At 31.0% G+C, this 57,671-nt stretch carries 55 protein-coding genes (1 of these 55 running past the window's edge); 18 read left to right on the top strand and 37 right to left on the bottom strand.

The window, feature by feature from the left end; translation table 11 throughout:
• The 6 genes from BMY96_RS05290 to BMY96_RS05265 form a co-directional block, all read left to right on the top strand.
• Positions 1-253, top strand: partial view of a KpsF/GutQ family sugar-phosphate isomerase gene (locus BMY96_RS05290; protein ID WP_432416256.1) — the end only. It extends 665 nt beyond the left edge of the window; 253 of the gene's 918 nt are visible here — the last part of the coding sequence; its start codon lies off the left edge, out of view; the stop codon is at positions 251-253.
• Complete coding sequence (gene tatC / locus BMY96_RS05285) at positions 253-1,086, top strand: twin-arginine translocase subunit TatC (RefSeq protein ID WP_092850017.1); 834 nt, start codon at positions 253-255, stop codon at positions 1,084-1,086. Before BMY96_RS05290 ends, tatC begins: the two co-directional genes overlap by 1 nt.
• Positions 1,087-1,234: 148 nt before the next feature.
• Complete coding sequence (gene lptB, locus BMY96_RS05280) at positions 1,235-1,975, top strand: LPS export ABC transporter ATP-binding protein (protein ID WP_092850015.1); 741 nt, start codon at positions 1,235-1,237, stop codon at positions 1,973-1,975.
• Between the two features lie 343 nt (positions 1,976-2,318).
• On the top strand, positions 2,319-3,179 hold the full coding sequence (locus BMY96_RS05275) for an SPFH domain-containing protein (RefSeq protein WP_092850012.1): 861 nt from the start codon (positions 2,319-2,321) through the stop codon (positions 3,177-3,179).
• A gap of 2 nt (positions 3,180-3,181) precedes the next feature.
• A complete protein-coding gene (locus BMY96_RS16115; protein ID WP_245750550.1) occupies positions 3,182-3,676 on the top strand; it encodes a hypothetical protein in 495 nt (164 codons plus the stop codon).
• A 2-nt stretch (positions 3,677-3,678) separates the two neighbouring features.
• Complete coding sequence (locus BMY96_RS05265) at positions 3,679-3,846, top strand: type II toxin-antitoxin system antitoxin (RefSeq protein WP_092850010.1); 168 nt, start codon at positions 3,679-3,681, stop codon at positions 3,844-3,846.
• Between the two features lie 5 nt (positions 3,847-3,851).
• Here BMY96_RS05265 and BMY96_RS05260 read toward each other — a convergent pair whose 3' ends face one another.
• Together BMY96_RS05260 and BMY96_RS05255 are read right to left on the bottom strand one after the other, a co-directional pair.
• Positions 3,852-4,742, bottom strand: coding sequence for a DUF808 domain-containing protein (locus tag BMY96_RS05260; protein WP_092850007.1), 891 nt, complete (start codon positions 4,740-4,742; stop codon positions 3,852-3,854).
• Between the two features lie 16 nt (positions 4,743-4,758).
• Positions 4,759-5,505 carry a CDP-alcohol phosphatidyltransferase family protein gene (locus BMY96_RS05255; RefSeq protein WP_092850005.1) on the bottom strand — a complete coding sequence of 249 codons (747 nt, stop codon included), beginning with the start codon at positions 5,503-5,505 and terminating at the stop codon, positions 4,759-4,761.
• A gap of 116 nt (positions 5,506-5,621) precedes the next feature.
• Between BMY96_RS05255 and BMY96_RS05250 the strand changes: the two genes are divergently transcribed.
• Positions 5,622-6,689 (top strand): putative type IX sorting system protein PorV2, encoded by a 1,068-nt coding sequence (locus BMY96_RS05250; RefSeq protein WP_175473518.1) that lies wholly within the window; start codon positions 5,622-5,624, stop codon positions 6,687-6,689.
• Positions 6,689-7,873 (top strand): lipoprotein N-acyltransferase Lnb domain-containing protein, encoded by a 1,185-nt coding sequence (locus tag BMY96_RS05245; RefSeq protein WP_175473517.1) that lies wholly within the window; start codon positions 6,689-6,691, stop codon positions 7,871-7,873. The genes BMY96_RS05250 and BMY96_RS05245 overlap by 1 nt, the downstream gene beginning before the upstream one ends.
• A 28-nt stretch (positions 7,874-7,901) precedes the next feature.
• Here the strand turns inward: BMY96_RS05245 and BMY96_RS05240 are convergent, their stop codons facing one another.
• The 33 genes from BMY96_RS05240 to BMY96_RS05075 form a co-directional block, all read right to left on the bottom strand.
• Positions 7,902-9,293, bottom strand: coding sequence for an exopolysaccharide biosynthesis polyprenyl glycosylphosphotransferase (locus BMY96_RS05240; protein ID WP_092850001.1), 1,392 nt, complete (start codon positions 9,291-9,293; stop codon positions 7,902-7,904).
• Positions 9,294-9,351: 58 nt separating this feature from the next.
• Positions 9,352-10,365 (bottom strand): glycosyltransferase family 4 protein, encoded by a 1,014-nt coding sequence (locus tag BMY96_RS05235; protein WP_092849997.1) that lies wholly within the window; start codon positions 10,363-10,365, stop codon positions 9,352-9,354.
• Positions 10,362-11,726: an O-antigen ligase family protein gene (locus tag BMY96_RS05230; protein WP_245750549.1), complete on the bottom strand. Its 1,365-nt coding sequence runs from the start codon at positions 11,724-11,726 to the stop codon at positions 10,362-10,364. The genes BMY96_RS05235 and BMY96_RS05230 overlap by 4 nt, the downstream gene beginning before the upstream one ends.
• Positions 11,713-12,807, bottom strand: a complete 1,095-nt coding sequence (locus BMY96_RS05225; protein ID WP_092849995.1) for a glycosyltransferase — start codon at positions 12,805-12,807, stop codon at positions 11,713-11,715. The genes BMY96_RS05230 and BMY96_RS05225 overlap by 14 nt, the downstream gene beginning before the upstream one ends.
• A gap of 3 nt (positions 12,808-12,810) precedes the next feature.
• Positions 12,811-13,926 carry a glycosyltransferase family 4 protein gene (locus tag BMY96_RS05220; RefSeq protein ID WP_092849992.1) on the bottom strand — a complete coding sequence of 372 codons (1,116 nt, stop codon included), beginning with the start codon at positions 13,924-13,926 and terminating at the stop codon, positions 12,811-12,813.
• Positions 13,927-14,877, bottom strand: coding sequence for a glycosyltransferase (locus BMY96_RS05215; protein WP_092849988.1), 951 nt, complete (start codon positions 14,875-14,877; stop codon positions 13,927-13,929).
• On the bottom strand, positions 14,877-15,869 hold the full coding sequence (locus BMY96_RS05210) for a glycosyltransferase family 2 protein (RefSeq protein WP_092849985.1): 993 nt from the start codon (positions 15,867-15,869) through the stop codon (positions 14,877-14,879). The genes BMY96_RS05215 and BMY96_RS05210 overlap by 1 nt, the downstream gene beginning before the upstream one ends.
• A 1-nt stretch (position 15,870) precedes the next feature.
• Positions 15,871-17,400: a glycosyltransferase family 2 protein gene (locus tag BMY96_RS05205; protein ID WP_092849982.1), complete on the bottom strand. Its 1,530-nt coding sequence runs from the start codon at positions 17,398-17,400 to the stop codon at positions 15,871-15,873.
• A complete protein-coding gene (locus BMY96_RS05200; RefSeq protein WP_092849980.1) occupies positions 17,397-18,545 on the bottom strand; it encodes a glycosyltransferase family 4 protein in 1,149 nt (382 codons plus the stop codon). Before BMY96_RS05200 ends, BMY96_RS05205 begins: the two co-directional genes overlap by 4 nt.
• Before the next feature lie 489 nt (positions 18,546-19,034).
• On the bottom strand, positions 19,035-19,664 hold the full coding sequence (locus BMY96_RS05190; RefSeq protein ID WP_175473516.1) for a class I SAM-dependent methyltransferase: 630 nt from the start codon (positions 19,662-19,664) through the stop codon (positions 19,035-19,037).
• Entirely contained in the window at positions 19,651-20,610 is a 960-nt protein-coding gene (locus tag BMY96_RS05185) for a DPM/DPG synthase family glycosyltransferase (RefSeq protein WP_092849973.1), read from the bottom strand. Before BMY96_RS05185 ends, BMY96_RS05190 begins: the two co-directional genes overlap by 14 nt.
• 48 nt (positions 20,611-20,658) lie before the next feature.
• Complete coding sequence (locus BMY96_RS05180; RefSeq protein WP_092849970.1) at positions 20,659-21,804, bottom strand: hypothetical protein; 1,146 nt, start codon at positions 21,802-21,804, stop codon at positions 20,659-20,661.
• Positions 21,805-23,205, bottom strand: a complete 1,401-nt coding sequence (locus tag BMY96_RS05175) for a CDP-glycerol glycerophosphotransferase family protein (protein ID WP_092850898.1) — start codon at positions 23,203-23,205, stop codon at positions 21,805-21,807.
• 1 nt (position 23,206) lies between these two features.
• The gene (locus BMY96_RS05170; protein WP_092849969.1) at positions 23,207-24,034 is read right to left on the bottom strand and encodes a polysaccharide pyruvyl transferase family protein; all 828 of its coding nucleotides are present in this window, start codon (positions 24,032-24,034) and stop codon (positions 23,207-23,209) included.
• A 1-nt stretch (position 24,035) separates the two neighbouring features.
• Positions 24,036-24,911 carry an N-acetylneuraminate synthase family protein gene (locus BMY96_RS05165; RefSeq protein ID WP_092849967.1) on the bottom strand — a complete coding sequence of 292 codons (876 nt, stop codon included), beginning with the start codon at positions 24,909-24,911 and terminating at the stop codon, positions 24,036-24,038.
• Positions 24,912-24,923: 12 nt separating this feature from the next.
• Positions 24,924-26,078 (bottom strand): acylneuraminate cytidylyltransferase, encoded by a 1,155-nt coding sequence (locus tag BMY96_RS05160; RefSeq protein WP_092849964.1) that lies wholly within the window; start codon positions 26,076-26,078, stop codon positions 24,924-24,926.
• 110 nt (positions 26,079-26,188) lie between these two features.
• The gene (locus BMY96_RS05155) at positions 26,189-27,025 is read right to left on the bottom strand and encodes a hypothetical protein (protein ID WP_139205216.1); all 837 of its coding nucleotides are present in this window, start codon (positions 27,023-27,025) and stop codon (positions 26,189-26,191) included.
• An 88-nt stretch (positions 27,026-27,113) separates the two neighbouring features.
• Positions 27,114-27,641 (bottom strand): hypothetical protein, encoded by a 528-nt coding sequence (locus BMY96_RS05150; RefSeq protein WP_092849960.1) that lies wholly within the window; start codon positions 27,639-27,641, stop codon positions 27,114-27,116.
• A 21-nt stretch (positions 27,642-27,662) separates the two neighbouring features.
• Entirely contained in the window at positions 27,663-28,286 is a 624-nt protein-coding gene (locus BMY96_RS05145; RefSeq protein ID WP_092849957.1) for a class I SAM-dependent methyltransferase, read from the bottom strand.
• Positions 28,279-29,448 carry a glycosyltransferase gene (locus BMY96_RS05140; protein WP_092849955.1) on the bottom strand — a complete coding sequence of 390 codons (1,170 nt, stop codon included), beginning with the start codon at positions 29,446-29,448 and terminating at the stop codon, positions 28,279-28,281. Before BMY96_RS05140 ends, BMY96_RS05145 begins: the two co-directional genes overlap by 8 nt.
• The gene (locus BMY96_RS05135; RefSeq protein ID WP_092849953.1) at positions 29,448-30,518 is read right to left on the bottom strand and encodes a glycosyltransferase family 2 protein; all 1,071 of its coding nucleotides are present in this window, start codon (positions 30,516-30,518) and stop codon (positions 29,448-29,450) included. The genes BMY96_RS05140 and BMY96_RS05135 overlap by 1 nt, the downstream gene beginning before the upstream one ends.
• A gap of 2 nt (positions 30,519-30,520) precedes the next feature.
• On the bottom strand, positions 30,521-31,549 hold the full coding sequence (locus BMY96_RS05130; RefSeq protein ID WP_092849950.1) for a glycosyltransferase family A protein: 1,029 nt from the start codon (positions 31,547-31,549) through the stop codon (positions 30,521-30,523).
• A gap of 5 nt (positions 31,550-31,554) precedes the next feature.
• Entirely contained in the window at positions 31,555-32,718 is a 1,164-nt protein-coding gene (locus tag BMY96_RS05125; RefSeq protein ID WP_092849947.1) for a glycosyltransferase, read from the bottom strand.
• Between the two features lie 71 nt (positions 32,719-32,789).
• Positions 32,790-33,575, bottom strand: a complete 786-nt coding sequence (locus BMY96_RS05120; protein ID WP_092849945.1) for a glycosyltransferase family 2 protein — start codon at positions 33,573-33,575, stop codon at positions 32,790-32,792.
• Positions 33,576-33,585: 10 nt separating this feature from the next.
• Positions 33,586-34,401: a glycosyltransferase family 2 protein gene (locus BMY96_RS05115; RefSeq protein ID WP_245750548.1), complete on the bottom strand. Its 816-nt coding sequence runs from the start codon at positions 34,399-34,401 to the stop codon at positions 33,586-33,588.
• A 9-nt stretch (positions 34,402-34,410) separates the two neighbouring features.
• Complete coding sequence (locus tag BMY96_RS05110; protein WP_092849943.1) at positions 34,411-35,250, bottom strand: glycosyltransferase family 2 protein; 840 nt, start codon at positions 35,248-35,250, stop codon at positions 34,411-34,413.
• Positions 35,251-35,256: 6 nt separating this feature from the next.
• Entirely contained in the window at positions 35,257-36,225 is a 969-nt protein-coding gene (locus BMY96_RS05105) for a glycosyltransferase family 2 protein (RefSeq protein WP_092849941.1), read from the bottom strand.
• A 2-nt stretch (positions 36,226-36,227) separates the two neighbouring features.
• Positions 36,228-37,130, bottom strand: coding sequence for a glycosyltransferase family 2 protein (locus BMY96_RS05100; RefSeq protein WP_092849938.1), 903 nt, complete (start codon positions 37,128-37,130; stop codon positions 36,228-36,230).
• 6 nt (positions 37,131-37,136) lie between these two features.
• Positions 37,137-38,294, bottom strand: coding sequence for a polysaccharide pyruvyl transferase family protein (locus BMY96_RS05095; protein WP_092849936.1), 1,158 nt, complete (start codon positions 38,292-38,294; stop codon positions 37,137-37,139).
• A 3-nt stretch (positions 38,295-38,297) separates the two neighbouring features.
• Positions 38,298-39,542 carry an ABC transporter ATP-binding protein gene (locus tag BMY96_RS05090; protein WP_092849934.1) on the bottom strand — a complete coding sequence of 415 codons (1,245 nt, stop codon included), beginning with the start codon at positions 39,540-39,542 and terminating at the stop codon, positions 38,298-38,300.
• Between the two features lies 1 nt (position 39,543).
• Positions 39,544-40,416 carry an ABC transporter permease gene (locus tag BMY96_RS05085; protein WP_432416254.1) on the bottom strand — a complete coding sequence of 291 codons (873 nt, stop codon included), beginning with the start codon at positions 40,414-40,416 and terminating at the stop codon, positions 39,544-39,546.
• 42 nt (positions 40,417-40,458) lie between these two features.
• On the bottom strand, positions 40,459-42,918 hold the full coding sequence (locus tag BMY96_RS05080; RefSeq protein WP_092849930.1) for an exopolysaccharide transport family protein: 2,460 nt from the start codon (positions 42,916-42,918) through the stop codon (positions 40,459-40,461).
• 17 nt (positions 42,919-42,935) lie between these two features.
• On the bottom strand, positions 42,936-43,730 hold the full coding sequence (locus BMY96_RS05075; protein WP_092849928.1) for a polysaccharide biosynthesis/export family protein: 795 nt from the start codon (positions 43,728-43,730) through the stop codon (positions 42,936-42,938).
• A 106-nt stretch (positions 43,731-43,836) separates the two neighbouring features.
• Here BMY96_RS05075 and BMY96_RS05070 point away from each other — a divergent pair, with 106 nt between their 5' ends.
• Together BMY96_RS05070 and BMY96_RS05065 are read left to right on the top strand one after the other, a co-directional pair.
• Positions 43,837-45,705, top strand: a complete 1,869-nt coding sequence (locus tag BMY96_RS05070) for an ABC-F family ATP-binding cassette domain-containing protein (protein ID WP_092849926.1) — start codon at positions 43,837-43,839, stop codon at positions 45,703-45,705.
• A 13-nt stretch (positions 45,706-45,718) separates the two neighbouring features.
• Positions 45,719-46,489 carry an O-methyltransferase gene (locus tag BMY96_RS05065; RefSeq protein ID WP_092849924.1) on the top strand — a complete coding sequence of 257 codons (771 nt, stop codon included), beginning with the start codon at positions 45,719-45,721 and terminating at the stop codon, positions 46,487-46,489.
• A gap of 64 nt (positions 46,490-46,553) precedes the next feature.
• Here the strand turns inward: BMY96_RS05065 and BMY96_RS05060 are convergent, their stop codons facing one another.
• The gene (locus tag BMY96_RS05060; RefSeq protein ID WP_092850895.1) at positions 46,554-48,644 is read right to left on the bottom strand and encodes a DUF5723 family protein; all 2,091 of its coding nucleotides are present in this window, start codon (positions 48,642-48,644) and stop codon (positions 46,554-46,556) included.
• Positions 48,645-48,972: 328 nt separating this feature from the next.
• Here BMY96_RS05060 and BMY96_RS05055 point away from each other — a divergent pair, with 328 nt between their 5' ends.
• The 3 genes from BMY96_RS05055 to secA all read left to right on the top strand — a co-directional run bounded on the left by BMY96_RS05055 (position 48,973) and on the right by secA (position 53,722).
• Positions 48,973-49,545 carry a cob(I)yrinic acid a,c-diamide adenosyltransferase gene (locus BMY96_RS05055; protein WP_092849922.1) on the top strand — a complete coding sequence of 191 codons (573 nt, stop codon included), beginning with the start codon at positions 48,973-48,975 and terminating at the stop codon, positions 49,543-49,545.
• 452 nt (positions 49,546-49,997) lie between these two features.
• Positions 49,998-50,219 carry a DUF2795 domain-containing protein gene (locus BMY96_RS05050; RefSeq protein ID WP_019387375.1) on the top strand — a complete coding sequence of 74 codons (222 nt, stop codon included), beginning with the start codon at positions 49,998-50,000 and terminating at the stop codon, positions 50,217-50,219.
• Between the two features lie 149 nt (positions 50,220-50,368).
• Positions 50,369-53,722: a preprotein translocase subunit SecA gene (secA, locus tag BMY96_RS05045; protein ID WP_092849919.1), complete on the top strand. Its 3,354-nt coding sequence runs from the start codon at positions 50,369-50,371 to the stop codon at positions 53,720-53,722.
• Positions 53,723-53,885: 163 nt separating this feature from the next.
• Here secA and BMY96_RS05040 read toward each other — a convergent pair whose 3' ends face one another.
• Positions 53,886-54,119 carry a hypothetical protein gene (locus BMY96_RS05040; RefSeq protein WP_245750547.1) on the bottom strand — a complete coding sequence of 78 codons (234 nt, stop codon included), beginning with the start codon at positions 54,117-54,119 and terminating at the stop codon, positions 53,886-53,888.
• Positions 54,120-54,399: 280 nt separating this feature from the next.
• Here BMY96_RS05040 and BMY96_RS05035 point away from each other — a divergent pair, with 280 nt between their 5' ends.
• The 5 genes from BMY96_RS05035 (at position 54,400) to BMY96_RS05010 (ending at position 57,529) form a co-directional block, all read left to right on the top strand.
• Positions 54,400-55,506: a tyrosine-type recombinase/integrase gene (locus tag BMY96_RS05035; protein WP_092849915.1), complete on the top strand. Its 1,107-nt coding sequence runs from the start codon at positions 54,400-54,402 to the stop codon at positions 55,504-55,506.
• Between the two features lie 73 nt (positions 55,507-55,579).
• Positions 55,580-55,933, top strand: coding sequence for a hypothetical protein (locus tag BMY96_RS05030; protein WP_092849913.1), 354 nt, complete (start codon positions 55,580-55,582; stop codon positions 55,931-55,933).
• A gap of 154 nt (positions 55,934-56,087) precedes the next feature.
• A complete protein-coding gene (locus BMY96_RS05020) occupies positions 56,088-56,456 on the top strand; it encodes an FEKKY domain-containing protein (RefSeq protein ID WP_114424673.1) in 369 nt (122 codons plus the stop codon).
• 1 nt (position 56,457) lies between these two features.
• The gene (locus BMY96_RS05015) at positions 56,458-56,754 is read left to right on the top strand and encodes a hypothetical protein (RefSeq protein WP_092849906.1); all 297 of its coding nucleotides are present in this window, start codon (positions 56,458-56,460) and stop codon (positions 56,752-56,754) included.
• Positions 56,755-56,920: 166 nt separating this feature from the next.
• The gene (locus BMY96_RS05010) at positions 56,921-57,529 is read left to right on the top strand and encodes a peptidylprolyl isomerase (RefSeq protein WP_092849902.1); all 609 of its coding nucleotides are present in this window, start codon (positions 56,921-56,923) and stop codon (positions 57,527-57,529) included.
• Positions 57,530-57,671 lie beyond the last annotated feature (142 nt).

Here is a 57,671-nt window from a genome sequence, read left to right as displayed (position 1 = left end):
AAACGATGAAATTATAGGTATTATTACCGATGGCGATTTACGTAGAATGTTAACCAAAGTAGATGATTTTTCTGGGTTAACAGCAAAAGATATTATGGGTAATAACCCAAAACGTATTCAAGCCGATGCTATGGCTATTGACGCTTTAGAACTTATGGAAAACAACGACATTTCTCAGATACTAGTTGAGGAACATGGTAAATATGCAGGTATTGTACATTTACACGATTTAATTAAAGAAGGTATTATATAATGGCAAAAAAAGATATAAATGAGATGTCTTTTTTAGATCATCTTGAAGATTTACGTTGGCACCTAATTAGAATCTGTTTAGCCGTAATAATTGTAGCCACACTAGTATTTATTTTTAGCAGATTTGTTTTCGATAATATCATTTTTGCGCCACTAAATATGGGCTTTCCAACATATAGTATGTTGTGTGAAACGGCAAACTTTTTTGTTATGGACACCACGTTTTGTGCTAAAGAAATGCCAATGATATTACAAAACCGAACTATGGCTGGACAATTTTCAGCCGATATTTGGACCGCTATTTTGGGGGGCTTTATTATCTCCTTCCCATACGTTATTTATCAGCTCTGGAAATTTATTAGCCCTGGATTACATAGTAATGAACGCAAACATTCTCGCGGGTTTATAGTAATTTCATCACTACTATTCTTCATTGGTGTCCTTTTTGGTTATTATATAGTAACGCCATTATCCCTTAATTTTTTAGCTAACTACAGCATATCTACTCGTGTAGACAATCAAATTGATATAAGTTCTTATATCGCTTTAGTGAGGTCTTCTGCCCTAGCTTCTGGCCTAATTTTCGAGCTACCTATTATTATTTACTTTTTAACCAAAATAGGATTGGTAACGCCAGAGATATTAAGAAAATACAGAAAATACGCTTTGGTCATTGTACTTATTTTATCTGCCGTTATTACGCCGCCAGATATTGCGAGTCAAGTTATAGTAGCGATTCCTATTTTAATTTTATACCAAGTAAGTATCTATATTTCTAAAATTGTAATTAGAAACCAGAAGCGAAAAGAAAAGCAAATAGCTAAAAAACAATAAATTGTTTTTTAGTAAACCCCATGTAATAAAGATAGTATCGAGAACAAGTTTTAAGCTAGAAACACAAAACAGTTATTAAAGAATTAATCAAGACGTTATCATAGTTGTATATGATTTTACTATTTTTAGCGTTCAGTATATAAAAAATATGATTTTAAGAGCCGAAAATTTAATGAAGTCCTATAGCGGACGAAAAGTTGTAAAAGATGTTTCTCTAGAAGTTAATCAAGGAGAAATTGTTGGTCTATTAGGACCTAACGGTGCTGGTAAAACAACCTCTTTTTACATGATTGTTGGTTTAATTAAACCAAATGGCGGTCATATCTTTTTAGATAATACACAAATTACAAAATACCCTATGTACAAACGTGCACAAAACGGTGTTGGCTATTTAGCCCAAGAAGCCTCGGTATTTAGAAAACTAAGTATTGAAGATAATATTTTAAGTGTATTACAACTTACTAAATTAAGTAAGAAAGAGCAACTCATGAAAATGGAGTCGCTAATTGAAGAATTTAGTTTAGGTCATATTAGAAAAAGCCGAGGCGATTTATTGTCTGGTGGTGAACGTCGTAGAACAGAAATTGCTCGTGCACTAGCAACCGATCCTAATTTTATTCTTTTAGATGAACCTTTTGCAGGGGTTGACCCCGTTGCTGTGGAAGATATTCAGCGTATTGTAGCACAATTAACTAAAAAGAATATTGGTATCTTAATTACCGATCATAACGTACAGGAAACACTTGCTATTACAGATAGAACATACTTAATGTTTGAAGGTAGTATCCTTAAAGCCGGTGAACCTGAAGAATTAGCAAACGACGAAATGGTTCGTAAGGTGTACTTAGGTCAGAATTTCGAATTGCGTAAAAAGAAAATTCGAGAATAGGGGCCAAAGCCATATTTTATTTTTAAATATCTATTTTACAAACAATTAGGGCGTTACCCCACCCTTCGTGTATGCTCAGGGCAAGCGGTCGGGCTTTCCATTGCAATCCCTAACGCGCTTATCAACTAATTTTCAGCGTTTTATCTATTCAAATACGCTTATTCCGAATAAATTTATAAACTCTATTCATAAACTTACTATACCCTAACCAGTCTAGTTCTTCATTATAATCCATCCTATTAATAAAATATTTCAACAAAAAAAGTTAAACAATTATTCGTTTTATAAAAATTATCATATCTTTATGATATCAAATTAATATCATTTTAAACTAACAAAAATTATGGAACAAGAAAAAATAATTACACCAGCAAACGGATACTTAATGCTATTCGTATTTTTTATTATGTTCTTCGGTAGTATTATTGGCATCTTTATTACAGGGAACTTACTATTCGCAATTTCAATACTAATTGCTGTATTTATTGCATCGGGTTTTATTATGGTGCAACCTAATAACTCTAGAGTATTACTACTTTTTGGAAAATATGTGGGCACCATTAACAAAAATGGTTTTTATTGGGTTATTCCATTTTACACTAAAAAGAAAATTTCTTTGCGCGCCAGTAATTTTGATAGCGAACGTTTAAAAGTAAACGATAAACTTGGTAACCCAATAATGATAAGCACCATTTTAGTATGGCGAGTAAAAGACACTTATAAAGCAGCTTTTGATGTCGATGATTTTGAAAACTTTGTAAAAGTACAAACAGATGCTGCCGTTAGAAAATTAGCCAGCATGTACCCTTATGATAATTTTGCAGATGAAGGCTTAACAGAAGATATTACTTTACGCTCTAGCGTTAACGAAGTAAGTGAAGCTTTAGAAAAAGAAATAGACGAACGTTTATCTATAGCAGGCATTGAAGTTTTAGAAGCTAGAATAGGCTATTTAGCATACGCCCAAGAAATTGCAAACGCCATGTTAAAAAGACAACAAGCCACAGCTATTGTAGCAGCGAGACATAAAATTGTAGAAGGTGCCGTAAGCATGGTAGAAATGGCTTTGGAAGAATTAGGCAAAAAACAAATTGTGAATTTAGATGAAGACAGAAAAGCAGCCATGGTTAGTAATTTAATGGTTATTCTTTGTGGTGATAAAGATGCATCGCCAGTTTTAAACACAGGCACTTTAAACCACTAGAAATGAAACAATTTAAAGAAGAGCAACGCTTTACACAACCATGGTTAATTATTTTAATGACGGTTACCTCCATTGCCCCTATTGTAATTATTACCAATTTATTCTTAAAAAGTAATAACATGAGTACAAAGCAATATATTATAGCATTAAGTACTATTTTACTAGGATTCGGACTTGTTTTTATATTTAAGTTAACAACCCAGATAGACAAAATAGGCATACATTATAAATTTTTCCCACTCCATTTAAAAATGAAAACCATATCATGGAGCGATATTAAACATGCCGAAACTAGAACTTATAACGCTCTTTCAGAATATGGTGGTTGGGGATTAAAAGGTGGTTTTCTTTGGAATCAAGCAAAAGGAAAAGCTATTAATGTTAAAGGAGATATAGGAGTACAACTAACCTTAAACAACAATAAAAAGTTGTTAATAGGTACACAACAAAAAAACCAAGTAGATAGCGTTATAGCAACATATTTACATCAAAAATAATTATGGCAAAGAAAAAAGCATTTGCATTGCGTATAAATGAAGACATGCTGAAGGCTATTGAAAAATGGGCTGCGGATGAATTCCGTAGTACCAATGGCCAGCTCGAATGGATGCTAAATGAAAGTCTAAAAAAAGCTAAGCGAGCACCTAAAAAAAAGGATACCGATTAAAAGCTTTACTTCTTCTTAAAAATCAACTTTTTAATACCTATAAAAATTTTCACAGCAATATAAGCTCCTAACCCCACCAATAAACCTACTATAAAATCTCTTATAAAACTTGGTATAGTTTCTAAAAAATGATGTAAAAAATCAATATTATGAACAAAAATACCGCCCGCAACCAATAGTAAAGCTATGGTGCCTATTACAGATAAACTGCGTATTACCCAAGGCAAGGTATTAATAAGTAGATTACCAAATATATAAGAAAAACTCTTTTCGTTATCGTTAAGCTTTACCAGTTTTAAACCAAAATCGTCCATTCTAACAATTAATGCAACAATACCATAAACACCAATAGTTGCAATTATAGCAACTATAGACACGACAATAATTTGAAACAAAATTGGTCGTCCAATAACGGTTCCTAGGGCAATAATTACAATTTCAACCGAAAGAATAAAATCTGTAAAAATAGCCGACTTAACCTTTGCTTTTTCAGCAAGCATCATGTCTTCTTCAGATAAATCAACCGGATCAACTTCCTTTGTAGAAACCTCATTATGTTTTTCTGGCACAAAAAAGTGAAATATTTTTTCGAAACCTTCAAAAGCCAAATAAATACCTCCTAAAATTAATGCCAAAGTAACACCCCAAGGCGCAAATGCACTTAATAAAAAGGCAATAGGTAAAATAATGATTTTATTTAAAGCCGACCCCTTAGTAATAGCCCACAGTACAGGCAATTCTCTAGATGCTATAAATCCTGTTGCTTTTTCAGCATTAACTGCTAAATCATCACCTAAAATACCAGCTGTTTTTTTAGTTGAGATCTTGCTCATCACTACAACGTCGTCCATTAACGCTGCTATATCATCAAATAATGCAAAAAATCCTGAAGCCATAGTTGTATTATGTTTTTTATTTAGAAGTTAAATTGTCTAAAACAGACATTAAGATATATAGTATTATAATTACTGGAATAGCTGCAAATTGTAAAACAATTAAAAGTACAGCACATAAAATTATAAAAATGTATCGTGTAGCATTTCCTTTAAAACCATAAGTTTTAAATTTTAAGGCAAATAATTTAATACCCGAATTAAGTAAGTAACAGCTTAAAAAAGTAAGCCCTAACAAAAACCATGTATTAAGAATTATACTATTTATAGCATCGCTATTTTGAAACTCGATAATTAATGGTAAAGATATTATTAATAAGGCGTTTGCAGGTGTTGGCAAGCCTTTAAAATAAGTTTGTTGATCTTCGTCTATATTAAACTTAGCTAACCTGTATGCCGATGCTAGAGTAATAAAAAGCCCAAGCAATGGCAGTATTGGTACATTAAAATCTACACCAAACGTAGTTGGTTCCCAACTTTCACCTTGGACTAAATCTGTGTCTAGAGTTAATATTAACAGCTTATACATTATAACTCCAGGAACCAAACCACTAGTTACCATATCGGCTAGCGAATCTAACTGTAAGCCTAATTCACTTTGCACCTGTAACTTTCGAGCAGCAAAACCATCAAAAAAATCGAAAAACACACCTAGAAACACAAAAATAGCTGCCGATATAAAATTGCTATTAATAGCTAAAATTACAGCGATACAACCACACAATAAATTTAATAAGGTAAGTGCATTCGGTATGTGTTTTTTCATGTTTAGCTGTTTTAAGATTGTAAAAATAGCAAACAATTTCCGTCTAAAACAATATCTATTACAAATTGAAGTTTTAAAGATTATAAATTATGTGCATCTTTGTAAAAAAATTACGATTGAGACTTTACATCACCACTCTATTTTGTGTCTTAACTTCTAGCCTATTTAGTCAAACTGTTAGAAAATATTCTAATGAGTTTATGAATATTGGAGTTGATGCTGCGGCTTTGGGTATGAGCAGCGCGGTTACATCACACACAGGCGATGTAAATTCGGGGTATTGGAATCCTGCAGGCCTTTTAAAGCTGGAGGACAATCAACTATCCTTAATGCACTCAAGCTACTTTGCTAACATAGCCAATTACGATTATGCGGCTTTTGCTATGCCTTTGGATGATAATAGTGCCGTTGGAATTTCATTAATTCGTTTCGCGGTCGATGATATTTTAAACACAACACAGCTTATTGATGCCGATGGGAATATAAATTATGATCGTATAAGTTTATTCTCTACTGCCGACTATGGTTTAACTTTCTCCTACGCTAGAAGTTTGCCTGTACAAGGACTTAATTACGGTGTAAATGCAAAAGTTATTAGAAGAGTTATTGGAGATTTTGCCTCGTCTTGGGGGTTTGGTTTAGATGTTGGTATTCAATTTGAAACCGATAACGGTTGGGAATTTGGTGTTATGGCTAGAGACATAACTACAACGTTTAATGCCTGGGCCATTAATGAAGAAGCCTTTGCAACTATTAGCGATGCTGTTGAAGGGCAAAACCAAGAATTACCAGAAAGTACAGAAATTACTATTCCAAAGCTTCAAATTGGAATGTCTAAGCTAGTAGACTTTAATTATGATTACACGCTTTTAACATCGGTAAACTTAAATGTTAGGTTTGAAGAAAATAACGACCTTATTTCTACATCATTTGCCAGTATTAATCCGGCTTTAGGTTTTGAGTTTGGGTATATAGACATGGTTTATTTACGTGGCGGATTAGGTAATTTTCAAAATGAAGAACAATTTGGAAATGAAGAATTAACCTTTCAACCTAGTTTTGGTTTAGGTTTTAAATATAACGGCATTCAAATTGATTATGCTTTTACCGATATTGGCGACCAAAGTGGAGCCTTATATTCCAATGTTTTTTCTTTAAAACTTGATTTTAGTATCTTTAGATAATGAAGTTATTTATTCCAAAAATCATTCTCCTTATTTGCATTTTTTTAAGTGTTAAAGTAGCTTTTTCGCAACAAAATGTATTATCAAATCAGGCCGAAATTAGCGTATTAACGGTAGGTCCTGGAAATTCACTAAACGATGCTTTTGGGCATAGTGGTTTTAGAATAAAAGATTTAAACAACAGACTAGATGTTGTTTATGGGTATGGCGAATATGATTTTGATGCGCCTAATTTTTATTTAAAATTTGCCCAAGGACAGCTTAACTACTTAATTAGTAAAACAGATTTTACTAGGTTTTATAAAATTTATAGCTACCATAATAGAAGTATTAAAGAGCAAGTTTTAAACTTAACTCAAACCGAGAAACAAAAGCTGTATGACTATTTAATAAATAATTATAAAATTGAAAATAGGCGTTATTTATACGAGTTCTTCTATGATAATTGTGCCACAAAAATTAAAGATGTAACAAATATAGCCACCAATAACCGTATTACTTTTAACCCTCCAAACGATTTTGAAGACGCCACCTTTAGAACCTTAATTTATAGCCATGTAAACAAAAACTCTTGGGGCAGTTTTGGTATAGATCTAGCCTTGGGCTCTGTTATTGACAGAAAAGCTAGAACCGAAGACCATATGTTTTTACCAAAAAACATTTACAAATTCTTTGAGAACGCTACCGTAGGAAGCGAGAAAAAACCACTTGTTAAACTAAGTACGGTACTATATGTCGCTAAAGAAAACATACAACCAAGCACATTTTTTACAAGTCCGTTGTTTATTTTAGGACTCGTGGTTATGTTTATACTCTATATTACCTATAAGGATGTTAAAAACAAGAAACGTTCTGTGTGGTTAGATGTTAGCCTTTTTACACTAACAGGCTTAATAGGCATTTTAATTTTGCTGCTATGGTTTGCCACAGCCCATACAGGAACACATCAAAATTATAACCTATTATGGGCATTTGTTTTAAATATTCTTGTTGTAGGTCAGCTTTTTAAATCACAACCTAAGGATTGGTTTGTAAAATACATTAAACTTCTTATAATTTTACTTTGCCTATTAACACTACATTGGATAATTGGTGTTCAGGTATTTGCTATTGGTTTAATACCGCTACTTATAGCTTTATTTGTGAGGTATGTTTACTTAGTAAAACATTTTACTAAGCTTTAGAATTATACATTAAAGGCTATAAACTACACTATTGCCCTCTAAAGAATATCATGGTACTCAGGGTTTTAATTATAATATTCATATCTATAAAAAAACCTCTGTGCTTAATATAATACAAATCATATTGCAGTTTAAGCAAACTATCATCAATAGATGCACCATATCTTGTTTTTACTTGTGCCCAACCTGTTAACCCAGGCTTTACAATATGTCGGGTTTCATAAAAAGGTAGCATTTGCGCTAATTCTTTAACAAAAAATGGACGCTCTGGTCTAGGACCAATCAAACTCATTTCACCTTTTAAAATGTTAATAAATTGTGGGAATTCATCTAATCTAGAATGTCTCATAAATTTACCAAACGGTGTTATTCTAATATCTCCTTTTTTCGCCCAAACAGCTCCTGATTTTTCGGCGTTTTTTATCATGGTACGAAACTTAATAATTTTAAAAATTTTTCCGTTTTTTCCTATTCTGTCTTGCGAATAAAGAAGTGGTCCCCTATTGCCTAGTAAGTTTCCTATTAAAATAATTGGTAAGACTGAAGTTCCAATTAAAATTCCAATTATAGCAATTAATATATCGAAAAGGCGATGAAAAAATAGATATAGTTTATTTTGATTACTTCTGCTAAAAGGAAAGTATTTATAAAAATCTTTCCCAACAAACTGCACGGGTACACGATTCGTCATATCCTCATAAACCTGAGTATACTCGTTTATAGGAAAACCTTCTTCTAATAATTTAATTAAGGTATAATATATCTCGGAAGTAATGTTTTCTGAATTGTAACTAGCCACAACAATCTCCGATATTTTTTGTTGATTAATAACTTCCCTTATTTGATTTGGCTGATACTCTTTAATACCTCTAAATTTAATAGCTTCTTGAGTATTTAGCTCACAATTGACAAACCCTATAATTTTGTAATTAGGATCTGCACCTTTAAAAGCTTCCATAATAGTTTCAATATTAGAAGTTTCACCAATAATTAAAACCTTTTTATAAAATCTAGGAGTTCCAAAAAAAGTCACGTAACATATTCGCCATAAAAACAAAGCAAAAAGAATAGAAAAATAAAAGAATAAAATTTGAAGTCTGTTATCTGGTAATACCGGGGTAAAAAATGGTGTTAACAAATAAAATAAAACTGTAATAGACGATGTTAGCACAAGACCCGCAGCTATACTTTCAATTTTACTAGACTTTTGTAAATCGTATATTTCGAAAATGGTTCCGAAAACAGAAATATAAAGTATAAGTATAATTCCCCATGCCCATTTTTCGGTAGTTAGTATGAAATAATCAAAAGCAAAAGTGTTTCCTACTAAATAAAGCGCAAAAAGTATAAAAACTATATCGAAAACCCGCAAAAGAATTTTTCGTTCAGATATGTTAAAATGAATGCTGCTTTTAGCCATGTGAGAGGGATATTTAACGGGCTCTAAATATAAGAAGTATAATTTTATTAGGACTTAATTATTTTAATACTTTAAGCCATTGCTTTTCAATACTCTTCCAATCCATTTTTTCTGCCAACAATCTAGCATTTTGTATAAGTTGCTGTGTTTTTTTCGGTTGCTCCATAAGCTCTTGAATAGCTTCCACGAATACTTTAGATGAATTGGGAGGCACAAGTAACCCGTTGTTATGGTTATCAATTAAATACGGCATACCGCCAACATTTGTAGATACTATGGGAAGCCCCAATGCCATAGCCTCAATAACACTTACCGGCATATTATCAAAATTAGTAGTGTTTATAAAAATGTTATAATCTTCTGAGAGTTTAATCCATTCTGGCTTAGATAATTTACCTGTAAAACGCACTTCTACCTGCATTTTATTAGCATAATCTTGCACTTTTTTTAAACTACCATCGCTATCTGGACCTACCATACAAAGACTAGCTTCTACGCCATTATCTTTTAAACCTTTTAAAACGTCTATAGCTAATAATGGATTATAAATTTTTGAGAACGACCGTACCCAAAGTAAATTAACCTGGGAAAAAGTTCTTGGCTTAAACTTATAATTATCAAGCTCAATAGAATTTGAAATGTTTATAATATTGTTAAAACCCTCAGCCTCAAACTTAGACTTTATATATAACGATGGTGCTATGTTAACGTGTGCATTATTAAATATAGCTCTAGAGAGTTTTGGAGAGTTTTTAATTCGCAGTGGGAGGTTTCCACCATGTAAAATTGGAATAAAAGGGATCTTTAAAAGTCTACATAATTGACTTACAAAAAAAGCATAATAAAAGTTAAGTGTACTATAAGTGTCAATAATAACATAATTTGTATTTTTTCTATGCTTGAAACATACCAATAACATTTCTAAAAGCCTGAATGCTATATTTTTTTTATTAGATGCTGCATAAACCGTGTAACCTGCTGTAGATAATAATGGCCCCAATATATCTATACAAGATAGATTTGACTTAGGTGTAATACCGGACTTGCTACCAATGTATATTATGGTTTTCAATTTTTAATTGGTTTTAATCGTTTTTGTTTATCCGTTTTTTTAGTTCTAATTTGAATATCTAATAAGCAAAGTCCATAAATAAAGGCTGGAGCCGCAATTCGCATTGCAGAATGATTAATTGTTAAAAACCAAAAGATATAGCACGAATAGAAAAAAATATTTGATCTATTTTTTAAACGAAAAAATAATGGAACGAAAAACAGTATACAAAAGGCCGCCAAACCAAATAAACCATGCTCTGATAGTATTCGACTCATTTCATTATGCGATGCTGCAAGTGTTCCTACTTTTTCTTCTCTTAGCTGTTTAATTTTACCAACACCAACACCTAAAATAGGGTTATTAAAAAACTCGTCCAATTCAAAAGAAATTAAATCACTTCTTCCTGTTGAAACATCTTGTTTTTCCCTACCTAAAGCATCTCTATTAGTATATCTATTATCAATTAAACCACTGGTTTGCATTGATGAATACAACCATATACCTAAACCCAAACCCACAAACACAAAAACCAATCTACTTATTCTAAATTTGCCTTTGGAGCTAACCTTTCCAAAGTAAAAAAAGATAAATGCAACAATCATAAATATTGCAGTTAGCACACCTCCTCTACTAAAGGTTACAATACCTCTAAAACTCACTGCTGCCAATAAAACACCATTAATTATTTTAAGAAATAATGTTGGAGAGTGCATAAAAAACCTAATTGAAAAAAGAAACATACCTAAGCCTAAAACTGTAGATACTTGGTTAGGGCCAAAACCTCCAGATGCCGCAAAGTTAGACCCGGTTCCTCTTAAAGTTTCACTAATATCAGGCGTATATAAAAATAAGTAAACCGTCATTGCTATTAGTGGCAAAGCCATATTGAGCAAAACCTTATGTATATTATTGTAACTTATTTTACGCTTGTAGCAAAAAACAGAAACAATACCTAAACATATTGGACCACTTAAATTAAATGCTATATCTGTTCTTATTGAGGATTGTACGGTAGCATTTAAACCTGCTACTAATATTCCTGGTATCAATAAAAAGATATAAACTAAATATGGTAAAGGTTGTTTACTCGCGTTATAAGTTACAATACCTATTAACGTAAATAAGATAACCAGGTATTTAGAGGCCTCATATAAAACATTACCTCCTGTCATTCTAATAAAAACCTCGGCACCCACAATATAACTACATGCCATTAATACCTTAATTACCTTTTGCGATGGTTTTATTGTAAAAATTTGATAAGTAAAATATACAAATATACCTAAAAGATATAGTACAGATAGAAACTTAAAGATGTAAATTAGTACCCCTAATACAACATGTAAGCCTATTAATTTTATGTAACTATAGTTTTTCAATGTGTTTTTTTATGATTGATTTATATACTTTAATAATATTTTTTATTTGTGCCTTTTCAGAGTAATAAGTCTCAACATGTAATTTAAAACTCTTTTTTAAATGTTGTCTCAACTCATTGTTTTCAATTAAGTTAATAATTCCTTTTGATAATTTGTCTTCAGAAGATTTTTCGACCAATAATCCGTTAACTTGGTTTGTAATTACTATTTCACACTCACCAACCCTGGTAGCAATTACGGCTAAACTTGATAATCCATACTCTAAAAGTCCTATTGGCAATCCTTCAGATATTGAAGATAATACTCCTATTTCGCATTGTGTTAATATATTATAAATATCTAGTTTTGCATTGTATAGATACACCGATGATTCTAGGTTAAATTCCATAATTGTATCGTGAACACTTTTTGAATACTCATCATTAAACGATTTACCAACACAATGAAGCGACCAATCTGGATACTTAACATTCACCTTATTAAATGCTTTTATAAGCGTAATATGATCCTTTTGAGGCCTTAAATTAGCTAAACAAACTATACGCTTATTAGCTACACCCTTTAAAATTGTTTCTTGCAAACTCTTATTTAAGGTTGCAAAATTAGGCTGGTAAGACACGTGAGCATGCTTTAACTTTTGGATTGCCCAAGTTTGCAAATTTTTATTCACGCTAAAAACATGTGAAAAAAATTTGGAACAGCCCTTTAAAACAACATGTTTTCTTTGGTTTAAAAATTCGCTATTACCATAATGATCATGCCAAATTACTTTAACTCGAAGGTTTAATATTTTTATTATTGTTGCTAAAAAAAAGGAGGATGAATGTGCATGAATAATTTGAATATTGTTTGTCCTAATAAACCTTGATAATTTGTTTATAGCTTGAATATCGAAAGCGCGTTTTTTCTCTAAAAATAAATAATCAACTGTGTTTAGAATATCTTGTTTTAACAAACCTTCTTTTCTAGTAGCACATAAAGCCGCATATTCAATATTGGAAGACAAAGCATTGGCTATATTTACGGCTACACGTTCTGCACCGCCTGTTTCTAAAGAATCGATTAATTGTAAAACTCTCATCTACTACTTTAATAATTTAACGATTTCACTTTCGAAAACATCTAATGTATACTGCTGCGACCAATTTGATGCCCTTTTAGACATTTCCTTGAGTTTACTGTCCTCGTTTAAGTAATTAAGAATTATGCGTGTCGCTTCTTCCAAACTTGGTTGTATTAAAAGACCTCGATTACCCTGATCCAACATAAATGGAACACAAGAAATTGATGTAGCAATAGGTATAGTTCCATAGAACATAGCTTCTGCTACGGCTTTTGGCCAACCTTCAGATTTTGATGGTAATATTAAAAAATGACTCGATTTCAGGTCTGTCTTAATCTCCAATTTATCTCTGTTCCCTAATAATTTTATAGATTGTTCTAAGTTATTTTCAACGATATAATTATACAAATCTGTTTTTAGTATCCCATCTCCGTAAAGGTTAAACTCAACATTTAGTCCTTGCCTAATTAAGTTTTCTATAATTTGAATAGCCAACAATGGTCGTTTACCTTCCACTAAACTCCCAATAAATACAAACTTTAACACTTTTGTATAATCTCGGATATGTATAGATTCTTTTTCTGTGTCTTTAAAGGTAGCCGTAAAAAATGGCAAGATGTTTTTGCTTTGGTTTTTCCATTCGCCATAAACCAAAACCTGCATATTCTTTGTTAAAAATGTATTCGATAATATCCATTTTTGAAACCGATAACTTAATGGTTGCTTCGCTTTAGGGTCCCAATTACCAGCATATTTAGCCGTTTTTACTTTATTTGGAAACAATATTTGCACTAAACTTCCTAATAAACCCATATTTCCGGGGCACCTTAAATGTATATGATCTGCTTCCGAAATTGCTCTACAAATTGAAATTAAGATTGCAGGTATTTTAAAAACAGAAGTAATACTTTTTTTTAGATTAGTAAACTGAAAAGCATCAACCTTCTTAAACTTTAAATTATGATGATTATAATCCAAATCGATAACATTTTTAACCTTCTCGGTTTTAGGTGCAATAATAGTTACTTCATCCACATGTTTGAGCCATAAATTCATTTCGCGCACATAAGGTGCGTAAGCAGAAATACTTCTGCCATCTCGTTTATGTTTAACATGCGTGATAATTAAGAATTTCATTTAATTTAAAAGCGTCTTAATAATTTGTTTGGCTTGTGCGCTGGGTGTACAGTATTTTGAAAAATATGCTTTTCCATTTAATGCAATTTCGGTATGATAATCTGGATTATTTAATACCTTATCGAAAACAACTTTAAAATCTATAGATTCTTCTATAGCATATAATTCTTGGTTATGCTCAAGATTTATAGGTAAATCGATTTTAAAAGGAAACGATAATACAAAAAGTCCTTGGTTAAGATATTCGGCTAATCGCCAACTTACAGCACCCCAAACAGCTGCATTATTTAAAACAATCTTAGATTTTTTACTTAAGCTTGAAAAAAGTTTTGGTGGATATTTAACATGGTTTAATTCCGCATCAAAATTAAGGTTCTCGCCATCTGAGCGCGGTATAAAACCACCTTCGAACTCCACCCTATCATCTGCTTTACAATACCTAATAAACTCCGCACGAATGGTATTGGTTTCTAATTCATTTTTCCAGATGCTTGAAGAGAAAAAAATGTAGTTATCCTTTTCAACTTTCACATTGTAATCTTTATAGCCAGGTCTTCTTTTTAAAGTATAAAGCTCTTTTAATATAACCCTAGGTTTTAAATACTTAAGTAGTTTAAAATTAAACAACTTTAAATAAAGAGGGACTATATTAATTGGGTAATGCGGAAATAAAGGTTTTACCTTTTCTTGCTTAAACGATGGGTTGTCTAATAGTTTATTAGTTACAAAAAACACATCACTTTGATCATATAAATTTTGATTAAAATACACCGGATCATCATTATTAATAACCCCAATTTTGTCCTTTATCTTAAAAATTAAAAACGGTCTATTATTATATTTTAAAAATCTATCATCCATTTTAAATTTAATATTAAACTCTTTATTGAGTCCATATAAATAATAAGACGAATAGAAATTAGGTATGTTTAATATATAAATAGTTTCCATTAATTAATTTTAGGTTTATTAAGAATAAGCGAGAACCATCCCACAATGCGTCCTAAACTTTCACTAAAAGCTTCATTCTTATTGTTACTGGTTATAGCGTTACTTAATCTAATAGTTGTTAATAGCGTTACTGTAGCATGCCATTTTAAGCGCATTTTTAACGTAGGATTAGCATATTTTACGCGCCAAACATACCATCCATTTCGCACTACCATTTTGCCATATTTATATTTATTGGGTCTTCCTCTATCTTCATGATAGTGCTTTAACTGAGCCGAAGTATTAACAAATAACGCTCCTATTTTTGCAAGGCGTAAGCTAAAATCGGCATCTTCATAAAGTCCGTATCCTTCAAAATAAGTCGAAAACTGCAAAGTATTAAACACTTCTTTTTTATAAGAAGCTACACCACCCATAATTTGTTCTACTCGATATATTTTACCTGACGGCGGAAGAAAACCTATAGAGCGCCCATGCGCAAATGTTGGCAAATAACCGGGAGGCGTATCGGGTTGTAACCCTAATTTTCGCCTTAATTTAAATCGAGATGGTTCAGTTCTCGACCATCCATCAAAATTGAATGTATTTGGATTTAATATTTCTTTACCTTTATGCCACTTTACTTCGTTTATAATATAACCTCCTACTGCCAGAGCATCCTTTTCAACATTGTAAGTATGTAGTAAATTTTTAAAATAATTAGCTTCTAAAACTATATCATCATCTAAAAAACACACCACATCCACAGCTCCACTAAGCATTTTAATACTATAATTTCGCTGTCTTGTTAAACCTCTATGAGCCTGATCTACCAATACGTATCTTAAGTTTTTAAAGTTATTGTTTTTTAATAGGTTTTTGGTATCATGATTTAAAGAACCATCAACAATAATAATTTCGTTTGGGTACAAGGATTGGTTATTAACCGAAATCAATAAATTTTGTAGCGCTTTGGGCCTCATATACGTACATACTACTAATGCAAAATTCATATTAATTAGTTTTCAATGTATTAGCCCATTCTATACTTTTTTGCCATTGCTTTTTGAAATGTGAATAGTATTTTAATGGATTTTTTATATTCTGACTCTTATAAAACTTAATAAATAAATTTGTTTTATACCCCTGTAATTGTTGCTTTGTTGAATTAGTGATTCTGCTAAGCATAACTGTTGGAGAAGGCTTGGGTTTAATGGCTCCTTCCCTTTCCCAAGGATGAATAAATTTAGTTCTAAAACCTCCTATTGGTGCTTTTAAATGTAATATCTTAATGTCTGGTGTATAAATAACATCTGCCCCAAGGTTTCTTAGTTGCATACCAAAATCGGTATCTTCCCCATAACCAAACTCGTAAGCCATATTAAAACTAACATGATCTAGATATTTAGAATCTATTACACTGCTCCCGCCTCCAAAAGTACTCCATTGTATTGCTGTTTTGTTTTTCTCCACTTCATTTTTCTGTAAATAACTCATAGCTATAACACCAAAATTATATGTTTGCATTTTTTGAATGATATTTTCAATTAAGTTAGCATCAAACTTGTTATCATCGTCTGCTAAGTAAACAAAATCGGATGTTACACTTTGTAAAGCTAAATTTCTAGCATTACAAACCCCCATTTGATGAATAAATCTATGTATTATTATAAACGGCCATGATTTATTATAAATAAAGTCTAATTCGGTTTTACTATTTTCAACATCGTTTTGTTCAATAATAATTACTTGTTTTGGCAGTAATGTTTGCTTTTCTAAATCTAATAGTACACCGTGTAAAAAGTCTTTCCTGCCTAATGTTGGTATAATTACATCTATCGTAGATTCTCTAGTTTCTGGTTTATTTAGAGTTTGTAAATCGAAGCTTGATGCATAGTTAACCTTTTTAATAAAAATAGATTTTAAGAAGGGTATAACAAGAAATTTACCATCATAAATAATAAAGTTAAGTAATAGAAAAACACTCCAAACTGCTTTATAATGTTGTTTAACAAATTTAAACAAATGAGAATAAGAAGTTTTAACATTTACTAATTTGGGCGTATTTTTAAATAGCAGTTTTGGTTCGGAGTAGCAAAAAAGCCCATTTGGCATACCCAATTTTGCAATAGAATTTAGTACAAAATCAAAAGACTCCTTTTTATTAACTTGATTCTTAAATTTAAGAAGTTGTGATGCATAAATGGCCCCAACATTACTACTCATGAGCCATGTGGGATACTTTACGTTTTTGTTCACCAATAAAAAAGGGGAATCTTCAACATATCCAATTTGTTCTGGAAGAAATTGATTTTCACTAAAAGATAACATCATATTTTTTAAATGAAATGAAGCTTTAATGCCTTCAACATTTAAATAATCCTTGTTAGATTGATGACACCAAACTATAATACGCTCTTTATTATCCTCTGATAAATGAAACAAGGCTTGAACAGGCGATTTGAAAGTACCATCTATTATTTGATTGGTTTTTAAATCAATTATTTCTACTACTAAATCATCTTTGTGAATTAAAAGTATCATGCTTTTAAAATGGATTTGAAATAATCAATATTTATTTCAGCATTCTTTTCTATATCAAAAAGTAATTCAACTTTTTGTCTCGCAGCTTTCCCTATTTGGGAACATTGTTTTTCATCCTTTAACAATTTAAGTATTTGATTTGAATAATCATCAATTTTTGATGGATGTACTAGAAATCCATTAATTCCATCATCAATTAATTCTTGCGCCCAACCTATGCTAGTATTGACCACAGGCTTTTGCATTGCCATAGACTCGATAGTTACCATACCTAAAGTTTCAGCAAAGGAAGGATATACACAAATATGTGCATTTCTTATATGTTCTTTTACTTTTTGATATGGAATTTTCCCTAAATAATTTACTTGTTTTTTAGCTTTATCCGAAAAAATATCTTCCATTAATTTATAGGTTGAACTTTCGCCAGTTTTAATATCTGATGAATCTCCTCCTATTAAAATTAATTGTGCTTCTGGATTTCTGGTAATAACTTTATTGAAAATTTCGGCTAATTCTAGAACTCCTTTTTTTCTGATAATCGTTCCTATATATAATATAGTATTTCTGTTATATACATCTGGAAATTCATTCTCAAAATGTTCTAATTGCAAGCCATAGTGGATAGTTTTAATCTTCGTTTTATCTAAACCGAAAATCTTTTGCGTTTCAACACCTGCATAGGTTGTTGGTGCGATATAAGCTGAAGCCTTTTTTAACCCTAGCTTTTCAAACATAAAATTTTTAAATTTTTGTTTACGTCCATCCAATTTGCAAAAATATGCATCGCTACCATGAAACCTAACAACTAAAGGTGCTTTTAATCTCATAAACGCAGTAATTCCAGTCCAATCAGCAGCTTCTAAAATATCGATATTATTTCTAAGCACCACTTGATTTACATAGTTCTGAATAAATTTTCGGTGGAAATACCATGTAAACAAATTATAAGTTTGTTTTGCTATAAGATGAATTTTAACACCTTCATCTTGAACAATACCCGATTCATTTTGATGATAAACAAACACAGTAACATTTACTCCTTTTTTAACTAGAGCAACGGCTAAATTTTTTATACTTGTAGCTATGCCAGCTGCTTGTTTAACTTTTGGGTGTGGATATTCGGAAGTAATGAAACCTATATGCATTAAAATATTTTTTTTAGTATAATCATCTTTAAATAGCGCTTTAAAGTTCTATCTGTCTTTATACACAAAAAACGTGTAAACAACTAATCTTAAAGGCATTAATACCATTATTGTTAGAGCTGTTGATATAATATAATTCAACTTAAAAAACAATCCTAAATTATACAATAAATTAGCACTGACATAAAAAAACAGTATAGAAAAAATATATTTAATTAACTTATAATTATCGTGACTTTTAGAATACAAAAATTTTAATTGAACTCCATAAAGCACAATATACGCAATACCATAAACAATAATGAACGCTAGTGTTTTGTTAAATTCAAAAATATCTATTAAAAGATAAAGTCCTGCAAAAACGTAGATATAACTCACTATACTAATTAATGCATATCTAGAAATTAGTTTTTTGTTTAAAATAGTAAATAGCTTTTTTAGACTGCTTTTTCTTAACATTATTCTAAACATTATCGTTCATCAACATCATTAATTTTCTTTTTTGGCTAATAATATGGTCCATGGTAATGGAGCCTCCGTAGCAATAACTTTTCCATATTCTTTTTCAACTAACTTTATTAATGTTTTTTTTGACCAGTGATTTAAATGTCCTGGTGTGTTACCAAAATCTTTAATATATTTAAATCTACATAAGTTTAAAAATCGCCAAAGTGGCTCATTTGGGACACCTATAATTAAATATGATTTTGATACTCTTTTTATTTCTTGTAAAGCTAATTGTGGATAATCTAAATGCTCTAATACTTCCAAAAGAAAGACTAAATCAACGCTATTATCTTCATATTTTAATTCATAAACACTTTCTTGAAAAATTTTTAAATCAGGATTATTAATTTGCGCCCTTTTAGCAAGCTTTTCTACAAATTCTGATCCGCTAATATTTGTCACCATTTCTTTTAACCGTTTGGTAGAAATCCCTTCTCCTATACCTATTTCGTGAGCCGAATTTATAGCATCAACCTTATCTAGTAATTTTTTTACAGATTTAAAATAACTACTTACAAGATACTTAGCAATAGCCCCTTCATTGTTATATTTTCCTAAAAAGTCTTCTTCCTCGGGAGTTGCTTTTAATTTATTATAATTAATCTTCTTCAAAATATTTCTTTTTAGTTAGAAATAATATTTTTTCCTGATTTCCTCTTATCCTATTCAGCATATCTGCTAAAAAGGCTAAAACACTAATTAACATTGACAAACCAAATAGTGCTAAGGCTATAAACCCTAAGCTTTTATAAGGCGTTATCATACTTGTATTATACCAATGGATACAAACAAAACCTGCCAACAGTACAGCAATTATAAAAACAATTAAAGCTATTGTTAAAAAAAAGGATAAAGGTCTGTAGTCTTTAAAACTTTTAAAAATTATGAAAGACGTTTGAAAACCATATACAAAAAGGTTATTCGCTACTCTAGACACTCTACCATCAAAATATTTAACATTTACAGGTATTTGACTAATTTTATAACCTTTATGCAACAAATCTAATATAGTTTCGTGAGTATAAGTAAAGCTACCTTGTAAATTTAAATTATATAAACAGTCCCTAGAATACGCCCTAAAGCCACATGAAACATCTTGAATTTTGGCCTTACTTACAAAACCGACTATTTTACTTATTAAACTGTTTCCAAAAAATTTCACTTTTGGCATATTTACCGGTCTACCATTTGCAAATCTATTTCCTGAGCAGAAATCGGCTTTTTTATTAAGTATAGGAGCTATCATATCAGTTATTTGATTAACATCAAACTGTCCATCAGCATCTACACTAACCATAATATCTGCATGAGATTTTAAAGCATAATCAACAGCGGTTTGAAACGCTTTTCCAACGCCTTGATTATGGTTATGATTTAACACGGTAGCTCCTGCTTTTATGGCCTCCTTTTCGGTATCATCACTACTACCGTCATTAACCACTAACAATTCCAATTCATCAAACCCTTCATACTTTTTTGGAATTGATTTTAATACCTTAAGAATGGTTTCTTCCTCATTTAAAGCAGGCATATAAATTAATATTTTTCTAAAATTCATGAGGTTTAATAAAAAAATTAAATTCTGGATTGTGTCTTTCTAAAAAAATCATAAGTACTTATTTACAATGAGAATATCTAGTCTAATTTCATTTAATATATAGATAAACGACACTAGCTGCGATCCGTAAACAATCCATTTATCACGGATATTCAGCAATTTAAACAAATAATAATACCCAAGATAAAAACTAGGAAGTAGTACCAACCAATAACGGCTAAATCCTGTTCCTGCAAAAACAAAACCAAGCATGATTAACATAGATGAAATGAATAACTTACTAACGGCAGGTCTTTTTAAATGCTTAACTAATCCACAAACAAAGCCAAAAATTAAAATGAAACTTATTAGATAATTCCGAAAGCCAGTTATTGGAATAAATAATGACGCAAAAGCTGGAATACCATTAATTTTATCAACTTCATGATGTTGTTCCAAGCCTAAACCACATTTAATGTTATACAATAAAGGATTACCGACTTTAAACCTATTAAAATAACTAATCTCAGATAAATTTTGTTCTTCAATATTTAATAAATACTTAGCCCAAAGTATTACTGGTATTAAAAATATTAACGAATAGGTTACTATGGGTAAACTATAATTTTTAAAATTTTCTTTTAAATAATCGTAATAACATAACAAGATTACCACACCCAACACAGCATATAAATATCTAGTAAAAACCATTAAAATAAAAAAAGCTAATATTTTAATTAAATAACTTTGTTTTGGAGGCCGGGATACATAATATATAAACCCCCAGAAACCAAAAAAGATTAAAGATTCAGGATATAAAGTTGAAAACCATGCAACAGCATTAGGGTTTACCGCTGTTAATGCTAAAATTCCACCTATAAAAATCGGGCTTACGTTTTGTTGTTTTAAATACAATGCTATAAACCGAAAACCAAAACCGACTAGGCATAAATTGAAAATTTTATTTAAAATAATTCCTAAAACTGGGAAAGTTTTAATTTTAAAAAGTGCAAAAACAAAAGGAATAGTTGGAGCTATCGATGAAGGATTATTAACAAGGTAATATTGACCTAACAATATGTTATCTGCAAGTTTAGAATATGTAAGTTCGTCTGCATGCACAGGTATTAATAATGACCTAAGTGCAGATAGTACACTAATTATAATTATTGCTATAAAGAACCGCTTATGGATGATAATTTGTTTAGTTTCCATCTATTTGGTGGTTAGTAACATATTTATGGTGTCCCAAATAGTTTCTGATGCTTTGGTTGGGTTGTTACCAGCTACAGTTTTAAACCATTCTTTACATATCTCAACATTTGATAAGTGTCCGTCTAAAATTTGCTTCACTAAACCTTCTAAATCTTTTTTATCTGCACAAAATACTGCTGCTTTTTTACTTGGCATACTTCTAAAATGTACGTACTTATAATTCTGACCAATATCTCTAATTCCTTTTCTTAATTGAGGTTGTTCATAATTATAATAAATACAAGGTTTATTATGAGCTACAAAGTCGAATATTGTAGATGAACAAACGTTAGTTACAAACTCGCTATGCTCACAAACATTATAAAGCATTTTAAAATCTTCCGGGGTTGGCAAGACTTGATTCCATTGCTTTCCAACTTGTTTCCAAATAGGGTCTAAAACTGTAATAACATCTTTATTTGCCTCAATTACAACATTATATCTTGGCGTAAAATCTACAGGACACTTTCTGTAAATAATGCCTAAATTTTCGCCTTTACCATTTAGGCTTCTTACAGCATTTACCAAATCTTCTAAATAATATTGATCTAAAGGTGACGTGGTTTCATCGTCGCCAGAATAGCAAATATATTTTTTTGAAATATCTAAACCATGTTCTTTAAAAAATTCTTCTTTTGTCTGTTTTAAAGCTGAATTATAATGAGGCTCAAACTGCGGTGTTCCTGTAACAAACACTTGATTTTCTTTAACAAACGGGTAGTATTTTAACACCTCTTGTTTCATTAAATCACTCCAAACAAAATAATAGTCGGTTTCAACTACTTGCATGGCTTTAGGTACGTTATCCCAAGAATAAACAAAGGCAACTGTAGGAATTCCTAAATCTTGAGCTGCCAATAATGCGCTTATAGATTGAGTTGCGCGTTGTGTGGTACAAAATACCATATCTGGTTTATGCTGCTCTAACTGTGCTTTACAATATTTATATTTTGATGTTGAGCGTTCTAATTTATTAATCTTTGCTCTTAATTTTACGATTCCTTTTTCTGAAGAGTACAAACCAATTAACCATTTTACATAAAGGGTTTTTAATGTGTTTTTTGTGCCATTATAATTAAAAGGAAATTTATAAGTTGGATATACATTATCCTTAAACTTTGTTCTAGAAACGTTTAATTCTGCGCGTTTTCTTGCTCTAGAATAAATTGGTAATAATGGATGCGTTGTATGGTCTTCTATCTTAATTTCATTAAAACCTAGATTGTCTTTTAAAGAAAAAATAGTATTGTTCCAATACGTAATATCGAACCCCATGTTTTCGCCAATACTTTTAAAGTCCGTAAAGGCAAAGTTTCTTAAACCAACACCATCAGGAAAGAAAACAAATATTTTTTTCTTCATTTTACTCATCCGATTTAAAAGGACAAACCTCCATTAATTTTGAACATAAATTATCAATTACTGTTTGTTTTGGCAATGCTTCTTTACCTTGAAATAGCAATTCTAAATCGTTTACATTCATTTTTTTATTTGAAATATCGGGTACATAAGACGTGATTCCTACAGATTCAAAATAATCTTGATATTTAATCCCATCGCCAAAAACATCATCTGAAAATTGGTGCCATATTGCTGGTATTCTATAAGCATGCGCTACAATAATTCCATGCAATGATGAAGATACAATCTTATCGCATTTAAGAAACATATCTGTAATATCTTCAACATTATTGGTCATTAAATTAATTAATAAAACCGACTCTTGGTTTTTATAAAACGCACTTACTTTTTCAAAATCTCTGTAATGCGGAATAACACCTACTTTAAACTCTTTTTTAATTTTAGGTTTGTAATATTTTGGTAGTAAAAGCGCTGGATCTCCGTAAATTTCTGGAACTTTAAATCCCTGTTTTAGTAAATGTTTTCTGGTTTGCGGACCTCTAACTGCTAAAAACTCTGCTTTTTTAATTTCAAATTCTTTAGAAATAATTCCACTTCCCCAAACAATACATTTTTTATTTACATGGGTTAAAATACTACCAATTGTTACATAAATTGGTGTAAAAAAATCTTGAAAATGAAAATTAGCTGGTTTACACCAAACTACTTTTTTATTAGATATTTTCTCGACTAGGTATTTACCAAGAAGGTCTCCATAGTTTTCTTTAGGCTTTCTTTGAAGTTTTATTTCATTCCACCAAAACAACCTAAGTTTATTGGTTGCAAACATGCTATCCTTTTTGGTTTTTTAATTTATTGCGTTGTACTTGCTCTATTGGTAATATATCTTGATTTTTAAATTGCAAGGCTTTGTAAACTGCATTTACATCTCTAGATAATTTACGTAAACCCATAGGCTCTAAAGACGCTGCATGGTCTGTTCCTTTCCAAGTTCTATCAATAGTATAATGTCTTTCTATAATATTTGCTCCTAAGGTAAAAGCAGCAACATCCACCGCAATGCCCAAATGGTGTCCTGAAAACCCAATGTGTTTTACATCATTCCCGTAAGCTTCGTTAAGTAAATTAATATCCAAAAGACAAACATCATCAAAAGGAACTGGGTAACCCGATGTACAATTATAAAGTACTAAATCTTTATTTCTGTTTTTGTTTTTGAAAAGATTTACCAAGTCTTCAATTTCAGATTTGGTCGTCATTCCTGTAGAAATATGTATTTCACCTTTATAATTATCGCATAACCATTCCAACATCACCACATTGTTATTACAAGCAGAAGGTATTTTGATAAATTCTGGATTTAAAGCTGTTATTTCCTTGGCCGATGTTAAATCCCAAACCGAGGTTGAATACGTAATACCTATTTCTTCGCAATATGCTTTTAATTCTTTATGCTGGTCCACATCAAACTCTAAAAACTCTCTATGTGCACCATAAGTATCTCCATAAGAATTAACAGGGTTTGGGTGTGGTTGGTTATACTGCTCTTCGGTTAATAACTCTTTATTATGTCTTTTTTGAAATTTTACGGCATCAACATTACAGAATATCTTAGCCACTTTTATTAGTTCTTTGGCTATCTCCATATCTCCTTTATGGTTACAACCAATTTCTGCAATTATATATGGTTTTTTATACGTATTCATTAAGCTTGGGGTTTAAAATCTTTTATTATAATTCATTATAAATTGGCAAGCTTCTCTAATGGCACCAGCTCCTGAGTTTTTTGACAGCACAACATCTGCATTATGCTTAACAATATCTGTGGCATTATTAGGTGTTATAGACCAGCCAACGCTACATATATTTGTTAAATCGTTTACATCATCGCCAATATAAGCTACGTTGCTAAGCGAAATGTCTTCTTCTTTAATAATATTATTTAATAGTGTATATTTATCTTTAACTCCCAAAAACACATCTTCTATTTGTAGTTTTTGCATGCGTTTTACTACGAGTTCTGAATTTTCTGAAGTCATAACTATAACCTTGATATTAAATTGCCTTAATATTTCAAGACCCATACCATCGCGCATATCGAAGCCTTTTGTATGTTCGCCGTCTTTTGTATAAGTAATTGTACCATCAGTAAAAACGCCGTCAACATCTAAAACAAGGTGTGTTATTTTTTTAGATTGTTTAGCTTGTTTTTGTCTTTCAATAAGTAATTGCTCAACAACTGTCCAATCGGTTTCAGAATCTATTTCATGTAAGGAATCTTCTGCCATTTGCACAACAGCAATATTACTTCCTAATCTGTTTTTAGTACTCTTTAAACTATCTTTTGTAGTTGCATAAACAGCACCATTTTCTATTAATAAACCTTCAAAATCTTGTCTGCGCGGTCTTTCTTTTGGATTATAATTTAATGCTTTGCCATTTTTATCCCATAAAAACCGATGTGTATTTACAACCGTTAAAGCAGAATCGTAATCTTCATTTAATTTTTCTAAACAAATGTTTATATCTTCTTTTCGGGTAAATGGTGATGTTGCTTGAAGTAAACAAAATACATCAAAATTGTAATTTATAGACTCACAATATTCTAATATTGCAAACTCTGTAGATGCTGTATCGCTAGCACTTTCTGCACTTCTTAAAACAGCTTTAACTTTATTTGTCCAATGATATTCTTTTGTAATAAAATCAATGATACTTTGATCATCTGTATAAACGACAACCTCATCAAGATTAGAAAAAACAGCTTCTCCTAAAACCCAAGTAAATAATGGCCTTCCTACCATTTTTCGCTTATTTTTGTTAGGTATACCTTTTGAGCCCTTTCGTAATGGAATAAATCCTATTTGTTTCATTTAAAAAATGTCATGTTAATTTTATAGCACGTCGCTAAAATACGATTTTTCCGGATGAAATAATCAAAAAATCAGATAAAAGGTTTTTATATATCGTATTTATCAGTCTACTAAATAGGATAAAATATTTCTGTATTTTCTAAATTATTAGTTTCTCTTTTAGTCCTTTCAAATAAATCAAAAAAACTCAACTCAAAATCATCATTATTTTGATCTAAAAAATAGACATATTTATTATCAACATAAGCACTAAACATCTCTAAACCAACTTTATGTATTAACAATGTTGCGATACCCATCATTTTAGCTTCAATAGTGCATCCTGAATAATTTGTAACATGTAAAAGGGAGTTGCTAAGTACTAAAGGCAAAGGCTTTTCGACTGCACTTTGTAATACGGTGTTTTTACTTATTCCGTGATTGATTAAAAATTTATATATAGTTTCAATACGCGTATCATCTCTAGGGTGCAACCTTAAAACCCATTTAACATTTGATTTTTTGATGATGTTAATCAATTTTGGTGTAAACAATTCCAAAGGCGACGTTTGCATACTGTACACTATAGTTTTTTCGTCGTTAGAGTTAGCTCTATTTTCTTGATAATTCATCCAATAAGAAATATAAGGCTGCCCGACTACTTTTGCACAAACACCTTCAATTTTATTTGCCCAAGCATCAATATTCGCTTTTGAAATAGCATCCCAATTCCAAAATTCCTTAGGCATAGTATTGAAACCATTATTTGGCACTTTAGACCAGTTAGAAAATGCCATATGCACATTGGTTTGTGGTCCATGCTGAAAATCTATAGTATTTATTTTAAGTAAATTTGCAGTTATTAGAGCTGCATATAAATCATCATAACCATAATACCCCAAGAAAATAATTTTGGAGGGTTTTGTTTTTTTATACATTCTGGAATAAAAACCCTTTAAAGACTGCATTTTTAACACCCAATTTCTAATATTACTTATACCAATACCTAGGTTTTCTGCGGTAAGCTTATAGCTTAAAAGGTGCTGGCAAAAGGTATCATATTCTGCAAGTTGAATCGTTTTGTTTTTTTTGTTTTCTTGTTAGTTTTAATAATAGCTTATAATTATCAAGCTGCTTACTTAATGCTATTAAGGCTTTATGATTATACATGTTTTCATAAATTTTTTGATATTCAACCATATAAACATCATCCTGTAAATTATGGTGGCTAATGATGGAATCGTAAAACCTATTAAAATATATTCCATCATTCAAAACACGATGAAAATGCGCCCCAAAAAATAAAATTTTCTTTTGTTTTAATTTGAAAAAGAAAACTTCCGAAGCGAAAAAAGCTTTTATTATTTTAAAAAACACTACTACTTTATTTGAAGAACGTGCTAAAGGTTTATTAGCTTTAACGTCTTGTTTTTTATCATAAATAGTTAATAACTCATAGTATAATTTTATTCTTATATAAGGCCACACCTGTATGTTATCAATAGTCCAACAATCGACAGGAAAGTTATCTTCGAGTGATATTATGATATTTTTCGCATTTTCCTGTGAGTCAATATGATGCATACACATTAATATTTCTCTAGTTTAAACGTTTAAATTCAAATTAAAAATAGATTGATTTTGCCATTCTTGATAATCTTTAACTTTGTAATTATATGTATTAAAAACTTCCTGTAAATCACTTTTTGATAAATCGCTTAACCATCCGTTCAAATCTCGAGAAAGGCTTACTAAATCCGAGCAACAATAAGAAAGCACTACTTGTTTTACATGATTTTTCTCTAATTGTTCAAAAACCGCGTCAATGTTATGTACATATTCAAGAACACCACTTAAAACTGCGGTATCGTATTTACTCAAATCAATTATAATAGGTTTATTTAAATCACAAACTACAGTCTCTTCAAATCTTTTTACAATATCTGTTGGAGTATAATCTATTGGGTTTAAAAACGTTTTTAAAAACATGTTTCCAGCCCCAAATTCTATAATTTTAGATTGCTTAGATATATATCCTCCAAGAATAGCTGTTCTTTCATTCCAAAGTTCATCTAATTCGTTATTTTTTTTCCACCTATTTAAATCTGTTTGTCTAGTTTCAATTAAGTATTTGTTTACTTTTTCTCTTTGTTTTAAACGCTTATTATGCTTAAAACCGTTTATAACATTTTTAAGCTTGTTGGATACTTTTTTTATAATATTACTCATTTCCCATGTTTTTTGTTCCGGCATCCCGATACGCTTTAAAAACTTGATTTTTAATAGTTTCATATTCGTACATGGGTTTAATTTCATTTTGATTAAAATTGAATGCTTGTTCAATTAAGGCATCATTTTTTAGTGCTTTTAATATTAAATTTTGAATTTCATTAGTACTTTCTGGGTTCTCGATTAAGAGTCCGTTTTTATTATCTATTATTACCTCAGCACTAGCGCCTCCTGGGTTAGATTGTATAGGAAAGGCTCCCATTATTATAGCTTCTAATAACGTATTTGGCATTCCATCAGAAACACTACTTCCTATATATATTATAGATTTGCCCATTAATTTTAAGATCTCTTGTTGTGGTAAAAACTTGTCTTTATCCAAAACTGAAATATTCAAGTTTGTTTCTTGCTTTAAAGCGTTAGAAAAACGCATAACTTCAGAATCCGCAGAAAATACAATAATCTTATATTGGGTTACATTATCGCAAATGTTTTTTAAAGCTTTTAAAACTTGAATGCATCGCCCTAGTGACCCTTGGTACCCTTTTACCAAAATAGTTCTTCTAGATGCCGCTGGCATTACGCTGTACTTATTTATGGTATTAAAATCGTATCCGCCACCTCCTGGAAAACATCCTAAATAAATACCCTCAAAATTATACTTTTTTGCTATTTGATAATCCCTCAAGCAATCAGACATAAAATAATTTACTCGCTTAAGCACTCTTATTACTTGTTCTTCTTTAAGCTTAACAGACTTTAAATGGAATAAATCGCTTCCCCAGGATGAATATATCCATTTTTGATTTGGATGCTTTTCCATAACATGTATTATCGGAACGCAAGCTACTTGCATAGCAAAACTATGTACTAAATCTGGTTTTAAATCGATAATTAATTTTTCGAATGCCACTTCAGGCCTTCTTTCAATTAATGGTCTTAACAAACGATACAAAAATGGTGTTTTTTGTTTGATAAAATAACGCCCTTTAAATTTTGGCCATTTGATTTTCCAGCTATTAATCTTTTTTACCCAAGGTAAACGGTTAGTCTGTTTCCCATCAACAATATCGAACCAATATACGTCATGACCTGAGTTTTCAAGCTGTTCTGCCCATCTAAAAAAGTGCAACGAAGGCATTGAAACAAATAATATCTTCATTAATTAAAGTATATAATTAAGTTTATACTTCCGGCTTCCCTATTGAAATGATATACATAAGGACAGTTTCTATAATTTTTAATTATTTCTTCGAGCAGTAAATTATTTAAATCTTCCAATTTTAAATAATTAAAATATCTCTTATTTAAAGCTTTTTTTGCACTTTGAAATACTTTCTGCTTAAAGTTAACTTTATTGATTTGAATTTTTACAACTTTATTTTTGAAGTTTTTAAACTGCGCTAATAGAGCTGAAAAATGAAAATCGATAGGTTGAATATTAATTTCCACATCTGGTTTTAACGAAAGTTTCAAATAATCCTCTTTATTTGGAAGCATTCCCCAATTTTGATTTTTATTGGCTTTAATGACCTTATTATTTATAGTTAAATTCATGTAGTGGTGATTTACACGTTCTAAAACAGAATGAAACGGACTAGAACTCGTTTTGCTTCTATACGCTTTTGGATGCCATTGGTGCTTTACTAAAATATTGCTATCATAGAAACTAACATGCAAACCAAAAGTTTTTAAGCGCTGATGGATATCGGTATCCTCAGCACCCCAACCATGGTAAAACTCATCATAGCCGTTTACTTTTTTAAGCGTTTCAGTAGGAAATAAGGTGGTTCCTGTTATTTCTTTTCCGCCTTCAAAATCAATTTCGTAATCTTCGAAATTTTTATCTTTTAAAGATTCTTCTTTTGATAAAAAGCTATATTTAAAATAGGTAACGTTTTCTGAAGCTAGCTTACTTGCTATTTTAATAAAGTCTGGATGAAAAACTAAATCTATATCACCTACTAAAAAATAAGGCGTATTACATAGTTTTAAAGCTATATTTATAGCTCTGCTTTTATTCCAAAGTTGACCATTAACAGGACATTGTATTATCTTTATAAAACTATACTTTTTAACTAAAACTGAAAGCGCCTCGGCAAAATCTATCTGGCTACCATAATCGACTAAAACGACATTAAATCCTGATGAACTTTGGCGCCCTAATGCATCTAAACATTTTTTTACAATGGTTAAATCCCTATCCCTATATGTTAATACGATGGTTATCAATGCTATTTAATATTAAAATTAGCTAATTGCTTATTAGACAACCCTTTACTTTTATAAAACCACTTTTTAAAGGGATTTAAGCCTAAAAACCTCCTAAAAAGTTTAGATTTTATTACATATTTTACCTTGCTTTTTTTTAAAACTGGGTAAGTATCATTAATCGGCTTTTTTGGAATTTCTAAAATTTGATTATATGTGGTAATAAACCAATCCTCAAGAGTATTTCCCATATGATAAGCGTAATTATTGACGGTAGATAACCTATAGCTGTCGTACTTTAAAACAGGAATATCCAAATACAGGCCTTCACTATCACCTCCTAATTTATAGCGTGTATTATTTTTTGGTAAATCATTAAAAACCTCCCGTTTATAAGTCGCTACAAAATGACTACATCCAACCATAGCTTTTAAGCCATTAGTAGCCTGCAATGTTAAATATACATCTTTATATTTATCCTCTAAATATGACCAACCAAGACTATTAGCAAATTTAGACATAGCTTCTGGATTAACCACTTTTGTAAATTTTAATTTTTTTGAAAATAAATTATCAAACCAAATATTATAAGTATAATTATTATGCTTTCTAAATACCGGAACAGGACATACTGCTCCCGCTTTAGGAAAGTTTTTAAAGATATCTAAAATGGCTTTTTCCCATCCATTTACAAAAAGCACATCTGCATCTGCAATGGTTATAAAACGCTCATTTGCTGTTCTAAGAGCTTTTAAAATACTGTTAACTTTACCTATAGTTTCTTTTTCAATAATTAACTCATCTATTAATCCATCTTTAAATAAATTGAATAATTTATCATTTACTATTTTGCAGCTTCCATTACTTATTATAGAGATAGCTATAGGAGATTCGCATGATTTTAATAAGGAACTTAAACAAATTTCAAAAACCTTCCAAGAATCCTTATAATATCCAACTTCATTAGGTATGTATAATGGTATTATAACCCTATGCCTTTTATCTTTTATAGATAAAATTTGTTCTTTTGATGGGTTATTAGAATCTCTCATTTAATTTAGGTGTTTTCCAATCCAATAAATTCTTCAACAGTTGTAATGTATTTATTTGAAATGTTTTTAGCGGAATATTTAGATAAATACCTATTTCTTAAATTATTAGCTATAGTAGTTCGTTCTTCCTCACTTGTATTTAATAATTTATCCATTCCATGCTTAAAAGTATCATAATTACTAATATCGAACCAAAAATCGTTATTTGTATTAATCAAACGTTCCTGCATTGCACCAACTTTAGTAGAAAGAATTAACCTGCCAGCAGCCATTGCCTCAATACCAACCAAAGGTCCTGCTTCATTAAAAGATGGTATAATTAACACTTCATTATTCTCAAAAACTTCATATAATTTAGTAGGAGTAAAATACCCCTTAAATTTTATATTTTTATAACTCTCATATTTTTTAATTAAAGTAATTCCCATTTCTCCTTCGCCATAAATCTCTAATGATAAAGATTTGTTAGGATATTTAATAAAGAAAGAAATTAAATTATCTATCCCTTTATCTTTTGCTAGTCTACCAATAATAATAAATTTCTCAATTTTATTACGTACAGGAATGGTTAATAATTTTTCTTCAATAAAACTACATTGGTCTATTATAGCCTGACTTTTGATTAAATTTTTAATTTTAGATGCATTAAAATTAGAGTGATGTATAAACAAAGATACTTTGTTTATATAGTTCAATTTTAATTGAAAGTTATATATTTCTCCACTAGTTCTAAATACTATAGGTTTTTTGTTTAAAAATGAAAAACTTACAATTTCATTCATTAAACTAGATGTTAATTGAGCATTTATAAAAACTAAATCGTACTTTAAAAGTACGTTCTTGAGTAAAAGAACGATTTGTTTGGAATATCCTAACCTTTTATTTATTGCATTATTTACATAATTAAATTTTTCATTACGCTTATTATTTTTTACATACGCTATTAATGAGAAAAACCGAAACAACATATTTTTTTTGAATAACATTTCTTTTAGCGAGGTTACCTTTCCTTTATTATAACTATTATAAATTTCGGAAGCCATAGTCATATCTGCAGTTGAAATTATATCAACTTTAAATTTTTTAGATAACACATTGGCAATAAAACCACTTTCTTGCTCTCTCCCTCCCTTATCTAAAAAGGGTCCAATTATTAAAATATTTTTCATATAAAATTAATGCCAACTAAATTAAAAAAAAACAGTATTTTCAATTTAACTTGAAGTCTATTTCCCTTTATTTAATAGTTAAATTTTTCTGGCTTATTAAACTTGAATTTTAAAATTAATAACAGCCTTTTCGTGGCGTAATACATTGCTACAAACATGTTTTTAACAGCGCTTAATATGGTAACCAACGTGCCTTTAAAAACACTAGATATTTTTGGTTCCTTATGCCATATTTGGTAATTACCAATTAAATCGTTTTTAAATCTAAAAAACAATTGCTTGTCATTTCTGGAAACACGATAATTAAAAACTACGGGAGCAAACTCGATGTCATATCCTGCTTTTAAAACACGTTTTGTCCAATCTTTATCTTCAAAGGTTGGCACATTTTCATTAAATTTAATTTTGTTCCAAATAGATTTCCTGAATGCAGAACCAGAAAAAATTAAACCAGATTTATTGGGGTCTTGTAGAGCCGATATATTGTTTATATAATTTTCGTAATCGTTACTTGCATGTAAACACCTAACACCTGCTAAGTTTTTATTTTGTACAAATTGTTTTTTTATAGTTGAAAAAAAATCAGGGCTTACTGGGTAAGAATGCGCACTAAAAATAACTATTATTTCGTTATTTGCCTTTTCTGCACAAAAGTTAGCACTACCTCCATAACTAAAATTTGTTATGGTTTCGAATCTTGCGTTGTATTTGGTTGCGATTTCTTTAGAGTTGTCCACCGACAGATTATCAACTACAATAACCTCATCTACATCATTATTATAGCGATTTTTTAAATTAGCCAGTAAAAACTCCAATGCTTTGGACTGGTTTTTAGTTCTTATCACAACAGAAATCATAACAGTAATTTTATTTTTTTAAAATGGACTTTACAAAAACATAAATTTTAAAGATAAAATTGTTCTTAATCCTATTATTAAAATTTAATAACTCATCATTTTGTTGATAAGCTAAAATAGGGTTTTTAAAATGTGCATCGTAAATCGCCTTATTCTTTGAATAAATATAATCGTATAAATCAAAATATAATTTAGGAGAGTCGGAAAAGGCATTGGTAAGACTACCACTTTCGTGCTTTCTGTAATAATAAAGTGTTTTGTTAATTTTTACCACTTTTGAGTTTTTGTTTAACATTCTAATCCATAAGTCCCAATCTTCAAACGATTTTAGTTGTTCATCATAGCCTCCAATTGCTAAGTAATTATCTTTTTTAAATGGGGTACATGCAATAAAAGTATTTCGCAATAACAATGTTTTATAATTGTATTTAGGTAATACATATTTACCTTCCTTCTTTCCAAAAAAAGAAACATCATAGTAAACCAAATCTGCATTTGTATTATTAAAAGTATTCAATACATCTTTAATTAATGCCGTGTTAATTACATCGTCTGCATCTAAAGGAAGAATAATATTGTTTGTGGCCTTATTTACCCCATAATTTCTAGCACTTGATAACCCTCCATTTTCTTTAAAGAAATATTTAAAACGGATATCCTTCCTGGTCCAATTTAAAGCAACCTCTTCCAAATTATCTGTACTGCCATCATTTACAATAATACATTCCCAATTTGGAGATGTTTGCGCATAAACAGACTGCAAAGCTTCATCTAGAAAATGTGCTTGATTGTAACATGGAACTATTATGGAAATGAAATTTTTCACGAAAAAAACTTATTTAAATATTTTAATTTTCAAAAACCTAATTGGCGCTAAAATAGCATTTCCAATTTTAGAAGCTTTAGTATTTGTACTCTTTAGATTGTTAAGTTTTAGTTTATAGTTTATATAAGTTACTTGATTAAAATAAGATTCAAAATTATCTAAATATACTTGTTTATGTTTTTCAAATAGATAAAGTTTAAGTTTCATATGATGCTCCTTAAAAGCCACTATATCTCTAGAATTTTGTTTAATTCTATACACAAACAAAGGCTCTTTTAAAATATGCATATCCCAACCGTGTTTTAAAATAGAAATCCAAAAATCCCAATCTTCATAACCTTCTTTCATGTTTTCATCGTACCCTAAAACTTTATTCCAGCACACTTTTCTGTACAAAGAACAGTTTATGGCATTATTATTAACTAGTAAATTTTTAACACTACCGCCTACTGGTTTTACAACGTTGGGGTCTAATCTATTATTTTTTAATATTTTATAATAACAACCAACTACACCTATATCTAAATTATTATTTAAAATACTAACTGCTTTTTCTAAAAAAGTAGCCTCAAAATAATCATCTGCGTCAAGATTTAAAATATAATCTGTTTTTGCTAAATCTATACCAATATTTCTGGCAACGCAAACCCCTTTATTGTTTTGGAATATAACTTCAACATTTTCTATATTAATGTTATTTAGAATTTTTTTTGTTTCAACATCAGATCCATCGTCAATAATGATGATTTTTTCTGCTTTTAAGGTTTGGCTTAAAACAGAGTTTAATGCCTCAATAATATATTTACCATCATTGTAGCAAGGAATAATAACTGTGGTGTTGCTCTTCATTCCTGATTAAATTTTAATGGTTTTTGATTTCCAACGTTTTTCAAACTTATAAATACCTCTTGAAATGAATAAAAAAAGGCTTCCAAATATTTTAATTTCAAAACTCAACATTGAATTATTTGGTCTCAATATCTTAGATAGATTATCAAGTATATATTTAGAATTTACTTTATGATTTTTTTCTAAACTTTTAAAGAATGTATTAATTAAATTGTAATAATATATATTAACTAATTCTGAATCTCTCAATTTAATACTTTTCTTTAAAATTTGAATTGAAACAATGCTTTTAGATTCTTGAAAATCGTCAACATAGCTTAAATTTTTTTGAGTTTTACTAGTTTCATGTTGTCGGTATAAAAATAGAGGAACATTTATTATTTTATAGGATTCTTTTCGGGCACGAAAAAATAACCGTGTAAATAACTCAGTTTCCTGACCTCTTTTTAAATTTTCATTAAACAATATTTTTTCACTTAAAAAGGACTTTCTAAATAAAATAGAGTTTGTTATTAGTTGTAATTTCCATAAAGCATAGTCTTTAAACAAATAAGATTTAATTTCTAAGCTTTGAAGAGTTTTGTTCTCTAAATTTTGATTAACTGTATAATGCGATCCAATAACAAAATTCACACTAGATGTAAACGCTTCAATTCTAGATTTTAAAAAATTATCTAACATGACATCATCATCATCAAACCAATTTACATAATCTCCCTGACTTAATTTAAAGCCATAATTTCTTGCTCCATTACCACCCTTTAAATAACCATTTTCAAGATTATAACATGAAAACCTATTATCTTTTTTTACAAATTTATTTACAATTTCTAAAGTGCTATCTGTACTATGGTCATTTATAACAATGCACTCCCAATTTGCATAAGTTTGATTTAATATAGAGTTTAAAGTATCACCAATTATATGTGCTCTATTATATGTTGGTATTATAATGGATACAAGTGGGCATTTCATTTTTAAATATAGTGTTTCCCTATTGTTTTATTAGTAATTCTACTTTGAGTTATACTGTCTGAAATACGATATATTAATTGAAGCTCCTCATTACATCGTTTTACATTTCGCAAATTAAACTTTAATAAGTAATTAAGTCTAGTGTTTTTAATTTCTCTTATACGTTTGTTAATATGGCTAGAATGATTTTTTAAATTAAGATTTGCCCAATTTAACTTGTACATCCATTCTTTATATTTTAAAGTTTTAGTTTGAAAACCTTTATTTTCAAACTCTCGATCATGCATTACAAAAACATGTGGTACAATTCCAACTTTTAACCTATGGTATCTTAATCTTTGACAATAATTATCATCTTCTCCATAATGAAAAAAAATAGGATCAAAGCCTCCTACTTTTAACAATGTTTCCTTGGGAATTAGCCAACTTGCAGCATTAACGAAAGGTACTTCATAGATTTTAGATAAATTCTTGTTAATGGCATCAAAATGAAAGAAATTATTATAATCGTACTTTAAATAGCTAGAAAAATTTCTATCCAATTTATTACCCGATCCATTTAATTGTATAGGACTTAACACACCAAATGCTGAATTAGTTTTATGTACATTTACCAATTCTGCTATGGTATCTCGTTTTAAATATGCATCTTGATTTAGTAAAAATACATAATCTGCGCCTTCATTTAGTGCATAACTTATACCTAAATTATTGGCTTGACCAAAACCCAAATTAGTTTGTTGTTCTAGCAATATAACCCTAGGAAAATGTTTTTTTATAAATGCTACAGTATGATCTGTAGAGGCATTGTCTACTACTATAACTTTATAATCACAACAAGAATTTAAGCATTTTTCTAGCCATTTAATACCGTTATAACTAACAATAATTATGTAAGTATCCATAACATTTTAAAAAAACTTATTTAGAATTCTATTAAACCTATTACTTAAATTTAACAGGGTATCAAATTTAACAATATAAAAGCTAAACTTTGGCTTTTCCTTACTTTGAATTATGTTATTTAAAACTTGCCAATGTTCATTTAAAGTATTGTCGATTTTTTGCTTTACTTGTTTTGTTAAATATGCAGATTCATTTAACTTATTACCAACATTATTAAAAGAATTTAAAATCACATTATTACTAAGTTCTGCCAATTCTAATAATCCTTTAAATTTATGCAATACTTTAGACTTATTGTTAAGCACTAAAAAAGAAGGTACACCATATGCTAAAGCTGTAATAAAACCATGCATGGAAGAACCTAGAAAATATTTTCCTTTTCCAATTACGTGTGCTACTGTTTTTAATTCATCAGACTCAACTATACTATAATCGCATTTCATTAGTTTAGACACTTGTTCTGTAAAAAACTTATCTCCATGACAATCACCTATAATAATTAATTTTATAGGCATTTTGAGCTTCTTACTTAAAGCATCCAATTCTTTTGCCGTTTCATTAATTGGGCAGTGATATCTTGAATTTAAATTAATTGTTATGTAATTAGAACCCGTACTTGTATCTAGAGGCCATAATTTATGAATATCAAATGCTGTATCTGGAACAACACAAATTTTGTTTTTAAAATTTAAATCTCTTTTAATTGAATTGCTTACTATTTGTTTACTTATACCTTCCCGAAAGGCTAAATAATTTGAACTCTTAAATGTTTTAATTGCAATTTTTTTTTGTATAAACCCTTTAAAACCTCTTGATATACCTGGAGCATTGAATAGTAACGGTATTTTTTGTTCTATAGCTATTTTAGCTGCTCCTACCCACAAATTAGCATAAGCAAATCCTTTTTTATTATTATATACTGTAACGTAATTTGGTAATAAATGAAGTATATTCCCTCCCCCTATTAATATTGCATCATAAGCATTATTTTTAGCTTTATCAAACGAAATAATAGGCCTGCTATCTTTAAAAACTGTTTGATTATTAGTTGGTGAAATGTGGTCCCATTGATATTTAGGCAGTCTAAATTCTGCTATATGAGGAAAAAGTAAATCTCCATAATTATCAACATCAAAAGTCCCAAAATGCCCTACTTTTTTCATCTTTTAGTACCACTTGTATTCTGCTAATGCCTTAGCTTTAATTGATGCTGGCTTCAAAATAATTCCGCAATTAAAGAAATCACTATTTACTACTTCAAAAACCAAACATTTTTTCAATCTTTCTACTTCTACTTTGTTGCTTACAACCCCAACATTTACATAATACAAACCTTGTGTTAATGGGTTCCTTTCTATTACACAATTTAAAACATCGCTAGATGTTTTTATATACCCATTATTAAAATATTCTGAGGATATATGTAATACCTTTTCATCATTAAAATTATAAATACCTAAGTGCACATTAGTTAGGTTAATAGCTTTTACGTTTAAGTTAAAACAAATGTTTATATTGCTACCAGAGGCAACCAGTTTGTTTTTTATTTCAATATTTTGCAAAATATTATCTTTATTATTTGCAGAATAATACAATTTGGTTTCTTTGTTTTTATTATTTGAAATATAGTATTCTATGCACTCTTCTACCTCGCCCTCAAAGGAAGAACTTCCATTTTCGAGAACAATAGCTCGCGTACATAAATTTTTTACAGCTGCCATATTATGACTAACAAATAAAACTGTTCGACCTTCACCACGACTTATATCCTGCATTTTACCTATAGCCTTTTTTTGAAATTCGGCGTCACCAACAGCTAATACCTCATCAATTACTAAAATTTCCGGTTCCAAAAATGCGGCAACGGCAAAAGCTAGTCGAACTGTCATACCAGAACTATAGCGCTTTACTGGAGTATCTATATATCTTTCACAACCTGAGAACTCAATAATTTCGTTAATTTTAGAACTTATTTCACTTTTAGTCATACCAAGAATAGCTCCGTTTAAAAATATATTTTCGCGCCCAGTCATCTCGCCATGAAACCCTGTACCTACTTCTAATAAAGATGCTATACGTCCCTTGGTTTTTATTTCTCCTGTTGTTGGTCCTGTAACTTTAGAAAGTATTTTTAAAAGCGTAGATTTACCCGCTCCATTTTTACCTATGATTCCTAAAACTTCTCCTCGCTCTACCTCAAAATCAACACCTTTTAGTGCCCAAACATAATCAGAGTCACCTTTAGAAGTACGGTCGTTTGTATCTCCTACTTTTAAATATGGATCTCCTTTTCCTCTAATTTTATACCACCATCTGTTCAAATCATGGCTAATAGTTCCAGTTCCAACAAGACCTAAGCGATATTGTTTAGAAATGTTTTCGACTTTTAAGATAATGTCTTTCTTTTTCATACTAAACGGTATCTATAAAGGTTTTTTCTGTTTTATTAAAAATTATTAACCCTAAAGAAAAGATTAAAATTACTGCTACACCAACATATAGAATTTTAAATATAGAGAAATCACCAACACCTAAAGTCATGTGCCTGAACAACTCAATTATTATTGTCATTGGATTATATTCTACTAACCATGAGTATTCCGGAACTTTTTCTTTAAAATAAGATAATGGATACATAACTGCAGATCCGTACATTAATAATTGCACACCAAAGCCAACTAAAAAAGTAAGATCTCTATACTTTGTAGTCATTGAAGATATAATCATACCAATACCCAATCCAAAAAACCCCATAAATAATATTAATATTGGTAAAAAGATTATTACAAATTGAGGTGACACGTTAGTCGCTTTATTACTAAAAAACACAAAATATAAATAGAAACAAAAAAACACTAACAATTGAATCCCATACTTTAACAGGTTAGAGAACACAACCGAAAGCGGTGTTATAACTCTTGGAAAATAGACTTTACCAAAAATACCTTGGTTGGCTTTAAATGTATTACTAGTACCGGTTAAACAGCTACTAAAATAATTCCAAGACGTTATTCCTGCTAGATTAAACAAAAAAGGAGGTACACCACTACCAGTTGGTATTGCAGCCAAATTATTAAAAATTAGGGTAAATATAACACCTGTAAATAAAGGCTGTATAAAATACCATAATGGTCCTAAAATAGTTTGTTTATATTGGGTAATTACATCTCGTTTTACAAATAAAAGCAGAAGATCTCTGTATCTCCAGATTTCACTAAAATTTAAATCAATTAATTTTTTCTTTGGAGAAATTGTATAAAGCCAATCACTATTCTTATTATTCAATATCTTTTCTTTTTAATTCACCAACTTTAAACCTTAGGACAACTAGCTAAAAAATGACTTAATTCTATTTATTATTGTTTTTTTAGCAGGTCCATCATCATTATAACCATTCCCATAACTACCGTAACCATAGCCATAGCCATAACCATAACCGTAACCGTAACCGTATTTCCCTTTTTGGTTATAGCCATTATACACAAAACTTAAATTTTCAATTTCGCCTTTACTATATTTAGTGTTAATTAAGTTAAGCATCCCTTTTTTTGTATAATCTTGTCTTACAACATATACCGTTGCATCTGCATATTCTGTTAACTCTAATGCATCAGCCACAAGACCTATTGGTGGTGTATCTAACACAATATAGTCGTAATTTTGTTTTAGATAATCCATCATTTCATCCATATTATCATTCATGAGTAACTCTGATGGATTTGGAGGTATAGGACCAGATGTTATTACATCTAAATTTTCCACTTTGGTAACTTGAATGACCTCATCTATACTTTTTTGACCAATTAAATAATTTACAACGCCAATCTCATTTTTAATTTCAAAGTCTCCAAATATTTTTGGCTTTCTTAAATCTAGCCCAACCAAAATGGCTTTTTTACCGCTCATTGCAAAAACGGTAGCAATATTAATTGAACAAAAGGTTTTCCCCTCGCCACTTACCGAAGAAGTTACCATTACGGTTTTAGAGCCTTCTAAATTATGCTTTTTATAAAAATATTGTAAGCTAGACCTTATAGACCGAAACCCTTCTGCTATTGTAGATTTAGGTCTTAAGTGGACTACCAAATTATTTTCCAAACTATTTTTACCAACTACTCCTAGTAACGGAATATTAGATAGGCCTTCTAAAACCTGTGGATTGTGTAGTTTGTTATCTAAAAATGTTAGTAAAAAAGCTAATATTAATGGAGGTAGAATACCACCAATAACGGCAAATAAGTATCTTGAACTTAAACGTAGGTCTATAGGTGTGGCACCAGTATCTTTTGCAGGATCGATAACCACAATGTCTGATACGCTAGCCGATTTTATAATATCGGCCTCACCACGTTTTGCTAAAAACACATTATACGTTTTTTCACTAAGGGCATATTGTCTTTCAATATCAAACAACTTTTGCTGAGCCTTTGGCAATTTTCGTATTTTACCATCCTCAATAGCAATTTTATTATTTAAGGATTGTTGCTCTCTTTTTAACTCCCCTCTTGCCGAATTTATATTTTCTAAAAGCACTAATTTCAGCCCTTCAATTTCGCGATTTAAATCGGAAAATATGGTTGCATCTTTTCTAACAGTAGCTCCATATTTTGACTTTTGTACAGACAATGCATTAATTTTTGCGATGTTGGAAAGTATATTTCCCTCGTCTATTCCAGAAATAGAAGGTGCCGGAACTTCTGTAAAAGAATTACTTGTTTTTAGATAGTTTTCTAAACTGCTGTAATAGGCTAATTTTCTATTCACTTCATCTTTACTCGTTTCTAAAGAAGATAGTTTAGCATTTATGGCAACACTTTCGTTAGTTAAATCAAATATTCTGTTTTTTTGTTTATAGTTATTTAATGAATCCGCATTAAGCGTTAACTGCGTCTTTACTCTATCCAACTGGCTATCAATAAACGCTATAGTATTGGTTACAAATTGGTTTTTCCTATTTAATTGGTCGTTACTTAATACAGAAACAGTTTCATTTAAATAATCAACAATTTTACCCTTATTTACATCAACCATACTTAAATTTAGTGTTGGAGAACTTCTAGGATTATCAATTACTAACTTATTTCTGTACTTTGCTACTACGGCATCAAAATCACTAAATTGTATAAAATATTCATCATTAACAACTGGTTTCCTATCTTCAGCCAAATAAATCACTCCATTTATATATGGCAGACTAATAGTATCTCCTAAGGTATATTGTTCTTTAAACTCACCCAGAGGCACATCTATATTCGCTGTTTTCTTAGAGTCGTAATTTTGAGTTTTGGCTAAGTTAGATTCAAAATTTAAAGACAGTAAATACTTATTATCTTCAAGAAACGTAATTTTAACGGGATGATTTATTAATTGACTCGTATTTGGAGATAAATTAATTCTAATTGGTGATGCCTTATAAATATCATCTTTTCTAAACCTAGCTTGTTTTAAATATGTGATATAAAATTCAAGATTATCAACTACTTTCTCATGTATTGAGCGTGACCTTAAAGAAGTCATTATAGTTTGCACTTTTCCAGTAACACCGCCCCAGTTAAAGGTTAAACTAGTTGTTGATGTAAATAATGGGTTAGATTCTTCCTCTACCGAAATCTGCGTACCTAACCTATACGATTGTTGTTTTCGTATATTTTGCTGATACACTATAAATATACCAAGACCTATAAATAGAACAAACAGTTTCCAATAGCTTAAAACCCTAATTAAAAAGGCCTTAACATCAAATGAGGGTAGTGATTGTGATTCTGAAATTTCGAATTCCTCTTCCATAGTTTAGTCTAATAAGTTTATAGATTTCGGGTTAAGAAATATGTAGAAACAAGTACCGATAAAATTGAAGCAATAGTGGTTATATTTTGTATTGCCGTTTGTCCAGCACCTAACGATTTACGTTTTAAAGGTTTAACCAAAATCATATCGTTAGGTTGAATATAATAAAAAGGCGATTTCATGGCTTTAATATCTGTTAAATCGATATGATGAATCTTTTGGCCTCCTGGATATTGCCTTACAATCAAAATATCTTTTCTATCTGCAGTATCTGGTAAATCGCCAGCATTTGCCAGCGCTTCAATAATATTTACTTTGTCTTGAAATAAAGTAAATACACCACCACCCCCTTCGCCTGTAACCGTATACCTTAACCCCGCTAATTTTACAGTTACAAATAATTCGGCATTCTCTTTAAAATATTGCTTTAAAAGCTCAGATTTTACTTTCTCCTCAATCTCTTGAGTTGTAAAGCCCAAAACATTAATTTCGCCTAAAATGGGGAACTCTATATTACCATGTACATCTATAGTAAAACCATTAAAATAAAGTCCTGTTTGACTCTGCGCCCCACTTCCTCCTTCTTCACTCACAGGGTTAAAAATACCCACCAACTCAGGGTCCAAGGCCTTAACATTAATACTTAAAACATCGCTAACCTGCACCCTGTAAGGCTTTGGGATTTCGGTAATTACCAGATTATTATTAGTAGTCCCAACTTTATCCTGTAAATAAACAACGTCTTTATTACTTATACATGAAGTACATAAAAAACTAAAAATCAATAAAGTAACAACAAAATAGGGCTTCATATTTAGCAAATTGATATAACGCAAATATAACTTTTAGCTTTGAAGAATAAAACTTATATCGGATTTTTTGGTTTTTTATCCGTTCTTTGCAAAAAAATAACAGCACTTGAATTATCTAACAGTTGAAAACATATCGAAGTCCTACGGCGAGCATACGCTTTTTGAAAACATTTCATTTAGCGTACACAAGGACCAAAAAATAGCCTTTGTTGCAAAAAACGGAACAGGTAAAACGTCTATTCTAAATATTTTATCTGGAGACGATTCTGCAGATTCTGGCGACGTTATTTTTAGAAAAGATATTAAAGTTTCCTTCTTATCTCAAGATCCTAAATTTGACAACGCTTTAACTGTTGAAGAAACTATTTTTGCAAGTGATAGTCCTATATTAAAAATTATTGCTAACTACGAAAAAGCGCTGTTAAACCCCGAAGATACAGATGCGTATCAAAAAGCTTTTGAAGCCATGGATCGCCATGAAGCTTGGGATTTCGAAACGCTTTACAAACAAATTCTTTTTAAATTAAAATTAGATGATTTAAACCAAAAGGTAAGTGTGCTTTCTGGCGGACAAAAAAAACGCTTAGCCTTAGCCAATGCTTTAATTAACAAACCCGATTTATTAATTTTAGATGAGCCTACAAACCATTTAGATTTAGAAATGATTGAGTGGTTAGAAGCTTTTTTTGCTAAAGAAAATATTACGCTGTTTATGGTTACACACGATCGTTATTTTTTAGAACGCGTGTGTAATGAAATTATAGAATTAGACGAAGGAGAACTTTATAGCTATAAAGGCAATTACTCGTATTATCTTGAAAAACGAGAGGAAAGAATAGAACGTGAATCGGTTGAAACGGGAAAAGCAAAACAACTTTTTAAAAAGGAGCTTAATTGGATGCGCAGGCAACCCAAAGCTCGAACCACAAAATCGAAATCTAGAATTGATGATTTTGCCGACATTAAACACCGTGCGCATCAACGCAGAAACGACCACGAAGTGCAGCTAGAATTAAACATGGAACGCCTAGGAAGTAAAATTCTAGAATTCCATAAAGTATCCAAAGCATTTAAAGATAAAACCATCCTTGATGCCTTCGAGTACACCTTTAAAAAAGGAGAACGCGTTGGTATTATTGGCAAAAATGGCACCGGAAAAACAACTTTCTTAAACATTTTAACACAAACTGCGCAACCAGATTCTGGTAAAGTTGTTAAAGGTGATACCGTTAAATTTGGCTATTACACACAAAGCGGAATAAACATAAAACCAGAGCAAAAGGTAATCGATGTTATTCGAGAATTCGGAGATCACATTCCGTTGAAAAAAGGAAAAACAATTAGCGCTCAGCAATTATTAGAACGCTTTTTATTTAGCCGAAAAAAACAATACGATTATGTTGAAAAACTAAGTGGTGGCGAGCGTAAACGTTTATATTTATGTACCATTTTAATACAGAACCCTAATTTTTTAATTCTAGATGAGCCTACAAACGATTTGGATATTGTAACGCTTAACGTTTTAGAAAGTTTCCTTTTAGATTTCCCGGGTTGTATTATTGTTGTAACACACGATAGATATTTTATGGATAAGGTTATTGATCACCTTTTTGTTTTTAGAGGCGAAGGTGTTATTGAAGATTTCCCAGGAAACTATACAGATTATAGGGTTTATGAGGACAGCCAACCTGTAATAACAAATACAGCAACCAACGAAGATAAAAAGGATAACAAATCCTGGAAACAAAACGAAGCTTCAAAATTATCTTTTAACGAAGAAAAAGAGTTAAGAAATATTGAAAGTAAACTAAATGCTTTAGCTTACGATAAGAAAGAATTAGAAGCCAAATTTAATAATCCGGATTTATCGCAAGATCAAATTAACGAACTGTCAAATAAGCTTCAAGACATTATTGATACCATTGAAGCAAAGGAAGAGCGTTGGTTTGAATTATCATCTAAATTAGAAGGATAAAACTAAACACGGCTTGTACCAGGTTATTCAATACATAAAATTTCTGCTAAAATCCACCAATCAACATGGTGTGCACTCCCCTTTTGTTTATAATTTGGTTACACAGTGTTTTTACGATACCACCAAGCACAACAGCTACAAGCTTATAAGTAACTACAAAGATTCGCTTTTAAAAAATAAAACTAAAATTAAGGTAACAGATTTAGGCGCTGGTTCTCAAAAAATGAAAACCCAAGAGCGTTATGTTGCCAATATTGCTAAAAATGCGGGTACAACTAACAAACGTGTTAAGTTAATTTACAGAATTACTAATTATTTTAAACCACAAAATATATTAGAGTTAGGTACATCCTTGGGTATTGCAACCCATGCTATGCACTTGGGAAACCCGAAAGCGAACATAATCTCTATTGAAGGCTGCCCAGAAACCGCGGAGTTTTCAAACCAACAATTAAATACGTTTAAAGCCGAAAACATAGCCTTAATAAATGGCAATTTTAATACTGAAATTGAAACATTAAACTCCAAACCATACGATCTTATTTTTTTTGACGGAAACCATCAAAAGGAAGCGACATTGCAATATTTTGAAGCTTTACTAGAAGCAACAACTAACGATTCGGTTTTTATTTTTGATGATATTTATTGGTCTGAAGGTATGACTGAAGCTTGGGAAATTATAAAAAACCATCCTAAAGTAACCGTTACTATTGATACCTTTTTTTGGGGCTTCGTTTTTTTTAGAAAAGAACAGGTAAAGGAGCATTTTACCATTAGAATATAACTAGCGCCCTAAAAAAAACTCAACCTAAAACTAAGCTGAGTGTTTAAATTATAATTTAGTTCCACTAGTTTACAAGCTTAATTTCCACTCTTCTATTCTGCAAACGTCCCGCTTTATACATATTTGTCGCTATTGGTCTTTTTTCACCATAACCTATAGCCGATAATCGTGTTGGATCGATACCATGTTCAATTAAATAGTTTTTTACCGCATTAGCTCGAGTTTCCGATAACCTTTGGTTTAACTCATAACTTCCAATACTATCGGTATGACCTTCAATTACAAACTTCGAGTTAGGATATTCATTTAAAACGGTAATAATATCGGCTAAAACAATACTAGATTCTGGTTTTAGTGTCGATTTTCCGTAATTAAAAAATATAACCTTAGCATAATTATTTAAAGTGTTCTGTAGTTTTTCGATAACCTCCTTTGGGCAGCCATTGTTGGCCACAGATCCTGCTTGGTCAATACAATCGTCATCCTTATCATAAACTCCATCGCCATCGGTATCTTTAAAAGGACACCCATTATTTTCCTCATTCCCTGCTAGTTCTGGACATTCATCAACATTATCTAAAATGCCATCGTTATCCTTATCGCCCCAAGGGCAACCTTTATTTTCTTCGGGGCCAACTTCATCTGGACAGGCATCTTCACCATCTACAATACCATCATTATCTTGGTCTTTAATTGGGCAGCCATTATTTGAAACCGGACCAAATTCTTTAGGACAATTATCTAATTTATCGTAAATCCCATCGCCATCTTTATCGCTAGGACCGTTTTGATACACAGGCACCTTTACACCTGCGTAAACATCTGCTTGCCTATTGTTATCGCTACCAAATGCCGATAAAATTGATCCTGAGCCAGCATAAACTGGACCTGCTCTAAACCCATAACCAACTCTAAACTCTTTGTTTTCAATTACTGTAAATGGCACATAAAAACTAAACCATTTACTTTCGTAGCGCGGTGTAAACGACACCAAATTAGACACCCGATTTGCCGTTATTCTGTTTTTAGATATTAATGAATAATCGGTATTTAAATTTAAGTATATGGTATTGCTAAGGCTCCAATCTACATTTAGGTGTAAGGCTGTAGGCAAATCTATTTTATAACCCGTTTCTGTATTGGTACGAATGTAATATGAGTTTAAAAAACTACCGAGATCTTCTGCTGTATCTTCGTAATCGTCTTGATTTAAGTCTTCAAAATTAACATCGAACGTTTCATTAACGGCATCTTTATAATCTACAAAACCAATATCTGTTATAGAAACGCCTACTTTTAATTTATACTTGTTTTTGTGCTTAAAATTATACGGACTATAGTCTTTTGTTTTATAGTCTTTATAGCTTGGTCTTAACTCATAAACAAAACCAACATCTACCCCAACACCATTAGCATGGTCTGGTAATTTAATATCGTAATCATCATTATCAAATTCGGCACTGCGCGCATAAGTTAAGTCTCCACTAGTCGTTATACTTCCTGTGGTTTCTCCACCAAAAAAAGCAGTTCCATCGGCATCGTAATCCACATAAATATCGGTTCCGGTTACAAAAGCACTACCAAAACCTTGTAAATATTTTAAAGAAACACCACCTTTTAAAAAATGCTTGTTTTTGTTTATTAAGGTTCTAGCATAAGTAATTCCTACTTCTCCCCAAGAGTGCCCTAACACGTTTAATTGTGCTTCATTTAAAATAAAATCTCTTGTGGAGTCATCGTCTATTGCAGCTATAGAAGCGTCGTCAAAATCATTGGCATTAACAAATGCTCTTGCTCTTGTAAAAACAGCTACCGAACTGTTTTTACTTAAATTAAACATAAAAGAAGGCCCCAAAATATCGGCATTAACTAGAGCGCTATTAGTACCATTTGAGTTTATTTTCGCCTCCATATCGAAGCTATAGCCGTTTCTAGAAGCATTCCATACATTAATACCATAGTAATTGTTACCACCAAAAACACTTGCGCCTCCAAGGTTTATATCGGTTTTAAATCTAGAATCGGTAATATTTGCAGGATTAGATATAAGGCTATGTACGCCGCTATAATTATCGGTTAAAAACCCTAAATAGGATTGCGCATCCATGATAAAAGTCCCCATTATAAACACCAATAAAATGCTAATTTTTTTCATTCCCCCCATTTTATAATATAGCAGCAAAAATAAGAGTTTTCTAGTTTAAACATATTAATTATTAGCATTTTATCTTTTTTTTACAAGGTCTTTAATTTTAGGTCCTGCAGTACGTTTTAGGCATTATTTAAATATTAAATAATCGTGATATTTATAATAAGACATTGCTTATGGTATGTGTAGCTTGTAATTAAATAGAATACCTTTTTTTTTGAGTATTCGATTTTTAACTTTTACCTTTATAACATGAAATTAGAAAACAGAATTTATATCGTTACACAGAAATTAACGAAAAACATCTGACCTCTAAAACAACAAAAAATATCAGATGAAAATTTACACAAAAACAGGCGATAAAGGTACTACTGCATTATTTGGAGGAACACGTGTACCAAAACACCATATTAGAATTGATAGTTACGGAACCGTGGATGAGCTAAACTCGCATTTAGGTTTAATTCGCGACCAAGATATTAACCCTAACTACAAAGATTTACTTATTATAATTCAAGATAGACTGTTTACGGTTGGGGCTATTTTAGCAACCGACCCCGAAAAAGCTATTTTAAAAAATGGCAAGGAGCGCCTTAATATTGAAAAAATTTCGAGTGAAGATATTGAGCGCTTAGAACGGGAAATGGATGCCATGAACGATGCCTTACCACCCATGACGCATTTTGTTTTACCTGGCGGACACCAAACCGTGTCATTCTGTCATATTGCGCGTTGTGTGTGCCGTAGAGCCGAACGTTTAGCATCGGCACTTAACGAGTTGGAACCTTTTGAGGCTAATGCGCTGACTTATTTAAACCGTCTTTCTGACTATCTTTTTGTATTGGCACGAAAGTTGTCGTTTGACTTACAAGCAAATGAAATTAAGTGGATTCCTGAGAAGCGTTGAAGTTTGAAGCGTTGAAGTTTGAAGCATGAAGTTTGAAGTTTGAAGTTTGAAGTTGAAAATAGCAGGTTTTAAAAAACTGCTTACTTAGGACTAAAAACGGCAGACTTACCCGCGTTAGGGATTGCAGTGGATAGCCCACAGCCCGACAAAGGAGGTGCGAGGACTTGTAACGGAAAGCCCGACCGTAGCGTTTCCTGCGAGGTTTTAAAAACCTTGTAGGTATAAAGCGAAGGGAACGCCCAACTTCTCGTTACATTCCGAAAAAAGAAAACGGCATACTCGAAGTGACACCAAAATATTATTTGCTAAAAACATTATTAACCCGCAGAAATAATTGCAAGGGTTTAGAGTACAAAAAGATACGTTCTTATAATTAATGATTAAATAATTCATTTTTTTCTTGTGTGTTTAAACTAAAAAATTATTTTTGCAAAAAATTAAACACAAAAGAAATGTATTGGACATTAGAATTAGCATCTTATTTAAGTGATGCACCTTGGCCAGCAACAAAGGACGAATTGATAGATTACGCTATTAGAACGGGCGCCCCTTTAGAGGTTGTTGAAAATTTACAATCTATTGAAGATGAAGGTGACTCTTACGACTCTATAGAAGAAATCTGGTCTGACTACCCTACCGATGAGGATTACCTCTGGAATGAAGATGAATATTAAATACAGTATTGCAACATAGATAAAAAAAAGTCTCGAATTGAGGCTTTTTTTTTGTTCTAAAATGTATCTTTGAATGCCTTTTATTTAGGCGCAATAAACAACAAGTTAAACCTAGGCTAACCCTAGATAAAACATATAAAATTACAAAAATGAGTTTTTTAAATTCGGTATTAAAAATATTTGTTGGCGATAAAGCCAAACAAGATGTAAAGGCTACAACGCCATTGGTTAATAAAATTAAGTCTTTTGAAGCAGCATTAGAAGCTTTAACACATGATGAGTTAAGGGCAAAAACCGCTGAATTTAAAGCTAAAATTGCCGAGGCTAATGCCGATATTGACAAGCAAATTGCCGATTTAACCCTAGAAGCAGACAATACCGAAGATATTGATGCGCGTGAAGATATTTATGAAAAAATAGACCTGCTAAGGGATGATGCTTATAAAATAACCGAAGACGTTTTAAACACTATTTTACCAGAAGCCTTTGCTGTGGTTAAAGAAACTGCAAAGCGTTTTACAAACAATACGTCTATTACCGTTACGGCTACCGAGTTTGATAGAACTATATCTGGCGCAAAAGACAATGTAACTTTAGATGGCGATAAAGCGATTTGGGCAAACTCTTGGGATGCAGCCGGAAAACCTATTACTTGGGACATGGTACACTACGACGTACAGTTAATTGGTGGTATTGCTATGCACCAAGGTAAAATTGCCGAAATGCAAACGGGTGAAGGTAAAACTTTAGTGGCTACGCTACCGGTTTACTTAAATGCTTTAGCCGGTAAAGGTGTGCATTTAGTAACGGTAAACGATTACTTAGCAAAACGTGATAGCGCGTGGATGGCTCCTATTTTTGAGTTTCATGGCTTAAGTATTGATTGTATAGATTACCACCAACCAAACTCCGATGCCAGAAGAAAAGCCTATAATGCCGATATTACTTATGGCACCAATAACGAATTTGGTTTTGATTACCTGCGTGATAATATGGCACACTCGCCAGACGATTTAGTACAACGTCCGCACCACTACGCTATTGTAGATGAGGTGGATTCTGTATTAATTGACGATGCCCGTACACCTTTAATTATTTCTGGCCCAATACCTAAAGGCGATCGCCATGAGTTTACAGAATTAAAACCTAAGGTAGACGATATTGTATCTGTACAACGCAAATATTTAACTGGTGTTTTGGCCGAAGCTAAAAAGCTAATTAACGATGGTGATACTAAAGAAGGTGGTTTTAAACTGTTACAGGTGTATCGTGGTATTCCAAAAAACAAAGCGCTTATTAAGTTTTTATCTGAAGAAGGTGTAAAACAACTTTTACAGAAAACCGAGAACTTTTACATGCAGGATAACAACCGCGAAATGCCAAAGATTGATGCGGATTTATACTACGTTATTGAAGAAAAAAATAACCAGGTTGAATTAACGGATAAGGGTGTTGAGTATATTTCGGGTAAAGACAACCCAGATTTTTTCATCTTACCAGAAATTGGCATTGAAATAGCTAAAATTGAAGAACAAGGCCTTCCTGTTGAAGAAGAAGCTAATTTAAAAGAAGAATTATTTAAAGAATTTGGTGTTAAGTCTGAGCGTATACATACACTAAACCAATTATTAAAAGCCTATGCTTTATTTGAAAAAGACACCCAATATGTGGTAATGGACAATAAAGTGATGATTGTAGATGAGCAAACGGGTCGTATAATGGATGGTCGTCGTTACTCTGATGGATTACACCAAGCTATTGAAGCCAAAGAAAATGTAAAAATTGAAGATGCTACCCAAACCTTTGCTACCGTAACCTTACAAAATTACTTTAGAATGTACCGTAAACTGTCTGGTATGACGGGTACAGCATTAACAGAGGCTGGCGAGTTTTGGGAAATCTATAAACTAGATGTTTTAGAAACCCCAACCAACCGCCCAATTGCAAGAGATGATAGAGAAGATTTAGTTTTTAAAACTAAACGCGAAAAGTACAATGCTGTTATAGATGAAGTAACAAAACTATCGCAAGCCGGAAGACCAGTATTAATTGGTACCACATCGGTTGAGATTTCTGAGTTATTGGGTAAAATGCTAAGTATTAGAAAAATACCGCACAATGTCTTAAATGCGAAACAACACAAACGCGAAGCCGACATTGTTGCCGAAGCAGGAAATGCAGGACAAGTAACCATTGCAACCAATATGGCTGGTCGTGGTACCGATATTAAACTATCTGAAGAAGTTAAAAAAGCTGGCGGTTTAGCCATTGTAGGTACAGAGCGTCATGATTCGCGTCGTGTAGACAGACAGTTACGTGGTCGTGCTGGTCGTCAAGGAGATCCAGGAAGCTCTCAATTTTATGTATCGTTAGAAGATAACCTAATGCGTTTATTTGGTTCGGAACGTATAGCTAAAATGATGGATAAAATGGGATTAAAAGAAGGCGAAGTGATTCAGCATTCTATGATTTCGAAATCTATTGAGCGTGCACAGAAAAAAGTTGAAGAAAACCAATTTGGTGTTAGAAAGCGATTATTAGAATACGACGATGTTATGAACGCGCAGCGTGAAGTGGTTTACAAGCGTCGTTATAACGCCTTAAATGGAGAGCGTTTACGTGTCGATTTAGCAAATATGATTTTCGATACTTCGGAAGGCATTGCCGAGACCAATAAAGGGGCTAACGATTTTAAAAATTTCGAGTTCGAATTGATTCGTTATTTCTCTATGAGTTCGCCAATTACTGAAGCAGAATTTGGTAAACTATCGGCACAAGACATTACCTCTAAAATATACAAAGCCGCGTTTACGCATTACAGAGATAAAATGGCAAGAAATGCAGAACTTGCATTCCCTGTTATTAAAAATGTATATGAAACTCAAGCCGACAAATTTAAACGTATTGTGGTACCATTTACAGATGGTGTTAAAAGTTTAAATGTCGTTACAGATCTTGAAAAAGCTTACGAAACTAACGGTAAACAATTAATTACCGATTTTGAAAAGAACATTACACTTGCCATAATTGATGATGCTTGGAAAACGCATTTACGTAAAATGGACGAGTTAAAGCAATCGGTACAGTTAGCAGTACACGAGCAAAAAGACCCGCTTTTAATTTACAAATTTGAAGCTTTCGAGTTGTTTAAAGCTATGATTGACCAAGTAAATAAAGATGTCATTTCATTTTTATTTAAAGGTGAATTACCTCAAGAAACTCAAGATACTATTCAAGAAGCCCGTGCAAGAAAGCAAGAAAAGCTTAATATAGAAAAAGAAGAAATTCCTAATCTTGATGAGCGTTCGGCACAAAACAGAGCGGCAGGCAATACACAACGCCAACCAGAAGTTGTTGAAACTGTGGTACGTGATAAGCCAAAAATAGGCCGTAACGACCGTGTTACTATAAAACACGTAATTAATGGCGAAAACAAAACTTTAAAATACAAACAAGCCGAACCTTTATTAGCTAAAGGCGAATGGGTTTTAATTGAGGAGTAACAAATTAAAAAAAGTGTTTACCATTTATTTATATTTTTACAATATATAGCATAATTAAAATAAATATTAAGGCTTAAAAGGACAAAATCATTGTTAATTGATTTTGTCCTTTTGTGTTTTGTATTTTGTATTTTGTTTGAAATGAAAATTTAAAAAGCAAATGTTAAAAATTTAAAGGCTTCCTTACCACCAAAACTTCGTCGCTAGAAAATTCCATCCAAGCAAAATCATATACGTAATGGTAAATTTTTCCACGGCTATTAATATTTTGATGCGTATGATATTTAAATCTAAATTTCATTTTTTCAAGAACAACACGCTCTATTTTACATTGTGTTTTCTTTTTACCCATAATCTCTAGAAGAATACTTCGATTTCTATGTAATATAGTATCCAATTCTTTAACTATTAGAGCTGTTGATTTTCTTAAGTTAACGTGATAGTAATTTTTACATTTAATTGAACAAAATAACTTATCACTTCTTCCCAATACTTGTTTACTACATATTTTACATTTCATAACTATTTTGTAAAAAAACAATATAAATAAATTTTAAAACACTGATTTTAAATTTTTTACATCTATTCGTTTCTAACGGTTAATATATACTTATTAATTATTATATACTAATCTGTATAAACTTTTTTACTATGTTTAAAAAACAAAAGTCATCATTATGCAACCAATAATTTATCAACCTCTTAGAGGTGCTAAAAGAATTAAAATACATATTCCTTATGAATCAAAAAGTTTAAGAGAATCTATAAAAAAAATTAATGGTAGTTTTTGGCACCCAAACCAGAAGTTATGGTCTGTAATTAATACTGTAGACAACCTTAACAAATTAAAGGTTATGTGTAACGGAAATTTTAAAATTGAAAAAATAGCGAACTCTGTAGCTATACCATCGGTTCCATTAAATAACAATGCCATTAAAGCTCTGTATAACTTAGAAAAGGCTTTAGTTTTAAAGCAATATAGCCGATCTAGTATTAAAGTTTATAAAAAAATGTTTAATGTATTTCTTAGTAAGTTTATGCAGCGAAACTTAAGTGAGGTTAGTAAAGATGAAATAGAAGGTTTTATTTACGAACTAATTACAAAAAACAAAATTAGTGAAAGCTATCAAAATCAATTGATAAATGCTATAAAATGTTATTACGAACATGCTTTAAAAATGCCAAGAGAATATTATGATATACAAAGACCAAAAAAACCGCTAAACATACCAAATGTATTAAGTAAAGTCGAAGTTCTTAAAATTATTCAACAACCTACAAATTTAAAGCATAAAGCCATACTTCATACCATTTATAGCGCTGGCTTACGAGTTTCTGAGCTTATAAATTTACGTATTATAGACGTTCATTCTAAGGAAGGCTATCTATTTATAAAAGATAGTAAAGGAAAAAAGGATAGAAAAACCATTTTATCAGAGCACTTGGTAGCACTACTTCGCGATTACTACAAAAAGTACAAACCATCTTATTGGTTATTTGAGGGTCAGGCTGGTGACCAATATAGCGCCTCTAGCATTAGGTCTATTTTTAGAAAATCTGTAAAAGAAACAGATTCGAACCCATGGGCAACTGTACACACTTTAAGACATTCGTTTGCCACGCATTGTATTGAAAATAATATAAATATGAGGCATTTACAGAATATGCTAGGACATAATTCTCCAAAAACAACAGAAATTTACACTAAAACAATAGCTATTAATAACAAAACTATAACTAGTCCTTTGGATTCGTTGTTGAAAAATAGTACATTGCAACGATAAACAATATAACCGTAGTTTTCTTATTAGACTATAGTTATACAAGTGTTGTAAAACATTTGAGGAAAACCTGAATATGAGTAAATTAATACAACCGAAATTTGATTTAAATATTAACGGAATGAAATTTCTTGGACGCGGACCAAAAGCCTCTGGAAAAGGAATAGGATGGAGCAGAAATGAAAATATAGTTTACAAATGTGTTGATTGCGGAAGTGAAATGTTAGCTTCTCATAATGATTATTGGAATTGTGAATGTGGTGCAATTCATTTAGATTTTGACGCTGGAAGATTTGGCTCAAATTATGGAGATGAAAATATTCTTGTTTATAAAAAAAATGAACAAACAGAAAAAAATCTGAATTCAGAAAATAAGCGAAAATCATTTCTAACTGAATTAATTGAGAAAGTATTTAAACCGAAAAATTAAAAAACGTTTTACAACATTGTATATAAAAAATTGCTATTTTGTGCTTAACCAAAGTTAGTTGCTTTGTTTGCTAGCTTCTGATTTTCCTTCGGAAAATCCTCGCACACAAACACGCAACATTTCATATACGTAACCGTTGTACGCAAGTTGACCGATGAAACGTAAAAAGAAAATAACAATCGGAATTGGACTCTTATTGGTCGGAATTTTATTTTGGCAATTCGGACTTTTTAACCGATTCAATTATTTGACTGCAAAGATTGACGGCTGGAGAAATTCGGCAAGAATTGTAACAACTGAACCACCTTTGCATCCTTGCGGAGTTCCTTGTATTGGACTGAAAGAAGACTATGGATTTCACGAACATTATACAAGCTGTAATCAAACTGGACCAACTATACGCGGAATTAAAGCTTATAATGCAGAAATTGAAAAGTATCTAAATAAAAGAAACGGAAAGGATTGGCGAGCAAAATATCAAGCGGAATTGGATTCGCTGATTAAAAATAATCGATTAGAATAAAATGGGATTAGGAGCTGGACACGTATTGGATATGATAAATCGGATGAAACAAAACCGAGCGCAACGTCCATCTAATCGTTCAAAATTTAAAGAAAATAATCGTGATGGAATTTATTCATCTGACAAAAAATCTCGACAACCGAATTTTAAAACTGTTCCTGAAAAAGAACTGATTGAAATAAAAAATCGGATTCGTGAACGAGCGAAAGCGGAACAAAAAAAAGAACGGATTATTATTGGAATTTCAATCCTTTTCGGAATAATTTCACTAATCGGATTTCTAATATGGCTGAAATAAAAAACCTGCGTACAACAATGTATAACCGCAATTACGGCGGATTCGACTACGTCCGAATCCACTCGGAATTGCTAAAGTCTGTGTCAAATCGAAAATTAACGCATATAAACCCGTAACTGACGGTTATACGAGACCGTTGTGCTTCATTTAACAAAATGACAGATTAATGAAAAAAATCTTCATGTTTATAACAATAATTTGCTTTCATTATGCAAAAGCTCAGAATGATATTAACTTAACTGACATTTTAGAAAATGTTGAAAGTCAAAGTCAAATTGATAGTCTGAAATTTTTATATCCTAATCTATCCATCAAAAAACACTCTTTATCTACTGGAGATAAAAACATTAATAAAAAAGTTTTCTTACTCGAAGAAAAAGAAATTAACGCAGACAGCATTGACGCAATTAAACTATTATCCCAAAAAGACATAAAAGAATTCAAAGTAAAATACATATTCATTAATGGAAAAAACCTTAACGAAAAGGAAATTAAGAAAATTCAAAAGAAAGCTTATAAAGAATTGAAAAAAGGCAAAACTTTTAGTGAAGTTGCCAATAAATACTCAATGGATCCTGGAAGTAAAGATGGTGATTTAGGTTGGTTTCCTGAAGGTCGCATGATTGAAAGGTTTGAAAATGCAATTAGAGAACATAAAAAAGATGAAATATTTCAAGTTTCAGACCAAAGTAGAAAATGGCATTTTATAATTTTAAAAAACCACGACGAGAGAGAAGCCAAAATATATGAATATATAACAATCACAAAATCGTAAAAAAACGAAAGCACAACAACGTGTATAATTAATTGCTTTGGTCGTTGCTTATTTGGAAAATTCCTTCGGAATTTTCTCGCGCTCGTTTTTGTTTACTAATTTAGTTGCTTAAACACGCAACTAACCATACACAAAACCGTTG

The sequence above is a fragment of the Algibacter pectinivorans genome (assembly GCF_900112595.1).
Taxonomy (GTDB): domain Bacteria; phylum Bacteroidota; class Bacteroidia; order Flavobacteriales; family Flavobacteriaceae; genus Algibacter_B; species Algibacter_B pectinivorans.
The sequence above is the reverse complement of the archived record's forward strand: the minus strand, read 5'-3'. Positions and strand labels throughout refer to the sequence as shown.

Bases quoted from the DNA above. Each gene is read 5' to 3' on its own strand.
- BMY96_RS05020 (WP_114424673.1), top strand. From the start codon at position 56,088: ATGAAACGTAAAAAGAAAATAACAATCGGAATTGGACTCTTATTGGTC.
- BMY96_RS05275 (WP_092850012.1), top strand. From the start codon at position 2,319: ATGGAACAAGAAAAAATAATTACACCAGCAAACGGATACTTAATGCTA.
- BMY96_RS05220 (WP_092849992.1), bottom strand. From the start codon at position 13,926: ATGAAATTCTTAATTATCACGCATGTTAAACATAAACGAGATGGCAGA.
- BMY96_RS05120 (WP_092849945.1), bottom strand. From the start codon at position 33,575: ATGATTTCTGTTGTGATAAGAACTAAAAACCAGTCCAAAGCATTGGAG.
- tatC (WP_092850017.1), top strand. From the start codon at position 253: ATGGCAAAAAAAGATATAAATGAGATGTCTTTTTTAGATCATCTTGAA.
- BMY96_RS05210 (WP_092849985.1), bottom strand. From the start codon at position 15,869: ATGAATTTTGCATTAGTAGTATGTACGTATATGAGGCCCAAAGCGCTA.
- BMY96_RS05105 (WP_092849941.1), bottom strand. From the start codon at position 36,225: ATGAAATGCCCACTTGTATCCATTATAATACCAACATATAATAGAGCA.
- BMY96_RS05055 (WP_092849922.1), top strand. From the start codon at position 48,973: ATGAAAATTTACACAAAAACAGGCGATAAAGGTACTACTGCATTATTT.
- BMY96_RS05260 (WP_092850007.1), bottom strand. From the start codon at position 4,742: ATGGCTTCAGGATTTTTTGCATTATTTGATGATATAGCAGCGTTAATG.
- BMY96_RS05165 (WP_092849967.1), bottom strand. From the start codon at position 24,911: ATGAATACGTATAAAAAACCATATATAATTGCAGAAATTGGTTGTAAC.
- BMY96_RS05240 (WP_092850001.1), bottom strand. From the start codon at position 9,293: ATGGCTAAAAGCAGCATTCATTTTAACATATCTGAACGAAAAATTCTT.
- BMY96_RS05010 (WP_092849902.1), top strand. From the start codon at position 56,921: ATGAAAAAAATCTTCATGTTTATAACAATAATTTGCTTTCATTATGCA.
- BMY96_RS05255 (WP_092850005.1), bottom strand. From the start codon at position 5,505: ATGAAAAAACACATACCGAATGCACTTACCTTATTAAATTTATTGTGT.
- BMY96_RS05095 (WP_092849936.1), bottom strand. From the start codon at position 38,294: ATGAAAAAAGTAGGGCATTTTGGGACTTTTGATGTTGATAATTATGGA.
- BMY96_RS05170 (WP_092849969.1), bottom strand. From the start codon at position 24,034: ATGTTTGCAACCAATAAACTTAGGTTGTTTTGGTGGAATGAAATAAAA.
- BMY96_RS05050 (WP_019387375.1), top strand. From the start codon at position 49,998: ATGTATTGGACATTAGAATTAGCATCTTATTTAAGTGATGCACCTTGG.
- BMY96_RS05100 (WP_092849938.1), bottom strand. From the start codon at position 37,130: ATGGATACTTACATAATTATTGTTAGTTATAACGGTATTAAATGGCTA.
- BMY96_RS05225 (WP_092849995.1), bottom strand. From the start codon at position 12,807: ATGAGAGTTTTACAATTAATCGATTCTTTAGAAACAGGCGGTGCAGAA.
- BMY96_RS05080 (WP_092849930.1), bottom strand. From the start codon at position 42,918: ATGGAAGAGGAATTCGAAATTTCAGAATCACAATCACTACCCTCATTT.
- BMY96_RS05090 (WP_092849934.1), bottom strand. From the start codon at position 39,542: ATGAAAAAGAAAGACATTATCTTAAAAGTCGAAAACATTTCTAAACAA.
- BMY96_RS05205 (WP_092849982.1), bottom strand. From the start codon at position 17,400: ATGATACTTTTAATTCACAAAGATGATTTAGTAGTAGAAATAATTGAT.
- BMY96_RS05145 (WP_092849957.1), bottom strand. From the start codon at position 28,286: ATGAGTAATATTATAAAAAAAGTATCCAACAAGCTTAAAAATGTTATA.
- BMY96_RS05215 (WP_092849988.1), bottom strand. From the start codon at position 14,877: ATGGAAACTATTTATATATTAAACATACCTAATTTCTATTCGTCTTAT.
- BMY96_RS05030 (WP_092849913.1), top strand. From the start codon at position 55,580: ATGAGTAAATTAATACAACCGAAATTTGATTTAAATATTAACGGAATG.
- BMY96_RS05265 (WP_092850010.1), top strand. From the start codon at position 3,679: ATGGCAAAGAAAAAAGCATTTGCATTGCGTATAAATGAAGACATGCTG.
- BMY96_RS05060 (WP_092850895.1), bottom strand. From the start codon at position 48,644: ATGAAAAAAATTAGCATTTTATTGGTGTTTATAATGGGGACTTTTATC.
- BMY96_RS05175 (WP_092850898.1), bottom strand. From the start codon at position 23,205: ATGAAGAAAAAAATATTTGTTTTCTTTCCTGATGGTGTTGGTTTAAGA.
- BMY96_RS05200 (WP_092849980.1), bottom strand. From the start codon at position 18,545: ATGCATATAGGTTTCATTACTTCCGAATATCCACACCCAAAAGTTAAA.
- BMY96_RS05180 (WP_092849970.1), bottom strand. From the start codon at position 21,804: ATGGAAACTAAACAAATTATCATCCATAAGCGGTTCTTTATAGCAATA.
- BMY96_RS05015 (WP_092849906.1), top strand. From the start codon at position 56,458: ATGGGATTAGGAGCTGGACACGTATTGGATATGATAAATCGGATGAAA.
- lptB (WP_092850015.1), top strand. From the start codon at position 1,235: ATGATTTTAAGAGCCGAAAATTTAATGAAGTCCTATAGCGGACGAAAA.
- BMY96_RS05035 (WP_092849915.1), top strand. From the start codon at position 54,400: ATGCAACCAATAATTTATCAACCTCTTAGAGGTGCTAAAAGAATTAAA.
- BMY96_RS16115 (WP_245750550.1), top strand. From the start codon at position 3,182: ATGAAACAATTTAAAGAAGAGCAACGCTTTACACAACCATGGTTAATT.
- BMY96_RS05125 (WP_092849947.1), bottom strand. From the start codon at position 32,718: ATGAAAAATATTTTAATAATTGGACCCTTTTTAGATAAGGGAGGGAGA.
- BMY96_RS05245 (WP_175473517.1), top strand. From the start codon at position 6,689: ATGAAGTTATTTATTCCAAAAATCATTCTCCTTATTTGCATTTTTTTA.
- BMY96_RS05140 (WP_092849955.1), bottom strand. From the start codon at position 29,448: ATGAAGATATTATTTGTTTCAATGCCTTCGTTGCACTTTTTTAGATGG.
- BMY96_RS05110 (WP_092849943.1), bottom strand. From the start codon at position 35,250: ATGAAGAGCAACACCACAGTTATTATTCCTTGCTACAATGATGGTAAA.
- BMY96_RS05160 (WP_092849964.1), bottom strand. From the start codon at position 26,078: ATGAAACAAATAGGATTTATTCCATTACGAAAGGGCTCAAAAGGTATA.
- BMY96_RS05130 (WP_092849950.1), bottom strand. From the start codon at position 31,549: ATGAGAGATTCTAATAACCCATCAAAAGAACAAATTTTATCTATAAAA.
- BMY96_RS05075 (WP_092849928.1), bottom strand. From the start codon at position 43,730: ATGAAGCCCTATTTTGTTGTTACTTTATTGATTTTTAGTTTTTTATGT.
- BMY96_RS05185 (WP_092849973.1), bottom strand. From the start codon at position 20,610: ATGAATTTTAGAAAAATATTAATTTATATGCCTGCTTTAAATGAGGAA.
- BMY96_RS05155 (WP_139205216.1), bottom strand. From the start codon at position 27,025: ATGCAGTCTTTAAAGGGTTTTTATTCCAGAATGTATAAAAAAACAAAA.
- BMY96_RS05150 (WP_092849960.1), bottom strand. From the start codon at position 27,641: ATGCATCATATTGACTCACAGGAAAATGCGAAAAATATCATAATATCA.
- secA (WP_092849919.1), top strand. From the start codon at position 50,369: ATGAGTTTTTTAAATTCGGTATTAAAAATATTTGTTGGCGATAAAGCC.